At 47.2% G+C, this 57,671-nt stretch carries 33 protein-coding genes and 2 pseudogenes (1 of these 35 only partly in view); 28 read left to right on the plus strand and 7 right to left on the minus strand.

Features of this window, described 5'->3' with window-relative positions:
* The 3 genes in view from BXO87_RS04965 to BXO87_RS04975 are tightly spaced (at most 13 nt apart) and all read left to right on the plus strand, a layout consistent with a single transcriptional unit that may run on beyond the window.
* Positions 1-7,952, plus strand: partial view of a type I polyketide synthase gene (locus BXO87_RS04965; RefSeq protein ID WP_076851235.1) — the 3' portion only. 2,584 nt of this gene lie to the left of the window's left edge; 7,952 of the gene's 10,536 nt are visible here — the last part of the coding sequence; its start codon lies beyond the left edge, outside the window; it ends in the stop codon at positions 7,950-7,952.
* Positions 7,942-24,243 carry a non-ribosomal peptide synthetase gene (locus tag BXO87_RS04970; protein ID WP_076851236.1) on the plus strand — a complete coding sequence of 5,434 codons (16,302 nt, stop codon included), beginning with the start codon at positions 7,942-7,944 and terminating at the stop codon, positions 24,241-24,243. The genes BXO87_RS04965 and BXO87_RS04970 overlap by 11 nt, the downstream gene beginning before the upstream one ends.
* Positions 24,244-24,256: 13 nt before the next feature.
* Positions 24,257-31,714 (plus strand): beta-ketoacyl synthase N-terminal-like domain-containing protein, encoded by a 7,458-nt coding sequence (locus tag BXO87_RS04975; protein WP_076851237.1) that lies wholly within the window; start codon positions 24,257-24,259, stop codon positions 31,712-31,714.
* Between the two features lie 133 nt (positions 31,715-31,847).
* Here the strand turns inward: BXO87_RS04975 and BXO87_RS04980 are convergent, their stop codons facing one another.
* A complete protein-coding gene (locus BXO87_RS04980) occupies positions 31,848-33,059 on the minus strand; it encodes a cytochrome P450 family protein (protein WP_038463906.1) in 1,212 nt (403 codons plus the stop codon).
* Between the two features lie 288 nt (positions 33,060-33,347).
* On the opposite strand from BXO87_RS04980, the gene BXO87_RS04985 reads away from it, so the two are divergent.
* Both BXO87_RS04985 and BXO87_RS04990 read left to right on the plus strand, forming a co-directional pair.
* Positions 33,348-33,782, plus strand: coding sequence for a NucA/NucB deoxyribonuclease domain-containing protein (locus BXO87_RS04985; protein ID WP_007611576.1), 435 nt, complete (start codon positions 33,348-33,350; stop codon positions 33,780-33,782).
* A 59-nt stretch (positions 33,783-33,841) separates the two neighbouring features.
* Positions 33,842-34,597, plus strand: a complete 756-nt coding sequence (locus BXO87_RS04990) for a YoaK family protein (protein ID WP_003154084.1) — start codon at positions 33,842-33,844, stop codon at positions 34,595-34,597.
* Positions 34,598-34,630: 33 nt separating this feature from the next.
* Here the strand turns inward: BXO87_RS04990 and ymzB are convergent, their stop codons facing one another.
* Positions 34,631-34,993, minus strand: coding sequence for a protein YmzB (gene ymzB, locus BXO87_RS04995; RefSeq protein WP_007410383.1), 363 nt, complete (start codon positions 34,991-34,993; stop codon positions 34,631-34,633).
* Between the two features lie 192 nt (positions 34,994-35,185).
* Positions 35,186-36,514: a S8 family peptidase gene (locus tag BXO87_RS05000; RefSeq protein ID WP_038463909.1), complete on the minus strand. Its 1,329-nt coding sequence runs from the start codon at positions 36,512-36,514 to the stop codon at positions 35,186-35,188.
* 178 nt (positions 36,515-36,692) lie between these two features.
* On the opposite strand from BXO87_RS05000, the pseudogene BXO87_RS20945 reads away from it, so the two are divergent.
* The 3 genes and pseudogenes from BXO87_RS20945 (at position 36,693) to BXO87_RS05015 (ending at position 38,399) form a co-directional block, all read left to right on the plus strand.
* A pseudogene (locus tag BXO87_RS20945) lies at positions 36,693-36,924 on the plus strand (hypothetical protein).
* Between the two features lie 255 nt (positions 36,925-37,179).
* Complete coding sequence (locus BXO87_RS05010; RefSeq protein WP_038463915.1) at positions 37,180-37,887, plus strand: poly-gamma-glutamate hydrolase family protein; 708 nt, start codon at positions 37,180-37,182, stop codon at positions 37,885-37,887.
* 59 nt (positions 37,888-37,946) lie between these two features.
* On the plus strand, positions 37,947-38,399 hold the full coding sequence (locus BXO87_RS05015) for an OsmC family protein (protein ID WP_038463918.1): 453 nt from the start codon (positions 37,947-37,949) through the stop codon (positions 38,397-38,399).
* Positions 38,400-38,412: 13 nt separating this feature from the next.
* On the opposite strand, the gene erbB is transcribed toward BXO87_RS05015, so the two are convergent.
* From erbB to BXO87_RS05030, 3 genes are all read right to left on the minus strand, one after another.
* The gene (gene erbB / locus BXO87_RS05020) at positions 38,413-38,766 is read right to left on the minus strand and encodes an SMR family multidrug efflux transporter EbrB (protein ID WP_007410379.1); all 354 of its coding nucleotides are present in this window, start codon (positions 38,764-38,766) and stop codon (positions 38,413-38,415) included.
* Between the two features lie 17 nt (positions 38,767-38,783).
* On the minus strand, positions 38,784-39,098 hold the full coding sequence (erbA, locus tag BXO87_RS05025) for an SMR family multidrug efflux transporter EbrA (protein WP_007410378.1): 315 nt from the start codon (positions 39,096-39,098) through the stop codon (positions 38,784-38,786).
* A 137-nt stretch (positions 39,099-39,235) separates the two neighbouring features.
* Complete coding sequence (locus BXO87_RS05030; protein ID WP_373681458.1) at positions 39,236-39,511, minus strand: hypothetical protein; 276 nt, start codon at positions 39,509-39,511, stop codon at positions 39,236-39,238.
* 137 nt (positions 39,512-39,648) lie between these two features.
* On the opposite strand from BXO87_RS05030, the gene BXO87_RS05035 reads away from it, so the two are divergent.
* From BXO87_RS05035 to BXO87_RS05075, 9 genes are all read left to right on the plus strand, one after another.
* The gene (locus BXO87_RS05035) at positions 39,649-40,053 is read left to right on the plus strand and encodes a YmaF family protein (RefSeq protein WP_014417831.1); all 405 of its coding nucleotides are present in this window, start codon (positions 39,649-39,651) and stop codon (positions 40,051-40,053) included.
* 98 nt (positions 40,054-40,151) lie between these two features.
* On the plus strand, positions 40,152-41,096 hold the full coding sequence (gene miaA / locus BXO87_RS05040; protein WP_038463924.1) for a tRNA (adenosine(37)-N6)-dimethylallyltransferase MiaA: 945 nt from the start codon (positions 40,152-40,154) through the stop codon (positions 41,094-41,096).
* Between the two features lie 39 nt (positions 41,097-41,135).
* Positions 41,136-41,357, plus strand: a complete 222-nt coding sequence (hfq, locus tag BXO87_RS05045) for an RNA chaperone Hfq (protein WP_003154064.1) — start codon at positions 41,136-41,138, stop codon at positions 41,355-41,357.
* Between the two features lie 96 nt (positions 41,358-41,453).
* Positions 41,454-41,729: a YmzC family protein gene (locus BXO87_RS05050; protein ID WP_012117607.1), complete on the plus strand. Its 276-nt coding sequence runs from the start codon at positions 41,454-41,456 to the stop codon at positions 41,727-41,729.
* A gap of 82 nt (positions 41,730-41,811) precedes the next feature.
* On the plus strand, positions 41,812-42,027 hold the full coding sequence (locus tag BXO87_RS05055) for a hypothetical protein (RefSeq protein WP_003154062.1): 216 nt from the start codon (positions 41,812-41,814) through the stop codon (positions 42,025-42,027).
* A 259-nt stretch (positions 42,028-42,286) separates the two neighbouring features.
* Entirely contained in the window at positions 42,287-42,679 is a 393-nt protein-coding gene (nrdI, locus tag BXO87_RS05060; protein ID WP_003154061.1) for a class Ib ribonucleoside-diphosphate reductase assembly flavoprotein NrdI, read from the plus strand.
* Positions 42,639-44,741, plus strand: coding sequence for a class 1b ribonucleoside-diphosphate reductase subunit alpha (nrdE, locus tag BXO87_RS05065; protein ID WP_007611605.1), 2,103 nt, complete (start codon positions 42,639-42,641; stop codon positions 44,739-44,741). Before nrdI ends, nrdE begins: the two co-directional genes overlap by 41 nt.
* Before the next feature lie 17 nt (positions 44,742-44,758).
* Entirely contained in the window at positions 44,759-45,748 is a 990-nt protein-coding gene (nrdF, locus tag BXO87_RS05070; protein ID WP_012117608.1) for a class 1b ribonucleoside-diphosphate reductase subunit beta, read from the plus strand.
* Between the two features lie 48 nt (positions 45,749-45,796).
* On the plus strand, positions 45,797-46,417 hold the full coding sequence (locus tag BXO87_RS05075) for a hypothetical protein (protein ID WP_032874993.1): 621 nt from the start codon (positions 45,797-45,799) through the stop codon (positions 46,415-46,417).
* A 49-nt stretch (positions 46,418-46,466) separates the two neighbouring features.
* Here the strand turns inward: BXO87_RS05075 and BXO87_RS05080 are convergent, their stop codons facing one another.
* Entirely contained in the window at positions 46,467-47,225 is a 759-nt protein-coding gene (locus BXO87_RS05080) for an N-acetylmuramoyl-L-alanine amidase (protein ID WP_020955856.1), read from the minus strand.
* A gap of 306 nt (positions 47,226-47,531) precedes the next feature.
* On the opposite strand from BXO87_RS05080, the gene spoVK reads away from it, so the two are divergent.
* The 11 genes and pseudogenes from spoVK to BXO87_RS20950 form a co-directional block, all read left to right on the plus strand.
* Positions 47,532-48,500, plus strand: coding sequence for a stage V sporulation protein K (gene spoVK / locus BXO87_RS05090; protein WP_015417523.1), 969 nt, complete (start codon positions 47,532-47,534; stop codon positions 48,498-48,500).
* A 129-nt stretch (positions 48,501-48,629) separates the two neighbouring features.
* Positions 48,630-49,892 (plus strand): GTPase HflX, encoded by a 1,263-nt coding sequence (gene hflX, locus BXO87_RS05095; protein ID WP_038458089.1) that lies wholly within the window; start codon positions 48,630-48,632, stop codon positions 49,890-49,892.
* Positions 49,893-49,908: 16 nt separating this feature from the next.
* Complete coding sequence (locus tag BXO87_RS05100) at positions 49,909-51,174, plus strand: methionine gamma-lyase family protein (protein WP_038458091.1); 1,266 nt, start codon at positions 49,909-49,911, stop codon at positions 51,172-51,174.
* A gap of 109 nt (positions 51,175-51,283) precedes the next feature.
* A complete protein-coding gene (gene glnR / locus BXO87_RS05105; protein WP_007611631.1) occupies positions 51,284-51,688 on the plus strand; it encodes a transcriptional repressor GlnR in 405 nt (134 codons plus the stop codon).
* Between the two features lie 57 nt (positions 51,689-51,745).
* The gene (gene glnA, locus BXO87_RS05110) at positions 51,746-53,080 is read left to right on the plus strand and encodes a type I glutamate--ammonia ligase (protein ID WP_007410365.1); all 1,335 of its coding nucleotides are present in this window, start codon (positions 51,746-51,748) and stop codon (positions 53,078-53,080) included.
* A gap of 79 nt (positions 53,081-53,159) precedes the next feature.
* Positions 53,160-53,624: a hypothetical protein gene (locus tag BXO87_RS05115; protein ID WP_228842177.1), complete on the plus strand. Its 465-nt coding sequence runs from the start codon at positions 53,160-53,162 to the stop codon at positions 53,622-53,624.
* Between the two features lie 780 nt (positions 53,625-54,404).
* Positions 54,405-55,004: a hypothetical protein gene (locus BXO87_RS05120; RefSeq protein ID WP_032875001.1), complete on the plus strand. Its 600-nt coding sequence runs from the start codon at positions 54,405-54,407 to the stop codon at positions 55,002-55,004.
* A gap of 80 nt (positions 55,005-55,084) precedes the next feature.
* Positions 55,085-55,294: a hypothetical protein gene (locus tag BXO87_RS05125; protein WP_025851137.1), complete on the plus strand. Its 210-nt coding sequence runs from the start codon at positions 55,085-55,087 to the stop codon at positions 55,292-55,294.
* Positions 55,295-55,323: 29 nt separating this feature from the next.
* A complete protein-coding gene (locus BXO87_RS05130; RefSeq protein WP_032875241.1) occupies positions 55,324-55,695 on the plus strand; it encodes a YrdB family protein in 372 nt (123 codons plus the stop codon).
* Positions 55,696-55,931: 236 nt separating this feature from the next.
* On the plus strand, positions 55,932-57,107 hold the full coding sequence (locus BXO87_RS05135; RefSeq protein WP_038458096.1) for a PIN-like domain-containing protein: 1,176 nt from the start codon (positions 55,932-55,934) through the stop codon (positions 57,105-57,107).
* A 47-nt stretch (positions 57,108-57,154) separates the two neighbouring features.
* Positions 57,155-57,366 (plus strand): annotated as a pseudogene (locus BXO87_RS20950) (HNH endonuclease); the annotation flags it as partial.
* Between the last annotated feature and the right edge of the window lie 305 nt (positions 57,367-57,671).

A 57,671-nucleotide genomic window follows, 5' to 3' on the forward strand; every position in this document is an offset into this window, starting at 1 on the left:
GATCGCTTTCAGAAAAGACGGTGCTGTCTGAACTGGCTTATACAATTCAGACAGGACGTCAAGCAATGGAGGAGAGAGCTGTCTTCCTTGTAAATGACATCCGCGACTTGAAGCAAAAGCTGAATGATTTCGTAAAAGGAAACGAAAACATCCCCGGTTTATGGCGCGGACAAGCTGAGCTGCCGGAGATGAGCGAAGCCGCTCCTGAGACGGATGATCCGATACGGCTTGCCGAGGTATGGGCAGAAGGGAAAACAGTAGATTGGAATAAGCTGTACGGTTCGGATAAACCGCGTAAAACAAGCGTTCCGACTTATCCGTTTGCAAAAGAACGCTATTGGATTCCGAAGCAGAAAAAACAGGAGAAAAGCCCGTCAGGCACAGTGCTGCATCCGCTTTTACAAGAAAATACGTCAGATTTTTCGCAGCAGCGCTTCACGTCTCTTTTTACGGGAGATGAATTTTTCCTATCTGACCATGTCGTCAACGGACAAAAAATACTGCCGGGCGTCGCCTATTTGGAAATGGCCGCAGAGGCGGTCAAAAAGGCTGCTGCCGTGACGGAAAAAGACCATAGCGTCACACTCAGGCAGGTTGTTTGGGTCCGGCCGGTCATGATTGAAGACAAACCGAAGGAAATACATATTGCCCTTTACCCAGAAGATAATGGTGAGATTACCTATGAAATATACAGTGAGGCAGAAAACGGCGAAGATCCGGTTATTCACAGCCAGGGTGAAGCGGTCATTACCGAACCGGGAAGCGCCCAGATTGATATCGAGTCTGTCAAAACTTCCTGCAATTTAGGAATTGTGACTGCGGAAGAATGTTACGGTGCTTTTGAGAAGATCGGTCTGGATTACGGAGAGGCATACAGGGGCGTACAGCAATTGCTGATCGGAGAAGACCGATTATTGGCCCGTATTTCACTCCCAGCAGCTGTACATGACAAAAAAGAACAGTATACGCTTCACCCGAGTATGATGGACGCCGCTTTTCACGCATCCGTCGGTCTGCTTGTCCGATCGATACATGACGATGCAGACAGCCACGAGCTTTCTTTGCCGTTTGCGATGCAGGAAGTGGAAGTGTTCGGGCCGTGTCCTGAACATATCTGGTCATATATCCGGTACACAGAAGGCAGCAAAGCAGATGACAACGTAAGAAAATTTGACATTGATATGTGCGATGATGCCGGTACAGTTTATGTCCGGATGAAAGGCGCGTCCGTCCGGGCGCTTGACACAGGCCAAACAGCGGGCGGAGAAACCTCGGAGGCGCCTGTCGGCCATACAATGCTGATTCCGGCTTGGGAGCCTGTTGCGCTTGAAAAAGCCGGGGAAGCAGCGGTGGATAAGCAGACGGCAGTATTCGGCGGAACGGATTCGAGACATACGCGCATAAAAGAACACCTGCCGAACGCTTCCTATTATCCGATCAGAGGTACGGATGATATCACATCTCTTACGCACATGCTTGAAGGACAAAAAGAACTGGAGCAAATCATTTGGCTTGCTCCGCAGGCTGAGAGTGCGGACAGCCTCAAAGAACAGGAAAGAAACGTTCTTCATGTGTTCAAGCTGATGAAAGCATTACTTGCCTTAGGGTACGGAGAAAAACGTTTGGACTGGTGCATCGTCACAGCAAATGCCCAGCCGTTTTCGGATCAAGACAGCGCCGACCCGTCACAAGCCGCAGTCAGCGGACTTGCCGGAACAATGGCGAAAGAATATCCGCACTGGCATATCCGCATGATTGACACAGAAACGGACGGCAGCTGGCCGATCGAAGAGGCGCTCAGTCTTTCTGCCGGGAAAAACGGTCAAATTTGGGCGTACCGCAATCAGCAGCTGTTTGAGCGGCAGCTGATACCGCTTGACAATATGCCGAAAAACGGCACGCTGTACCAAACAGGCGGGGTTTATGCCGTGATCGGAGGCGCGGGGTATCTTGGCGAGGCATGGAGTGAATACATGATCCGCCGCTACAAAGCACGCATCATTTGGATCGGAAGAAGCACACTGAATGATTCCATACAGGCGAAACTCGACCGGCTCAGCGCATTCGGCCCGGCGCCTGAATATGTTTCCGCCGATGCCGCCGACAGTGCTTCCTTAGAGAGGGCTTATCAGTTCATAAAAGAGCGCCACACAAAAATGAACGGAATCATCCACTCGGCAATGGATCTGTCTGAGCAAAGCTTAAATAATATGAAGACAGAAGAGTTCAAATCGGTGCTGCGGGCAAAAGCCGATGTAAGTGTGTCCATGGCGGAGGTATTTGGACGGGAGCCGCTTGACTTTGCGCTCTTCTTCTCCTCGCTTGTGGCATTTATCCATAACGTGAAACAAAGCCATTATGCCGCAGGATGCGCTTTCAGTGACGCATTTGCGAAAGAACTTGATCAGACATGGAATTGTCCGGTCAAAGTGATGAATTGGGGCTATTGGGGCAACAGCGAAGCGGCTGAAGACGGCGACTTTATTCAGCTGATGGATCAGATCGGATTGGGATTAATCGAACCGGACGCTGCAATGGAGGCGCTTGAAACCCTTATGACGCTGCCGGTTGATCAGGCGGCTTTCATTCATACGACAAAACCGGTCGCAGTCGAAGGGATGAATGAAAGAGAAAAGATTTCCGTTTATCCGCCTCAGCCGCTTGTCTTTTCACAACAGCCGAAGGTCGCTCCGCCCGGCGCACGTCTTGTTAGAGAGGCTGAACATCAGGAGCTTGATGATTTTCTGTATCAGCTGTTGATCGCCCAGCTTAAAGAAGCAGACTTGCTGACGCCGCAAAGCCTTAAAGCGTATGAGCCCGAACATGAATACTTTAAAAAATGGCTCAATCAAACGATCGCTTTCCTTCTGGAACATGGCTATCTGGAAGGGAATGCGGATTCATATAAACTGTCGGCGCGAGCCGAAAACACAACCGCCGCGCTATGGCAAAAATGGGAGCGGGAAAAAGAGGAATGGCTCAATAACGCCGATACAAAAGCGATGACTGTTTTAGCCGAGACGATGCTTAAAGCACTGCCGGACATTCTGCGCGAAGACGTGCCGGCGACAGACATCATGTTCCCGCACTCTTCAATGGAACTTGTTGAAGGAATTTATAAGCACAATCAAGTCGCGGATTACTTTAACAGCGCCCTGTCAGATACATTAACGGCTTATGTGAAAGAAAACATCAGCAAACATTCAAAAGCCGAGATCCGCATACTGGAAATCGGAGCGGGCACAGGCGGCACAAGCGCAGGCATATTTGAAAAGCTTAGGCCGTATCAAAACCATATAAAAGAATACTGTTACACCGATGTATCGAAAGCTTTTCTCGTGCATGCGGAGACGGAATACGGCAAACGGAATCCTTATCTGACGTATAAGCTTTTTAACGCAGAAGCGCCGCTTGCCGGCCAGGACATAGAGCCGGGCGCATACGACATCGTCGTTGCGGCCAATGTGCTCCACGCGACGAAAGACATCCGCCAGACGCTGAGAAACGCCAAAGCCGTTTTAAAAGACAACGGTTTGCTGCTCTTAAATGAAATGGCGGGAAACAGCCTGTTCCCGCATATTACTTTCGGACTGCTTGAAGGCTGGTGGCTGCATGAAGATTCTGCCCTTCGTATTCCGGGGTGCCCGGGCTTGTATCCGGAAAGCTGGAAACGCGTGTTAGAAAGTGAAGGCTGGCATTCTGTCTTCTTCCCGGCAGAAGCGGCACATGAATTAAGCCATCAGATTATAGCGGCAAAAAGCAACGGCATTGTTCGCCAAAAAACGCTTAAAGCAGGGGCCGGAAAACGGACCGCTCCGCCAAAAGCAGTACATGCGCCGGAACTTCAGGCGCAAACAACGGTGCAAAAAGGCGACACGTCTTTAACAGAAAAAAGCACCGAGTACTTGAAAACGTTAATCGGAGAAACATTAAAAATTCCGCCGGCTCAAATTGATCCGAAAGCGCCGCTTGAAAAATACGGAATTGATTCTATCGTCGTCGTACAGCTGACAAACGCGTTACGAAATGTATTGGACCAAGTCAGCAGCACTTTATTTTTTGAATATCAGACGATTGAGGCGCTCGTCGCTCACTTAATCAAGACGAAAAAAGACGCGATGATCAAACTGACGGGACAAACGCCTGTTCAGGAAGAACGGAAGGCATCACTAGAACCGCAGGCTGTACAGCCTGCTAAGCCGCTTCGCACTGACTGGCGGCGGAGGGAAAAACGGGCAGCCAAAGAGACCGTCCGGCAAAGTTCGGTTCGCGACGTGGCCATCATCGGTGTTTCAGGACGCTACCCGCAGGCAAAAACAGCGGCTGAGCTTTGGGCTAATATTAAAAAAGGAAAAAACTGCATAGAAGAAATCCCGCGGGAACGCTGGAACTGGCAGGATTACTACGATGAAGAGAAAGGTAAAGAAGGCTCTATTTATACGAAATGGGGCGGCTTCATTGAGGATATGGACAAGTTTGATCCGCTGTTCTTTCAGATTTCTCCTTTGGAAGCGGAGCGAATGGACCCGCAGGAGCGATTATTTTTAGAAACGGTGTATGCGAGTATCGAGGATGCCGGCTATACGCCTGACAACCTGTGCCAAAGCAGAAAAATCGGTGTTTTTGCCGGCGCGATGAACAAAAACTACCCGACAGGCTACGGCTATTGGTCCATTGCCAACAGGGTATCTTACCTTTTTGATTTCCAAGGGCCGAGCATTGCCGTTGATACAGCCTGCTCTTCTTCTTTGACGGCCATTCATCTGGCGCTTGAGAGCATATACAGCGGTTCAAGCGAATGTGCGATTGCCGGGGGCGTAAACATAGTGACCGACCCGATCCATTATATGAATCTGTCAGTCATGAACATGCTTTCCGCAGGCGACACGTGCAAATCGTTCGGAGACCGCGCGGATGGTTTTGTCGACGGAGAAGGGGTAGGAGCGGTCGTATTAAAGCCGTTGGACCGAGCGATTGCCGACAACGATCACATTTACGGTGTGATTAAAGGAAGCACCATTAACAGCGGAGGCAAAACGAACGGATACACCGTTCCGAATCCGAATGCGCAGGCCGCCTTAATAAAAGAAGCTTTCGAAAGGGCAAACGTCCCGGCGCGCACCGTCAGTTATATTGAAGCCCACGGTACGGGGACCGCATTAGGAGATCCGATTGAAATCGCCGGATTAACGAAAGCATTTGAAGAGGATACAACAGACAAACAGTTTTGCGCCATCGGCTCCGCAAAATCAAATATCGGTCATTGTGAAAGCGCCGCGGGCATTGCGGGTCTGACAAAAATACTATTCCAGCTCAAAGACCGCCAAATTGCGCCGTCCCTGCACGCGGAACAGCTGAATCCGAATATTGATTTCGCGTATACGCCGTTTGCCGTTCAGCAGGAGCTCGGTGAGTGGAAACGTCCCGTCATCGGCGGCAAAGAGCTTCCGAGAAGGGCGGGGTTAAGCAGCTTCGGCGCGGGAGGAGCAAACGCCCACCTCGTCATAGAAGAATATACGGCAGACAAAGAGCCTGATGAGATGCCGGCAGATCAGCCCGCCATCATCGTCCTGTCCGCGAAAAACAGCGAACGGCTCACTGAAAAAGCAAAACAGCTCAGAGACGCCATCCGTGAAAAAAGATACAGCGGCAGCGACCTTATGAGCATAGCCTTTACTCTTCAGACGGGCCGGGTGCCGATGGAAGAGCGTCTCGGTTTTATCGTCCATTCACTTCATGAACTTGAGGAAAAACTGAATGGATTTATCGCCGGACAAAACAGCGCCGGACTGCACCGTGACGGCACGGAAGAAAACAAACGGATGCTTGCCGTATTTTCGGCGGATGATGATCTGGAAACAATCATAGACGCTTGGATCAGCAAACGGAAATATTCTAAGCTGCTTGAGCTTTGGGTAAAAGGATTGGACATCGATTGGGCGAAATTATACGGAGACCGTCCTCCGGCCCGCATCAGCCTGCCTGCTTATCCGTTTGCGAAAGAACGCTTCTGGCATCAGCAGCCTGTACAAAGCAAGGCAGCGCCCGTTAACGCGCCGGCTGATGAAAGTGATCCGGCGGAACAATTTGAAGTAATGGCTTTTAGAGAAGTTCTTAAAGAACAGGCTCTGCCGGCTGCCGGAGAAAAGCAGGCCAAAACGGTGATTTCTTTCTTATCTGATCAGAAGAAGCAGCAGGAAGCCATCTCTGTGATCAAATCGTATGACAATGACATTGACGTTATTTTTATCGCTCAGGGAGACCGGTATGAGGCTCTGTCCGCCGGCCGCTGCCAAGTGGTGCGGGAAGATCCGCAATCATATGTGAACGCTTTTGCGGATATTCAAAAAGAGTACGGTGAAGCTTCTGCCATTTTGTATTTATGGGCGCTTGAAGATAAAAGCTGCATCGAAGATTATTCATGTATCGTCCATATTCTCAAAGCAATGGCTGAGACCGGTCTGCAGCCGGAAAGGCTGTTATTGGCGGGGGAATATGCATCCGGTCTGGAAAGGTGCTACTTGGAATCATGGATCGGCTTTGAGCGTTCGCTCGGCATTGTTCTCCCGAAAACAAGTGTTACCGGCCACTTCAGAAAAGCCGGTGCGGCCATAACGGACTGGATGAGAACCATTTGGGACGAGCTGAAAGCTGAAACAGACCAAACCGTTTTCTTGGAAGAGGGAAAACGATACGTCTATCACACCGAACCAACCGGACTTACGAAAGAAAACAGCAGAATCAGAACCGGCGGAACATATCTCATTACAGGCGGATTAGGAGGACTCGGCTACTTATTTGCCCGCCATCTCGCCCGGAACTACCAGGCAAATGTCATTCTCACGGGGCGGTCGCCGATCAATGAAGAAAAGAAAGAAAAAATGAAAGACCTGAAAAATCTCGGCGCGGGTGTTCTTTACGCCGAAGCCGATGTTTGTGATCCGATCGGAATGGGCGACTGCATCAAGCGCGCGAAAGAACGATTCGGAGCCATTCACGGCGTCATTCATGCGGCGGGCATCGAAAGCAGAACATCCGTCTTTGAAAATGAAATCGGGAATTTCCGCAGTACGCTTGAACCGAAAATAAACGGAAGCCTGTTTCTTGACGAGTGGCTGAAAAACGAAACGCCGGATTTCATCTGCTACTTTTCATCCACATCGGCTGTTTTAGGAGATTTCGGCTGCTGTGATTATGCGGTCGCGAACAGGTTCCAAATGGCGTATGCCAACTATAAAAACAAACAATCAGAAAGCGGAAACGCTTTTGTCATAAACTGGCCGGTCTGGAAAAACGGCGGAATGGCCGTCGGCGGTGAAGAGACGACGGGCATGTACCTGAAATCAAGCGGCCAGCGCCTGTTAGAAACAGATGAAGGCATTGAGCTATTTGAGCGCGTCATTTCTCAAGACAACACCCAGTGCCTTGTCATTGCCGGCGAAAGAAGCCGTGCCGAACGATTTTTAGGCATACGGCGGGACGATTCATCAAAACCGGATGCGCTTTTGGAAACCGTGAGCCGCCGCATCCCGGAAGAAAGCGCAGAAAAACGGCTCGAAGCGGATTTGAAAGAGCTGATACACAGTCTGCTGAAAATATCGAAAGATAAACTCGTCCTGCATAAAAACTGGGCGGAATTCGGATTTGATTCCATCTATTTAGCCAAATTTGCCGCTCTTTTGACGAGTCATTACGGCATTGAAGTCACTCCGGCGTTATTTTACAGCTATGCCACGCTCGGAGACGTCATCAGCTATTACTTGACAGAACACAAAGAAACGATCGAAACGTTTTACAGAACGGAAGAAACCGAAACAGAAGCCGCCGCTCCGGATAACAAGGAGTATACGGATCAGGAGATCATCGCCATGATGAAACAGGTCTCTGAGGGGACATTAGATTTTAAAAGAGTGCAAGACATCATAGAAGGGAGTAAGACCTATGAATCATAAAGAACTTCTCGATGCCTACAGATCAGGAACGCTCACCATCGCTGAAGTAGAACAAAAGCTTCAGGCTTTCAAGCGGACAACTGCAAAACGTCCGCTTTCTGAAGGCCAGAAAGGTTTGTGGATGCTTCAGAAAATGTTTCCGGAGATGAGCGCATATAACATTCCGTTATGCTTTCGTTTTCAAAAGCTGGATATCGAGACATTCAAAAACGCCCTTTTGTCCGTGCAGCGCCAGCACCCTATTTTGACCAGTGTGATAAAAGAGGAAAACGGCCTTCCGTATCAGATAGAAGATACGGATCGGCATTTTTCGATTGAAGAAATGGATCTTTCTGAATTAAGCGGGCGTGATGCGCTTACGTTTATTAAAGAAAAAGCAAAAGAACCGTTCTCGCTTGAAACCGGGCCGCTCCTGCGTGTTCAAGTATTCCGGCAGGCGAAGCGGGAGCCGATTGTGTTAATCACCATTCACCATATCATTTTTGACGGCGTCTCTCTTATGACGTTTATGTCGGCGCTGCTGGACGCTTATGTAAAAGCAAGTGAAGGCAAAGAACCTGTCATGCTTCAGCAGTCCGCAGATTATCATGACTTTGTGAAATGGGAAAAAGAGCTGCTGGAAAGCGAAGCGGGAAAAACGCATCTCTCTTATTGGAAAAAGCAGCTGGAAGGACCGCTGCCGGTGCTTGAGCTTCCGTCGGATTACCCGAGATCATCGGTTCAAACTTGCAGGGGGCAGGCGTATCACCGCTTGCTTCCTGATGAACTGAACCGGCAGATTAAAGTTTGCGCCCAAAAACATAACGTCAATGAATCCGTTGTGTATCTCGCTATTTTCAAAGGACTGCTCTATCAATATACGAATCAGGAAGATGTCATCGTCGGCATGCCGACGATGGGGCGTTCTGAGGCTCAATTTGAGTCTGTCATCGGATACTTTATTAATATGATCGCGGTCAGAAGCAGGGAGACGGGCGCCAAATCTTTTACGTCGTTTTTGAAGGAGCTGCAGCTGACACTGGCAGAAGGGCTGGACCATGCCGCGTATCCGTTTCCCGCGCTTGTAAAAGAATTGAAGACGGAACGCTCGCCTGCGGTGTCGCCTGTTTTTCAAACCGCGTTTTTCTATCAAAACTTCTTCCGGACGGAAGGAGCGGAAAAGCTGGCGGAACTATATCAATCACTCGGCATTGAAATGATAGAAGACATTCATCAGGAAGGCGAATTTGAGCTTGCGCTTGAAGTCTATAAAAAAGAAACGGGAACCGTCCTGCAATTTCTGTACAACCCGGATGTCTACAGCCCTTCTTTCATCGAACGGCTTGCGGAGCATTATATGAAACTGGCGGAAAAGGTGCTTTCTGATCCGGAGATCGCTTTTGAAGCCTGTTCCGGCCTGCTCAATCAAAAACGGGATGAAAGCCGTTCATCCCATCAGCCGAATGAGCGCTGCATTCATGAAGTGTTTGCGGAAAAAGCCGGACGCCACCCTGACAGAGAAGCCGTCACATTCGGTGAAAACAGTCTTACATATCGCGAATTAGATGAACGAAGCACGGCGCTCGCTGTGTACCTGCAAGAAAAGGGCGTCACACCGGAATGCCCGGTCGGCATTTGTACGGAGCGTTCTTTTGAGATGGTCATCGGCATCCTCGCCATTTTAAAAGCGGGAGGCGCGTATGTGCCGCTGGACCCGGCTTTTCCAAATGAACGGATGGCCCACGTGTTGACTGACAGCGGCGTGACAATCGTATTAACGCAGGAAAAGACACGCGGCATGATTGAACAGTTGGCCATCGGCGGTGTGAGCACGGTGGAAATTGAAAACAGCGGACGTTCTGTCAGCGGGGCAAAACTGACGCCGCGTTCAAAACCGCATCATCTCGCTTATATTCTATATACGTCCGGAAGCACGGGAAAACCGAAAGGCGTCATGGTTGAGCACAGGGCCATTATGAATACGCTGCAGTTTTTGGAAGCTGAGTATCCGGTCGCACAAGAGGATGCCTATCTGTTAAAAACGAATTACGTATTTGACGTTTCGATTTCTGAATTATTCGGCTGGTTTATCGGAAACGGACGGCTAGTCATTTTGCCGCCTGGCGCAGAAAAAAATCCGCAGCTTTGCATGGAATACATCCAAACCCACCAGGTCACGCATCTGAATTTTGCGCCCGCCGTGTTTAATGTATTTCTGGAAACGGTAAAGCGGCATACGGCATTTACAGAAGACGGCCCTGTGAAGTATGTGATGGTGGCCGGTGAGGCGTTTCCGAAAGATTTAGTCAAAAAGTCAGTTTCCATCTTCAAACATGCCAGAATTGAAAACATATACGGCCCGACGGAAACATCCATTTATGCCGCTTACTACAGCTGCGGCCAAAAGGAAATCACAAGCAGGAATACGCCGATCGGGAAACCGATTCACAATACGCGGCTTTATATCGTCGATGAAAAGCTCAGCCCCGTCCCTGACGGTGTGGCCGGGGAGCTTTGCGTGGCCGGCGCCGGTCTGGCCAGAGGCTATTACAATCAGCCTGAGCTGACGGCGGCATCATTTATTGATAATCCGTTTAGTGAAGGAGAAAAGCTTTACAAGACAGGTGATTTGGCCAGATGGCTGCCTGACGGAAATATAGAATATGCCGGCCGGATTGACAGTCAGGTGAAAATTCGCGGCTTCCGCATCGAATTGGGAGCAATTGAAACGAAATTGAGCGAACATCCGGATATCCTTGACCAGGCGGTTGTTGTTCAGGAAAAGAACGGACATAAAAAGCTGATTGCTTATTATACGGCCCGCGCCGGTCATACGGCAGATGAAAAAGCGCTCCGCAACCATCTTTTATCAAGCCTGCCGGATTATATGGCGCCTGCCCATTTTATCCGCCTGGATGCGCTGCCGTTAACACCGAGCGGAAAAGTGAACCGCAAAGACCTAAAACAGCGCAAGGTAATCGTTCACCGGTCTGAAAAGACGGGCAGACTGCCGTTATCAGAAGCGGAAGCGAAAGTGACCGCAATATGGGAAGACCTGCTGAATACGGCGGGCATCAAAATCGAAGACGGCTTTTTCGATGTGGGAGGCGACTCGCTTCTGGCTGTTGCGGCGGCAGAACGCATTAAACAGGAGCTGGAATGCGATTTTACCGTCACGGATTTATTCGAACACTCTACCATTCAGGCGATCAGCCGATTTATTGTTGAAACAAAACAGGCGGCTGAATCAGAGGCGCCCGGCCAAGATGAAAGAGAAAGAGAACAAACACCGCAAAACGGGGTGCCGTCTTACTTTGATGACAGTGTGGCGATAGTAGGGATTTCCTGTCAGTTCCCCGGCGCGAAAAATCATCATGAGTTTTGGAAGCAGTTAAGAGAAGGAAAGGAAAGCGTCCGGTTCTACTCGGAAAAAGAACTTCGGGAAGCCGGCGTGCCTGAAGATTTGATCGAAAATCCCGACTATGTGCCGGCATTATCGACGATAGAAGGAAAAGATCTCTTTGACCCTGAGTTCTTTCACATTTCTCCGAAAGACGCAGAATTTATGGATCCTCAGCTTCGGCTTCTGCTGCTTCATTCTTGGAAAGCCGTCGAGGACGCGGGATATGTATCCAAAGAGATTCCGAAGACAAGCGTATATATGTCGGCAAGCAATAATTCGTATCGGTCGCTTTTGCCGGAAAAAACGACAGAAGGCCATGAATCTCCCGATGGCTATGTGTCATGGGTGTTAGCGCAGAGCGGCACGATTCCGACGATGGTTTCCCATAAGCTCGGATTAAAAGGGCCAAGCTATTTCGTTCATTCCAATTGCTCATCATCATTAGTCGGTCTTTATTCAGCCTACAAAAGCATAACGAGCGGAGAATCGGAATACGCGCTCGTCGGCGGAGCAACTCTGCATGCAGCGACCGGCATCGGCTATGTGCACCAAAACGGATTGAATTTTTCAAGCGACGGGCATGTCAAGGCATTTGATGCTTCAGCCGACGGTATGGCGGGCGGAGAAGGAGCGGCCGTCATTCTGCTGAAAAAGGCGTCACAAGCCGTTCAGGACGGAGATCACATATACGCCATGCTCAGAGGCATCGGTCTGAACAATGACGGAGCGGATAAAGTCGGTTTTTACGCACCGAGTGTAAAAGGTCAGACTGACGTCATCCAGCATGTTTTAGACAGCACGAATATTCACCCGGAGACGATTTCCTATATCGAAGCGCACGGCACTGGAACGACATTGGGTGATCCGATTGAAATGTCCGCGCTGCAGCAAGTGTATAAACGTTACACGGACCGGGAGCAGTATTGCGGGATCGGCTCCGTAAAAACGAATATCGGACATTTGGATACAGCAGCAGGTCTGGCCGGGTGCATCAAAGTCGCCATGAGTTTATATCATCGGGAGCTGGCGCCTACCATTAATTACACGTCACCGAATCCGAATATCAAATTCAGCGGTTCGCCGTTTTATGTGGCGGATAAGAGAAAACCGCTTCCGGAGAGAGAGACGCCGCACCGCGCAGCGTTAAGCTCATTCGGACTCGGAGGAACAAACGCACACGCCATTTTTGAACAGTATGAAAACAAAACGATCAGCGGATCAAATGACGGACAGCCGCCTTATATCGTTCCGCTGTCAGCGAGAAATAAGCAGCGTCTTACTGCCTATGCATCCTGTTTATCCGGCTTTCTGGATGAAGCCGAAAACGATGTTTCCTTGCATGATCTGGCATTTACGTATCAGACCGGACGTGAAGCGATGGAAGAGAGAGCCGTTTTTATCAGTCATGATCGTCACGATTTGAAGCGTCAGCTGCAGGATTTCATCAATGGCAATGACCAAAACATCTTACGGGGCGAAAAAGTGAGAAGCAGAGAAGTGTCAGCTCAGGAGATGGAAGAGCTTGCGGCATGTCAGACACGGGATGAAAAGCTGAAAGCACTGGCGGCACTCTGGGTTGAAGGAGCGCGTGTCGATTGGGGCTTATTGTATCAGGATTCCGCGCCGCAAAGAATCAGTGCGCCGACCTACCCGTTCGCAGAGGAGCGCTTCTGGCCGGAAGAAACGGTGAAGCAAACGGATACCAAACTTTTGCATCCGCTGGTACATCAGAATACATCCGTCTTGCAGGAGCAGCGGTTCAGTTCGGAATTCACGGGAAAAGAGTATTTTATTGCCGAGCATATCATTAAAGGAATGGCGATCGTGCCGGCTGCCGTTACCCTTGAGATGGCACGGGCCGCGGCGGAGAAAAGCATCGGCGGGGCAACAGAGGATTCTCTGGGCCTGCGCTTAAAGAATATTGTATGGGTCCGCCCGGTGATAGCCGATCAGGAGGCTGTCCGTGTCCATATCGGACTTTATGAAGAAGAGGACGGACAGATTCAATACAGAATGTACGGGGGTAACGATTCTATCGGTGAAGAAGCTCCTCTTTATAATCAGGGCATCGCTGAAATCATTCGGAAGGAACCGGAGGAAGCGGCGGATATTGAGCAGCTGAAGCGCCGGTGCACACAGGGAACAATCGAATCTCAAGCGTTTTACAAAGGAATGATCGGTGCTGATTACGGGCCCGGATACAAAGGGGTGCAGCTTGTATACAAAGGCGAAGACCGGCTGCTTGCTAAATTGAAGCTTCCTGAATCCGTCTCTCATACAAAAGCTGATTATATCCTTCATCCGAGTATGATGGACGGTGCGCTTCAGGCCGCCGAATATTTGCAAAACGTGACGAGAGCGCTGCTTGCAGAAAGCGGGGAACCATTCAAAGCCGCATTGCCGTTTGCTTTAGAGGAGCTGGACGTTCTGAATCCGTGCGCTGATGATATGTGGGTGCACGTCACATTCAGTGCGAACAATAAAGCCGGCGATCCTATCCAAAAAGCCGATATTGATCTATATGACAATAACGGCGGGCTTTGTGTGCGGATGAGAGGTTTCTCAACGCGGATCATGGAAGAAAACGCGGGTGCCGGCGTTTCCGTCAGCCGTACGGACACATTGCTCGCTGAACCGGTCTGGAAAGAGCAGCAGGAACCGGCGGACCACGAGCCAACGTATGAAGAGCATATCATTTTCCTTTGTGAGTACGATGAAGCCGTAAAACAAGCTGTCGAAGCAAAGCTTGAACATGCAAGCGTCATTATCTTGGACGATCGTCCCGCATCTATTGCAGAGCGGTATCATTCTTATGCGGGTCAGCTGTTTGACCATATCAAAGCCATAATGAAAAGCAAGCCGAAGGGCCGCGTTCTATTTCAGGCTGTTACGCAGTCAGCAGGCTTACAGCAGGTGTTCTCAGGCATTACCGGCCTCTTCAAAACCGCATGCCTTGAACATTCCAAGCTGATCTGTCAAATGATCGAAGCCGAAGAGAAAGAAAGTGCTGAAGGCATAGCGGAAAAAGCGTCCGAAAACCGTATGCATGCCGAAAGCGTCCATGTGAAATATGAAAACGGCAAGCGCTTTGCCGCTGATTGGGGAGAGATGGATATTTCTCAAGCGGAGCCGGACATTCCGTGGAAAGACGAAGGCGTTTATCTCATTACAGGAGGTGCCGGAGGTTTAGGTCTGATCTTTGCAAAAGAGATCGCAAACCGTACAAAAGACGCCGTCATCTTACTAACCGGCCGGTCCGCTCTCAGAGAAAAGCAGAAAGACATGCTGGAAACAGTACGTGCTGCCGGCGCTTCTGTTTTCTACGAGCAGACCGATGTCACGGACGAAGCAGAAGTATACCGATTGATCCGCAATATACGCAAACGGCACGGCAGGCTGGACGGGATTGTTCACAGTGCCGGCATTATAAAAGACAACTACATGGTGAAGAAGACGGCAGAGGAATTCCAACACGTTCTCGCTCCGAAAGTGAAGGGCCTTGTGTATCTTGATGAAGCGTCACAACATGAGAAATTAGATGTCTTTATTGTCTTTTCATCCTTATCAGGTGTGCTTGGAAGCGTCGGCCAGGCTGATTATGCGTCTGCAAATGTCTTTATGGAGATGTATGCCGAGTACCGCCGTTCTTTACAAGCCGCAGGACAAAGATACGGAAAGACGCTTTCTGTCAGCTGGCCGTTATGGAAAGAAGGCGGAATGCAGGCAGGAAAACAGACGGAAGATATGCTGATGCAGGAGGCGGGAATCGCACCGCTCGGCACAGATGCCGGCATCAAGGCTTTATATCAAGGCTTGATGAGCGGGACAGCCCGGATGACGGTTCTTGAAGGAGATGTGAAACACATGAAAGCAAAACTGTTCCGCAAAGAGAATGATCATCCGGAAGCAGAGACCGGCGTACGTCATGACATTGATGCTGACAGCCTGCTTGAAAAAGTGAAGCATCTGTTAAAACAGCAGACGGCCTCACTTTTAAAAGTAAATATTGACAAAATTGATCCTCATGAAGAAATGACAAAATACGGGCTGGATTCTATCTCGATGACTGAGTTTACGAACCAGTTAAACAAAACGTACCGGCTTACGTTAACGCCGACGATTTTCTTTGATCATCCGACAATCCATGAATTTGCCGTTCATTTAATCAGTGAATACGAAGAGGAATTTGCCGGACGGTTTGCGGTAAATACAAAAACGGTTCAATCGGCAAGACCGGTAAAAGAGACTCAAATCACGCGCCCGGCCGTTAAGCGACGCCGCACTCTGCCTGAGACACTTCCGCAGACAGTGCAGCGGGACCAAGGGCCGGAACCGATCGCAATCGTAGGCATCAGCGGGATTTTCCCGATGGCAGAAGACATTGAATCTTTCTGGCAGAACCTGAAAGAAGGCAAAGACTGCATGACCGAGATTCCGAAAGACCGCTGGGACTGGCGGGACTATTACGGGGATCCCGCAAAAGAAGCCAATAAAACAAACGTCAACCAAGGCGGGTTTATTGACGGAATTGCTGAATTTGATCCGTTATTTTTCGGAATTTCACCCCGGGAAGCGGAGCAAATGGACCCTCAGCAGCGCCTCTTGCTGACGCACGCGTGGAAAGCGATCGAAGATGCCGGATATGCGTCAAAGAGTCTCTCAGGCACAAAAACAGGTGTGTTTATCGGGACCGGAAATACCGGCTACGGTTCTCTTTTAGCCAATGCCGATGCGGAGATTGAAGGGTCATCCGCGGCGAATACAAGTCCGTCTGTCGGACCGAACCGTGTCAGCTATACGCTCAATCTGCACGGGCCGAGCGAGCCGATTGATACCGCCTGCTCAAGCTCGCTCGTTGCCATACACCATGCCGTTTCTTCAATTGAAGAAGGGACGTGCGACATGGCTTTGGCGGGAGGAATCAATACGATTGTTCTTCCGGATGTGTATATCAGTTTTGACAAAGCGGGCGCGCTGAGTAAAGAAGGAAGATGCAAAACGTTCTCTGATCAGGCTGACGGTTTTGCCCATGGTGAAGGAGCAGGGCTCTTTTTCCTCAAAAAGCTGAAAGCCGCTGAGGCGGATGGGGACCATATTTACGGCGTCATTAAAGGAAGCGCGGTGAATCACGGCGGCCGCGCGGCATCTTTAACAACGCCTAACCCGAAACAACAGGCGGAAGTCATTAAAGCCGCATACAAAAAAGCGGGCATTGATCCGAAAACAGTCTCTTACATCGAAGCGCACGGCACCGGAACAGAACTGGGAGATCCTGTTGAAATTAACGGCCTGAAACAAGCGTTCAGCTCGTTTGCAGACGGAAAAGAGAAAGCGGCCGGCTATTGCGGTTTAGGGTCGGTTAAAACGAATATCGGCCATTTATCCCTTGCCGCGGGAGCAGCGGGCATTATTAAAATTTTGCTGCAGATGAAGCATCGGACATTAGTAAAAAGTCTCCACTGTGAGACGGTAAATCCGTACATTCAGCTTGAAGACAGCCCGTTTTATCTGGTGCGGGAGACGATGGAATGGAAGACGCAGACGGACGAACGCGGAAACGAACAGCCGCGCCGCGCGGGCATCAGCTCATTCGGCATCGGAGGCGTAAATGCCCACGTCGTCATCGAAGAATACATCCCAGAAGACAGAGAGGAAGCAGATGATTCTCATATCGATCCATGTCTTTTCGTTCTGTCCGCCAAAAATGAAAAACGCCTGAAAGAGCAGGCAAAACAGCTGAAACGTGCGCTTACAGAAAAGCGGTACGATCAATCCAGCCTCGTTTCTATGGCGTATACCCTCCAAATCGGAAGGGACGCCATGGAAGAACGCCTGGCGGTTATTGCCGGATCCGCAGAAGAACTGCAGGAAAAACTGTCACAGTTTATCACTGGAGATAAGCACGCGGATTTGTACAGAGGAAGAATAGACAAAGGCACCCTGCAAATGCTGACGGAAGATGAAGAAATTCAAGAAGCCGTTGAAAAATGGATGGCACGCGGCAAATACGCGAAGCTGCTTGAATTATGGGTCAAAGGGCTGAACGTCGATTGGGCGAAGCTGTATGGAGACCGGCCGCCTAAACGCATGAGCCTGCCGTCGTATCCTTTTGCAAAAGACCGCTATTGGGCGGCAAAAAGTACCGGAAAACACGAAAAAACAAGCACTGTGTCTGCCGGAAAACAAGACGCGCTTCATCCGCTTCTGCACAGAAATACTTCAAACCTTGCAGAACAGCGGTTCAGCTCAATCTATACAGGAGAAGAATTTTACCTTGCGGACCATGTTGTAAAAGGCGTGCCGATTTTACCGGGAGTGGCACATCTTGAAATGGCGCGCGCAGCAATGGAACAGGCATCTGAAGTTCCGACCGGACAAGGAAGCGTCAAGCTTAAGAATACGGTTTGGGTGCGGCCGATCACTATTGAAGACGAGCCGGTTCATGTCAACATCCGTCTCATTCCTGAAACGGCAAATGACGTTCAATTTGACATTTACAGCGGTCAGGAAACAGATCAGCCGTCCGTTTACAGCCAAGGGGCAGTATCAGTCCGCCCTGACGCCGAGGCTCCGGTCATTGATCTCCAAAAGCTGAGATCACAATCCGCCGAGACATCGTTTTCTGCAGATGATGTATACGATATGTACCGCAAAATCGGTTTTGATTACGGCCCGGCTTTCCGGGGTGTCAAAGCGATTTATACAGGTGATGATTTCGTATTGGGCAGACTGTCACTTGATGCGGCTTGTGCGGACACGGTACAGGAGTATGTCATGCATCCGGGCTTAATGGACTCTGCATTGCAGGCATCAAGCATATTAACCGGAACAAATGATGAAAAACTGATGCTTCCGTTTGCGGTTCAGGAGCTTGAAGTATTCAGCGCATGCGCTGCCGAGATGTGGGTTTACGCCAGACTTTCTGAAGACCACAAAGCCGGCCAGATTGAAAAACGCGATCTTGATATTTGTGATGAAAACGGCAAGGTGTGCGTAAGGCTGAAAGGTTTGTCATTCAGAACGGCTGAAAAAGAACCTGAGAAAAAAGAAAAAGCTCCGGAAACGCTCATGCTTGAGCCGGTATGGACCCGAAGCGATGAAACTGCTGTTCAAACGGAACCGGTTTTTGCCCGGCATATCGTAATACTTTGTGATACAGACGCCGGATTAAAACAAGCCGTTGAAGCCGCGGGAGCTGAATGTATTGAAATGACCTCCCGGCACGGGAAAGCGGCGGCGCGCTTCCGTGATTATACAGGACGGATATTGGAGACGCTGCAAAAACTGCTGAAGGAAGAGACGGATGGAGACGTCCTCATTCAGACGGTTCTCTCTAAAACAGATAAGCATCAGCTGCTCTCAGGCATTTCAGCTCTGTTAAAAACAGCCGGCCTGGAACATAAAAAACTGAAAACCCAGCTGATTGAAATAGAACCGGCGGAAAACGGCAGAATCACAGACATCATCAGAGAAAATAAAACACGGGCTGATGACAGCCATATCAAATATGAAAACGGCATCCGATACAGCGCAGATGTCAAAGAAACGGCCGTGTCCGGCGGCAAAATACGCATTCCGTGGAACGACGGAGGCGTTTATCTCATTACCGGAGGAGCCGGGGGCTTAGGCTTTATTTTCGCGAAAGAAATCGCCCGCAAAGTCAAAGAGCCGACACTGGTTTTGACAGGCCGTTCCGCTTTAAGCGAGAATCAGCGGATGCAGCTGCAATCGCTTGAATCACTCGGAGCAAAAGCGGAATACAAGCAGGCTGACGTAACAAACGCTCAAACTGCGGCAGACCTGGTCAAAACAATTGAAACGGAATATGGCGGCCTTCACGGCATCATTCATAGCGCGGGTGTGATGAAAGATCAGTATATCGCAAAGAAAACAACCGAAGAGTTTTACAGTGTACTGGCCCCTAAAACGGACGGATTTGTCAACCTTGATGAGGCAACCGAGCATTTAGCGCTGGACTTTTTCATCGTTTTCTCATCCATTTCCGGCGTCACCGGGAATGCGGGACAGGCGGATTATGCGGCGGCAAACGCATTTATGGACAGCTATGCGGCATACCGCAACGCACTGGTTACCGCAATGTACCGCCACGGTCACACATTGTCGGTCAATTGGCCGCTTTGGAAAAACGGCGGAATGCAAGTCAATGAAGAAATGGCGAAGCTCACCGAAAAAAGAACCGGCGTAACGCCGATGCGCACTGAGACCGGAATAGAAGCTCTTTACAAAGCATGGAGCATGGGGAAAACAAGCGTGCTCGTCATGGAAGGAAACCGCGCCGTAATGCGGGAAAAGCTGCTTCAAAAGACTCCTGCAGCCGCTTTTGCACCGGTTAAGAAAACAGATGAAACGCCTGCGCCGAAAGACCTGACGGCAAAACTTCAGGAATTGCTGGCAAAAGAGGTTTCCGGGCTTCTGAAAATAAACATTGAAGAAATCGATATCGAATTGGAGTTTAATCAATACGGATTTGATTCCATTACGCTGACGGAATTCGCCAACAAGCTGAATGACACTTATCAGCTTGATCTGACACCGACCGTATTTTTTGAATATGCGACGATTCAAGCCTTGGCGCATCATTTAGCAGAAGACTATCAAACACAATTTGCCGGCAGCACACAGCCGAAAGAAGAAAAACAAAGCGGTGTAACAGATGATGGCGGCATCAGACTGGCGGGGAACAAACGATTTGCAAAAACTGCCGTACAGCCTGTTCAGACGGCGGCTGAACATAAACCGGAACCGATCGCCATTGTCGGCATGAGCGGAGTGTTTCCGAAGGCCGCAAATATTGATGAGTATTGGCGCAACTTAGAAGAGGGAAAAGATTGTATAACAGAGGTGCCGGCGGATCGCTGGGACTGGCGTGAGTATTACGGTGACCCGCTTAATGAAGCCAACAAAACAAATGTAAAGTGGGGCGGATTTATCGACGGAGTTGCGGATTTTGATCCGCTGTTCTTCGGAATTTCACCGCTGGAAGCCGAACAGATGGATCCCCAGCAGCGCTTGTTAATGATGTATGCGTGGAAGGCGATAGAAGATGCGGGATATTCCGCTAAAAGCCTTTCCGGCACGAAAACAGGCCTGTATATCGGCACGGGGAATACCGGATACGGCTCACTGTTTTCCGACCTGGATATCGGCGGTGCGTCAGCTGCAAATATGAGTCCGTCAGCGGGGCCGAACCGCGTCAGCTATATGCTTAATCTGCATGGTCCGAGTGAACCGATCGACACGGCTTGTTCCAGCTCGCTGGTCGCGATTCATCACGCCGTATGCGCCATTGAAAACGGGAACTGCGATATGGCGATCGCCGGCGGCGTGAATACCGTCGTCACACCGCAAGGCCACATCGCTTATGACAAAGCCGGCGCTCTGAGTAAAGAAGGGAAATGTAAAACATTCTCCGACAGGGCGGACGGATTTGCCGTCAGTGAAGGTGCCGGAATTCTGTTTTTGAAAAAGCTGTCAGAAGCGGAAAAAGCGGGCGATCATATTTACGGTGTCATTAAAGGCAGCGCGGTCAATCACGGCGGACGTGCGAACTCCTTGACGACGCCGAATCCGAAAGCCCAGGCGGAAGTCGTCAGAACGGCTTATGACAAAGCAGGCGTTGATCCGAGAACAGTCACTTATATTGAAGCGCACGGAACCGGAACGGAGCTTGGCGATCCGGTCGAAATCAACGGCCTGAAATCCGCCTTTCAAAAGCTGTACGAAAAAACAGGCGATCCCGCCGTTTACGCGAGTCACTGCGGTCTGGGATCGGCCAAAACCAATATCGGCCACCTGTCACTGGCAGCCGGTGTCGCGGGTGTGATCAAAGTGCTGATGCAGATGAAGCATAAAACACTTGCAAAAAGCCTCCACAGCGAGGTCATCAACCCGTATATCAAGCTGAAAGACAGTCCGTTTTACATCGTACAGGAAAAAAGAGAATGGACGGCATTGAAAGACGAAAACGGCAATCATCTGCCGCGCCGTGCGGGAATCAGTTCTTTCGGCATCGGCGGCGTAAACGCCCATGTCGTCATTGAAGAATATATCCCGAAGGAAGAAAGGAAAACTGCTGTTTTCACACACCCTCAAATCTTTGTGCTGTCGGCCAAAGAAGAAGAGCGTCTGCAGGAACAGGCGCAGCAGCTGGCGCAAGCTTCTTTTACGGATGCGGATCTTGCCGATGTTGCTTACACGCTTCAGCAGGGGCGTGATGCCATGGAAGAAAGAGCGGCCATTATCGCTTCCTCGGCCGAAGAACTTCGGGACAAGCTAAAGAGCTGTGCGAAAGGACGTTATGATATAGCGGGCATTTATAAAGGAAAAGCGGGTAAAACCTCCCTGAAATCCATTCTGGCAGGTGCAAACGGCGAGGCGGATATCGAAGAGCTGATAAGCCGCCGAGAGAATGACAAGCTTGCGGAATTATGGGTGCAGGGCGCGGATATCAAATGGGACGGCCTATATTCTGATATCAAGCCTCAACGGATGAGTCTTCCTGCTTACCCGTTTGCGAAAGAGCGGTACTGGATCACGGACAATCGGCCGAAAGCAGAGAAACCGCAAGCTGTGCCGACGTCGCGGGTACTGCACCCGCTGCTTCACGAAAATGTATCAGATTTAACAGAGCAGCGGTACCGATCCGAATTTACGGGACAAGAGACGATTTTCACCGATCATCTTATTAAGGGCAAGCCGGTTATGCCGGGCGTTGCCTACTTGGAAATGGCTAGGGCGGCGGTTGCTCAGGCAGTCAAAGGGCAAAAGGAACGTCCATCTGTCACCCGCCTGAAAAACATCGTTTGGGTTCGGCCGATCGAAGCGGGAAACCGCCCGATTGAAGCGCAGATCAGCCTGAACCCGAGGGAAAACGGTGAAATCGTGTATGACATTTACACGGATTCACAAACAGAAGCAAGCGGCAGGCAGATACACTGTCAGGGCGCTGCCGGCATTCTCAGCGCCGGGGAGGCTCCGCACCGTGATATAGGCGCACTGAAAGCTCAATGCGGCCTCAGTATACTGACTTCTGAACAGTGTTACGGCTTATTCAGCAAAATCGGCATTGACTACGGTCCCGGACAACAAGGAATTCAGCAGATTCATATCGGAAGCAATCAAGCGTTGGCTGAGCTCCGGCTGCCTTCCTTCCTCGAAGAAACGGCAGATCAATACGTTCTTCACCCGTGTATGCTTGATTCAGCTTTGCAAGCGACAATCGGTCTGAAGCTGCACGCCGATGATAACCAGCTGTCACTGCCGTTCGCCCTTGAAGAACTGGACATTTTCAGCCCGTGCACGACAAGCATGTGGGCGTATGTCAGCTCCCGGGGAACGGATGAAAAAATACAGCGTATGGACATTGACTTATGTGATGAGACAGGCCGGGTCTGTGTCAGAATTAAAGGGATTTCTTCCAGAATGATGGAAGGCCCCGCGCCGGAAACATCATTAAATGGAGCAAACCTTCTGGCTCCGGTGTGGGATCTCGCGGAATTCCGTGATCAAAGCCCGGCATATAAGACGGAAGAGGTTGTCTTTATCGCGGGGGATGAGGAAAGCGCGGCTTTTCAATTGCATCATCCTTCTGCGAAACGGCTTCATATCAACCCGGAGGATGAAATAGAGGCTGTTGCGGCTGAACTGAAAGCAACAGGGTCTTTCGGGCATATCGTATGGATCGCTCCTTTTCACAGCGCTGATGACATGGTAAAAGCTCAGGATGCGGGCGTCATCCAGATGTACAGAGTGATTAAGGCCATGCTTGCTTTAGGATATGGAGGCAAGCGAATCAGCTTGACTGCAGTCACAATAAAAACACAGTCCGTACAGCCGGCGGACATTATTGATCCGGCTCATGCAGGCATTCACGGTTTGGTCGGCTCGCTCGCAAAAGAGTATCCGAACTGGCAAACAAGGCTGATTGATGCCGGCTGTCCGGAAGACGTTTCAAAGGCGGAGCTGTTCTCAGCGCCGTTTGATGAGCAAGGCAATACATGGGCGTACCGGAACAATCACTGGTACAAACAGCGCCTCATTCCTGTACAGCAGCCGGTGTCAAGCCGGCCCGCCTACCAAAAAGGCGGCGTTTATGTCGTCATCGGCGGTGCGGGGGGCATCGGCGAGGCATGGAGCGAATATGCCGTGAAAACGTATCAGGCGCGAGTCGTTTGGATCGGCAGACGAAAACATAACAGCGCCATCCAGGAAAAAATCGACAGACTCAGCCAATTCGGCCCGGCGCCGATTTATATTGAAGCTGACGCGGCAAATCCGAATGAGCTCACACGGGCGTATGAAACGATCAAACGCACGCACCCGCAAATTAACGGAATTATCCATTCCGCAATTGTTTTAGAGGATCAGAGCCTGGCAAATATGCCGGAAAGCCGTTTGAAAAGCGTGCTCGCTGCGAAAGTCAATGTCAGCGTGAATATGGCCCGCGTGTTCCGAAATGAGCCGCTGGACTTTGCTTTGTTCTTCTCATCTGTTCAATCATTTGCACGAGCGGCCGGACAAAGCAATTATGCTGCCGGATGCAGTTTCAAAGATGCCTTTGCCGCTCATTTGGCTCAAGTTCGGCCGTATTCGGCGGCAGTGATGAATTGGAGCTACTGGGGCAGTGTCGGAATCGTATCATCTGCCGACTATCAAGAACGGATGAAACAGGCGGGAGTCGGATCAATTGAAGCGCCGGAAGCAATGGCGGCGCTTGAACGATTGCTCGGCGGCCCGTTGAATCAGTTCGTCATGATGAAACAGGCGGAAGAGCCGGAGGAAAAACCGGAAGAAATGATAGAAGTATACCCTGAACATCACGGCTCGGCGATGCAAAAACTGCGAAGCTATCAGCCTAAAGTAACAAGACATGTACAACAATTGAGTTAAGGAGGGGACGGCTTTGCAAAACACTGAAGATCTTCTTTACAAACTATTGGCAGGCCAGCTGAAATCTGTCGGATTTTTCACGGAAAACGAAACGCAGCCTGTCATGCAGGGGTTTTACGGCAGGTGGCTGGAAGAAAGCATCTCCATCTTGGTGGAAAAAGGCTTTTTGAAACAGTCAGGCAGTACGTATGTGTTAACAGGTCCGATAGAGCGTACGGACGTTCTGTGGCAAGAATGGGATGAAAAGAAAGCTCCTTTACTCAAGGACAGCAGCAAACAGGCGATGATCACCTTAGTGGAGACCGCTCTCAGAGCTTTGCCGGATATTTTATCCGGCAGAGTTTCTGCCACTGATGTTCTGTTTCCCGATTCCTCAATGGAATTGGTGGAAGGAATCTATAAAAACAATGAAACGGCAGACTACTTTAATGAGGTGCTCGCTGACACATTGACGGCTTTCATTGAAGAACGCCTGAAAGAAGACCCGAACGCGGAAATCCGGATATTAGAGATCGGAGCGGGGACGGGCGGGACGAGCGCGGCCGTTTTCAAAAGATTAAAAGAGTACAAACATCATGTGAAAGAATATTGCTACACCGATCTGTCAAAGGCCTTTTTCATGCATGCTGAAAAAGAATACGGTCCCGACAATCCGTATTTGACTTATAAGCGGTTTAATGTGGAAGAGCCCCCGGCTTTGCAGGGTATAGAGGCGGGCGCATATGACGCGGTAATTGCGGCAAATGTGCTTCACGCGACAAAAAATATTCGGCGGACACTTCGCAATGCCAAAGCGGTGCTTAAAAAGAATGGGATTTTGCTATTAAATGAGATCAGCAGCCATTCGGTTTATTCTCACCTGACATTCGGCCTTTTGGAAGGCTGGTGGCTGTATGAAGACGCCAAACTGCGCATTCCCGGATGCCCGGGGCTGTATCCTGAAGCGTGGCAGTCTGCGCTGGAAAGCGAGGGATATCGGTACGTTACATTTATGGCGGAATCGTCACATCACCTCGGCCAGCAGATCGTGGCGGCAGAAAGCGACGGCGTTATCAGGCAAAAGCAGCCGGACGCGCAGGCGGTTGAAGAAACTGCGGCTTCCAAAGAGCCGGCTGATTTCACAGAACCGTCTTTCTCAGTCACAGACCGGACTGTGCAATTCATAAAAGAAACGTTAGCCAAGTCCATAAAGCTTGCTCCCGAGCGCATTCAGCCGGAAACCAGCTTTGAAAAATACGGCATCGACTCCATTTTGCAGGTGAATTTTATCCGCGAACTGGAAACATTGACGGGCGAGCTGCCGAAAACGGTCTTATTTGAACACACGAATACGAAAGAACTTGCCGAGTATTTGCTGGAAAATTACCCGGATAAGCTGCAACAGGCATTCGGAGCCGAACAAGCGCCTCCTGAAACGGAGCATCCGGAACCTGCAATGAATGAACCGGTGCCGCTTGTCACGGAAACGCGGCGATTTATCACTGAACAAAAAGAGCCAAAAGCGCCAAAGCCGGAAACAGAAACCGTCACCGTTAATCGTTCTGATCGTGACGACATTGCCATTATCGGCATCAGCGGCCGCTATCCCGAGTCTGAAACGCTCGATGAGCTGTGGGAACATTTAAAAGCCGGAGACAGCTGTATTACGGAAGCCCCGGAAAACAGATGGAAGTCCGGTCTTCTGAAAACAATGGCAAAAGAAACACGAAAAGAAGAACGCAAAACACGGTACGGCGGATTTCTGCAGCATATTGACGCTTTTGACCATCACTTGTTTGACATGCGGGAAGACCATGTGATGGAGATGACGCCTGAGCTCCGTCTAAGCTTAGAAACCGTATGGGAAACATTTGAAAACGGCGGTTACTCGTTAGAAAGAGTAAACGAATGGCAGGAATCAGACAGCGGCATCGGTGTATTTATGGGCAGTATGTACAATCAATATTTCTGGAATATCCCGTCATTGGAAAAAGCCGCGCTCAGCTCTAACGGAGGGGATTGGCATATCGCCAACCGCATTTCCCACTTTTTCAATTTAACGGGTCCGAGCATGGGCGTTACGACCGCATGCTCCAGCTCACTGAGCGCCATTCATCTCGCCTGTGAAAGCCTGAAGCTTAACAGCTGTTCCATGGCGATTGCCGGAGGGGTCAATCTCACGCTTGAACCGTCTAAATATGATGCGCTCGAACGGGCGAATTTGCTTGAACAGGGAAGTGAGAGCAAAAGCTTCGGAACCGGCACGGGCCTGATGCCGGGAGAAGGAGTCGGGGCGGTGCTCTTGAAGCCGCTCTCCAAAGCGCTTGCCGACAAAGACCATATTTACGGGGTCATTAAAAGCAGCGCGTTGTGCCATAGCGGCGGAAGGCAGATGTACACGGCTCCGGATCCGAAACAGCAGGCGAAGCTCATGGCGGCTTCCATCGACAAGGCCGGAATCAATCCGGAAACAATCAGTTATGTTGAATCAGCGGCAAACGGCTCTGTATTGGGAGATCCGATTGAGGTCATTGCCCTGACAAACGCGTTCGCGCAATATACTGATAAAAAACGATTTTGCGCGCTTGGATCCGTCAAGTCAAATCTCGGCCATTTAGAGGCGGCTTCCGGCATGTCCCAGCTCGCGAAAGTGCTGCTGCAAATGGAGCGGGAAACATTAGTCCCGACGATTAACGCAAAACCGCAAAATCCGAATATCAACCTTGAACAAACGGCTTTTTACCTGCAGGAAAAAACCGAGTATTGGGAACGTCTGAAGGATGCCGAGACGGGAGACATCATACCGCGGAGAAGCATGATCAATTCCTTCGGAGCAGGCGGGGCATACGCAAATCTCATCGTAGAAGAATATATCAGCCCGAATTCCGATCAGGCCCGTCACGACGATGAGGAATATATTTTCCTTGTGTCAGCGAAAACAAAATGGAGTTTTGAAGCCTATCTTGAGAGACTGGCGGCCTTTTTAGAAAAGACGCCATCTCTTCATCCGGCAGCCATCGCATCCGCGCTGCAAAAAAGAACGCATCATTCGGAGTATCGGGCGGCATTTACGGCTGCTTCCGTTCAGGAACTGCTGGAAAAGCTGGCCGCTTACCGCATGGATCAGCGGAATCTCAATTTCTCCGATTCTGATATTGGCCGGCGTGCGCGGCAATGGGAAAAAGGAGAGAGTATCGCGTTTGATCAGTTGCAGCAAGAGCACGCCGTTCATCTGCCGGCCTACGCTTTTGACCACGGGACTTCTTTTCAATTCGGTGAATCAGAAAACGCTGCCGGCGTTCAGGCGGTATACAGTGATGACGACCCATACGTGAAAGGGCATCAATTCAGCGGAGAACCGGTACTCGCCGGCGCTACATATAACAGTCTGGCAGTCGATCATTTTTGTGATCTTTTTCCTGAAGCGGAAGGAGGACAAATTAAAAAACTGAATTACGCGAGCCCCATTACCGTAAAAAAAGGCGATCGCATCGAGCTGAAAACAGAATCGAAACAAAACGGGGATGGATTTGAACTGAGCATAATGCACCGCAGCCGCACGTCTCCTGATTGGAGCATAGCGGCGTATGCCGAGTGCAGCCCGTATCCGTTTCAAAAGCAGCACGCGGATCTGGCGGCCATTCAGCGCTCTTACCGGGAAGTGGGCCGGATAGATGAGTTATACGGAGACGGAACGGGAACTGTCGTGTGGGGAGAAGAATTTAAAACGATCACCCGCCTGTACAAAGGCTCTGATGCCGTTTTAGCGAAAGTGAACCTGAACAATAGCGACTCACAACAAGCGCATCATTATGCCGTAAATCCGTTAATCGCCAACAGTGCTTACTTGGCCTCGCTTTCTTTATTGGACCAAACGGAGGCGGAAAGCTATCTTCCGTTCGGCATTAATTCCGTCACCTTCAGCAGTCCGGAAGATCTTACCGATTGCTGGCTGCACATCAAGCTGGCCAAACAAACGGGGGAAATGATTCTGATTAACGCAGATGTCATCAGCAGGCGATCGGAAGTGGTGATGCGTTTTGAAGGCTATGCCCTGAAACGGTTCCGCCCGAAAACCGAACAGATAAATCAGCCGGCCCGAACGGCTGTGAAGAATGCGGGAGCACCGATTTCTGCCGGCAGTCTGACAGATGATATCCGCAGCTACGTCCTTGGCAAGCTCGCCAAGATGATGGATGAATCCGCGCCATCTCTTCGTTCTGACGCGAATATCATGGAATTGGGACTTGATTCAGCGAGCCTGATCGGGCTGACAAAAGAGATCGGCCAAGAGGCGGACATCGATGTGAATCCAACATTGTTTTTCGAGTATCCGACCGCGGAGGAGCTGACCCGCCACTTCGCGTCAGCATATGAGAGCAAGTTTTCTCAATTGCTTGCCGATCATAAGCATTCAGAAGAGGCCAGGGTCACGGAAACAGAAGAGCGCACTTTACCGAAGAAACAGCATAAGCCTTGTGATAACGCCGATATCAAGCAAGGAATCGCGATTATCGGTATGTCAGCTCAGTTTCCGCAATCCCCGGATATCCAGTCTTTTTGGGAGCACATCGTAAACGGGGATCACTGTATTACCGAAATTCCGGCGGACCGCTGGGACTGGCGCCGTTACGCCGGTGATGAGAATGACACGAGTCTCAGATGGGGCGGTTTTATTGACGGTGTCGGCGAATTTGACCCGCTCTTTTTCGGAATTTCTCCTAAAGAGGCATCACAAATGGGGCCGGAGCAATTTCTGCTTTTGATGCATACATGGAAGGCAATGGAGGATGCGGGCCTGACAAATAAGGCATTATCAAGCAGACCGACAGGCGTTTTCGTTGCCGCGGGCAACAGCGATCCGAACAATGGAACAGCCATTCCGTCCATCATTCCGAACAGAATATCATATGCCTTCAATTTACAAGGACCGAGTGAATATTACGAGGCTGCCTGCACGTCAACGCTGGTGGCATTGCACAGGGCGGTTCAATCAATCCGTCATAACGAATGTGAGCAGGCTGTCGTGGGTGCCGCCAATATTCTGCAGTCGCCGAAGGGCTTTATCGGTTTTGACTCAATGGGATATTTAAGCAAAAACGGCCGGGCGAAATCGTTCCAAAAAGATGCCGATGGCTTTGTCAGAAGCGAAGGGGCGGGCGTGATCATCATCAAACCGCTTGAGGCGGCAATTGATGACGGCGATCATATTCACATGGTCATTAAAGGAACAGGAGTGTCTCACGGCGGTAAAGGCATGTCGCTTCACGCACCGAATCCGGCGGGAATGAAGGCCGCGATGAAAAAAGCGTACGAAGACACCGATGTTGATCCGCAAACCGTCACTTATATTGAAGCGCACGGCATTGCCTCCGAAATGGCAGATGCGCTGGAGTTTAATGCAATCAAAGCGGGTTACGGCGAGTCTGCAAATCAAGAGGAAAGCGCGCCTTGTTATATCAGCACCGTGAAACCTTGCATCGGGCACGGCGAACTCGCTTCCGGACTGGCCGCCCTTATAAAAGTGGCGATGGCCATGAAGCATCATACCATCCCGGGCATTCCCGGATTTACAGCTGCAAATGAGCAAATGGCCATTCAGAAAAGCCGCTTCCGTTTCACCGAAGACAATCAGGAATGGACACAGCTCACCGACCATACGGGCAGACTGATCCCGCGCCGGGCCGCAATTAACAGCTATGGCTTCGGCGGCATGAATGCGCATGTCGTCTTGGAACAGTACAGCCCGAGCCATAAAGACAAAGAATCTGTGCATGAACCGCAGCTTATCGTCCTTTCTGCTAAGAACGAAGGGCGCCTAAAGGCGGCCGCAGGTCAGCTGGCCGATTTTGTGCAAACTGGAGATACTCCGTCATTGCGGGATATTGCTTATACGCTTCAGACCGGCCGTGAGGCGATGAACTGCCGCCTGGCACTCGTTGCCCGCAATCAAGATGAATTGCTGGAAAAACTGAAAGAGTACAGAGCATTTTCCGAAGAAAGCAATGGAATGAAAAGCTTCTTTACAGGCAGTCAGCAGACTGGATCAGGAGATATCGGCGTTTTACTGGAAGGGACTCTCGGTATAGTCGTCACAGAGACGCTGTTGGCTGAAAACAATCTGGAAAAGCTTGCATTTTGCTGGGTGAAAGGTGCGGATATACCGTGGGACAGACTCCACCAAGGCAAATCTGTTCAAAGAGTGCCGCTTCCGACATATCCTTTTGAAAACCATAAGTATTGGAACGGCGGTCAGCCAGAAGGCATCAGCCTTGCACCGGTTTCCCAGAATCCTCAGATCCGCTGCGAGAGCGCGGCTGACATTGTGGCAGACATTTTGGGGATGGAGCCAGCGGAAATGGATCAAAATAAGCCGCTGACTGAATACGGCTTCGATTCAATCTCCTCTATTCAGCTGCTGAAAAAACTTGAGGGCGGAGACAGCCGCATCAGTCTGGAGGCTCTTCAGAAATGCAGCACTGTTCAGGAGATTAGCATGCTGTTAAAAACGAACCAATCGCAGGAGGCGGGCCGGAATTTTCCCGAACTCGTCAAGCTGAACGATAGAGAAAAAGGCCGTCCTGTTTTTTGGTTTCACGGCGGAACGGGAGGCGTTGAAGCATACCAGCCATTCGCCAAAAAGAGTCAGCGACCTTTTTACGGCATCCAGGCAAGAGGTTTGACAGGGAAAGAGCCGCTGCAAGGAATCGAAGAGACGGCCGCTTCTTATAAGAGAATCATCCAAGCGGTACAGCCGAAAGGCCCTTATGACCTCGGCGGATATTCCTTGGGCGGAATGTTTGCATACGAAACCGCGCGCCTCTTGCAGGAGGAAGGTCATACGGTAAAAAGCGCCGTCATGATCGACACCCCGTACAGTGAAAAATGGAAAGAAAGAAAACCATCTGTTAAGTCAGTCATGCTGCAAACGATCAATACGATGCTTACAGCATATCTTAAGCCTGAAAACCTTGAAGAGGCATTAATCAGCAGAGAAGACATTACCGTCCAGGCTGAGGAAGAAGAAGTATTGAAAGAATTGATCGGCCTTGCCAAAAAGCGCGGTCTGCCAAAATCCGAAGAAGCGATCCGGATGCAGCTGGAGCAAATGATGAAGACGCAGCTCGCTTACGGAATGGAAGAGTATGACATGAAGCCGCTGCCTCATCCGGAAGCGCTGCAATGCTACTACTTCCGTAATAAAAGCGGTTTGTTCCTCGGAGATCTTGAACGTTATCTGACAGCAGAGGAAGAACAGATTCCATTAGACCATGATGCGTATTGGAAAGAATGGGAACGCCAGATGAAACAGTTTCACCTGCTGGACGTTCACTCTTCCAATCATGTCACAATGCTGTCGGAACCGAAGCCGCAAAACGCCATTAAAGCATTCTGCGAAAAACTGTACGCAAACAAAGGAACGATAAGCGCAAATTTCCTTAAATCTTTCAGAAAAAAGCTGGACGAAACAAATGAGTTGGTAAGACGGTAATAGAGAACGGCCGGAGCAATCCGGCCGCTTTTTTATTTATATAGAACTAAATTAACTATGTACTAAATTTTCATTGTTATATTGATTTCTGTTTATAAGACATTAAAAAACCCCCGATAAACCGGGGGCGATATTAAAATCTGACAGGCAATGTTTCAAGCCCTCTCAAAAACACATTTTTTCTCCATGTTACATCCTCGGGCGCGCCTTTCAGCTCTATATTCGGAAACCGTTTTAAAAGCGCGGTAAAGGCAATGGATGCTTCCATCCGGGCGAGCGGAGCCCCGAGACAAAAATGAATGCCGAATCCAAAAGAAATATGACGGTTCGGTGTTCTCGCTATATTTAATGTATCAGGATCATCGAAATATTCCGGGTCCCGATTGGCTGAACCGATGCCGATAAATATCATATCACCTTTTTTAATAGAAACATCTTTATAAGTGAAATCTTCAATCGCCCATCGATTCGCCATCATGATGACGGGAGAGGTATAACGCAAAAGCTCTTCGACCGCCGTCTGGATATCTTCGGGCTGCCGCTTTATCTTCTCCATCTGGTCTTTGTGCAGAAGAAGCGCCAGGGTGCCGGAGCCAAGAAGGTTAACCGTTGTTTCAAGCCCGGCAACGACTAACAAAAACAGCATGGAATACAGCTCTGATTCACTCAGCTTTTGGCCGTCCTCTTCAGCGTAAATAAGCTTGCTCGTCAAGTCTTCACCCGGATGTTTTCTTTTTTCTTCGATCAGTGTTTTCATATATTGTTTAAATTCTTTGAGAGCCTGATTGGTCGCATCTTGTCCGCTTTCTGACGTGTCGACCATTGCGTTTGTCCACACTTGAAATTTGGCGCGGTCCTCTTTCGGAATTCCGAGCAGCTCGGAAATGACGATAAACGGAAGCGGTGCGGCGAAATCTCTCATGATATCAGGGTCTGCTTTTGTTTCCATTTCATCCAGCAGATCTTCTGTGATCTGCTCTATCCCGGTGCGAAGCTGCTCAATCATCCGGGGAGTGAACCCCTGATGCACCAAAGATCGAAGACGTGAATGATCCGGCGGGTCTTTTGCCAGCATATGCTCTGAGACAAAATCGATATCTTCACTGACATTCAGCTTCGCGATCAGCTCCTTCGGCATGACCCGTTTTACATCTCTCGTAATTCTGCCGTCTTTTAAAAACGCCATACAATCATCATAACGCGTGATGAGCCAAGCCGGAAAGGTGCCTCCGAAACGCTGCAGTTCGAATTTATGTATGGAGTCCTGCTCTCTGAATCTGCTTAAAACCGCAAAAGGGTTTTCGTGAAACTCGGGTGAGTGTGGGTGAAACATTGTTTTTTCCATCTGGATTTCCCCGCCTTCATGTTTTTGAGTAGACATAACAAACAGCCGGTGCCTGCCGACCGGACGGCATTCCTCCTTTTATCTGCCGAAGACACTGATCACAACGGCTCATAAGTATGTCTAAAATATATAAGGAAACAGAAGCCGGTTCAATAGACAAATCGTAAAGCCGCCATTTTCGTTGATTATCAACAAAACAGCAAACTTTTTTTGCCATTTCATCATGTGTGTTAAATCCGGCTAATATACATATTTACGCTTCATATCAACTTCTTAAGGAGGATGTGAATGAATGCGTTTATGAAATGGGCGGCAAGTCTGCTTTTGGTGATCTCTCTTCAGTTCGGCCTTACGGGCGCCGGCATCCATTCGGACAGTGCTGCTCGTGCCGCATCCCGATACGATCAGGTGCTGTATTTCCCGCTGTCAAAATATCCGGAGACGGGAAATCATATAAAAGACGCCATTTCGGCAGGTCATTCTGAGATTTGTACAATTGATAGGGGCGGAGCGGAGAATAGAAGGAAAGAATCATTGAAAGGAATTCCGACAAAGCCCGGGTTTGACCGTGATGAATGGCCCATGGCAGTCTGCACAGAAGGCGGGGCGGGGGCTGATATCAGATATGTAACCCCGTCGGATAACCGCGGGGCCGGTTCATGGGTTGGAAATCAAATGAGCGGATATTCCGACGGCACGAGAGTATTATTTATCGTTCAGTAGCTTCTCCGGTTCGCCGGAGTTTTTTTATGCTCTGAAAAAGCGGCACGCCGGCTGGACATATGAAATGGCAAAGAGTAAACTTATATGTTGGAATCAGCATGAGAAAGGATTGGATCACATTGACAGTGACTACATACCGAAATATTGCACTTTTACTTCTTTGTTTAACAGCGGGAATTGTGGATGTGATCGGTTATTTAAGCCTGGGACATATCTTTACCGCCAATATGACGGGGAACATCGTTCTGTTCGGCCTGGCGATCGGCAACTCATGGCACCTTGCCGTACTCAAATCGTTAACCTCGTTAATCGGATTTATTGCCGGTGTTATTGCCGCGGCCCTGCTTGTGGGCAATAAAAAGAAATCATTCTGGCCCCCTGCGGTAACTGCCGCTTTAGCTATTGAAGGAGCTGTTTTGCTGCTGTTTGCTTTGTTCTCTTGCTTTTTTGCAGATGCCATTTCTGTTTATGTGCTGATTATGCTGCTCAGCTTCGCAATGGGAATGCAGACGACAGCCGCGAGAAAACTTGGTGTAGCGGGGATTTCCACGACCGTATTAACAGGAACGCTCGCTAATTTTTTTGAAGATCTTACCGCAAGGTTTTACAAAGCGGACAAGCGGAAGCAGTTTACGAGAGATGCTGTATTGCGAGCGCTTGCCTTGGTGCTGTATTGCTTTGGGGCGGTCATAGGCGCTTTTGCTGAACCGGATTATAAGTTTGCCGTGATCTGGCTTCCGATTATCATTATTTTAGGCATTATGCTTTGCGCATTCACGATGTTCCACGGATATTCTGAAGAAAAAAACCAATAAAAAAACGCCGCTGATTCAGGGCGTTTTTTCTTTTTATTGCTCTTTCCGGGTCCCGATTGTATAAACGGCCCGATCTGTATGTACCTTTAATCCGTCTTGCTCCTTTTGGATGGTAATGTCGCCGAGCAGTGGGATTTCATACGCATCTTGGGGAAGCGGGACATTTCCTTCCTCCGTATAGGTTGTGCCGTGCCCTTTTAAGACGAGCTCTTCGTCCGCTACATAGTCATCGGGATGGTTTGTCCGGCGGACGAGAACATCATCAAGGTGAAGCATGATCTGGTCCATATCAGAAATCTCGTTTCGGCTGTCTGTCAGCTCTCCTTTTCTGATATCAAGCGTTTGTCCGATCTGTTTTTGCAGCCATTCAGACAATTCGGTGTTTGTAAGTGCCATTGTGATTCCTCCTTTTATCTACACCATACTTATTCCCTATTTTTTTAGAAATACACTTCCTTGCATTGATCTTTTTTTCTGACAGCCGGTTTTGAAGCATTCCGAGTTCCTTCATTATAAATGTTTCATCTGTTCACCTGAAAAACGGAGTCATCTGCCGGTGCAGACGACCCCGTTCTCATGATAAAAAGGTTACTCTTTCGGCACAGCGTTTTCAGCGTTCACTGCGCCCGCTCCGTAAATGTTCGGATCTTCATTTGTCCATTGATCCGGACTTTGTTTGATCAGTGTTTTCACTTCGTCAGGCGAAAGCTGCGGGTTTTGCTGAAGGATTAAGGCGGCAATGCCCGCACAGATCGGAGTGGCCATGGACGTGCCCGACAGACTGAAATACAAGGAGCCTACACGGTTTGATTTCTGTAATTTGTCAAGGTATGAACGCGGAGAACGGAGAGATACGATATCGACCCCGGGCGCAAGAATGTCAGGCTTCTCTTTTCCGTACACCGTCGGGCCGCGGCTTGAGAAAGAAGCGACCGTATCGTCCTCATTGCTGGCCGTATCATTGTCATCATAGGCGCCTACCGTGATGACCTTCTCGCTGACACCGGGGCTTGAAATCGTTTGAGCTTCCGGACCGGAGTTGCCCGCGGCGACGCAGACGACGATTCCTTTATTCCATGCCTCTTCAACGGCCTTGACGAGCGGGTCGTCCGTTTCTTTATCATATCTGAGCGCATCTCCGCCCAGTGACATGCTGATGATTTTGATCGGATTCTTTGTGTGTTCTTTATTATATTGTATGCACCATTCCACACCTTCAATGATATCAGCCAAGGTTCCTGATCCTGATTTGTTTAAAACCTTGACTCCGATCAGATCAGCTTCCGGCGCCGGCCCCTGATATTTACCCGAAGATGAAGCGCCGCTGCTTGCGATATCACCGGCGCAATGGGTGCCGTGCCCGTTGTCGTCATACGGTTCTGTCTTTTGGTTGACAAAGTCCGCAAATCCGATAACTCTGCCTTCTAAATCGGGATGCTGATAGATTCCGGTATCAATAACGGCAACGATTACGCCTTTTCCTGTTAATACGGTGCCGTTACGGGTGACTTCTTTTGCATGAGACGATTCAGCTGCCGTATCAAGGAGCGCTTTTACTTCACGGTTTAAATAGATTTTACGGATATCCCGGCATTGCGAAAGAAGCATGTGAAGGGCGGACGGAGTGACTTCGGCGCTGCAGCAATTGATTGTTTGAAACTGCTTTTTTATGGTGCAGCGTTTTTCTTTTGATAAGACCTGTCCTGTGCTGTGAAAACCGGATTCATGGCAGCCCTCTTCAAATTCAATGATGACTGACATTTTCTTTCTGTTTTTCACCTTTTTTTCGAAAAACTTGTGCAAAAAGCAAGGTGTCCATTTGAAAGGTTTATATAACTGTAATACGTTTTCTCTGAGCGGCCAGTCCAGCTTATGAGCATTTGACCGCACCATTTGTACCATTGAGTAACCAAACATATATACTTTTCCTCCCATTCTGGCGATTCTCTCTATACCATATGAACAGGCCGTATGTTCGGTCAGTTTGTTTGTCCTTCAGGAGCGCTGGTTACTTGCGGCTTTTTCAGGAGAAGAAATCGAGTTGAAGAAGAACGTTTGTTCGTTTATAATGAAGCCGGCGGAAGGAGGTATATATATGAACATAATATTGAGACATTCCTTGGAAAAACAGCTTCCGATTGATATTATATATGAAAAAAGACGGCTCCATTTCAAAACGGACCATTATTATAAAAAAAGGGGATGAGCGGGCTGTAACGGCATTTTGCTGTACAAAAAGGCAGATGAGAACTTTTTTGACGGGCTCCATTCTGTCCTGTGCATTTGCTTCGGGAGGCGGATATTCATTTTTAAAAGCGTATTCTTGATGCCGTCCGTTTCCGGCCGTGAATCTCCCGCCCCTGAAAATTCGGGCGTTCCTCCCTTTTTTTTTGCCCTCTCTCAACCTTTTTTCACTGATGCCCGGCATTTGAGCGCTTGAACCGTGACAATCCATTGATTTTTCGAAACCGGGAAGTTTTTCACTGATGATAATGTTAATAGAATGTTAAGATAAGACCTATTGACAAAAATCCATATAATGAACATGTCATTTTTCAGAAAGGAGCAAAGAAGGAGAGCTGATGAAAAGAATTTTACTTAATGTCATCATTATCGTAGCAATGGTCTTACTAATAAGATGTGCTCATTATGCGTCAGATCCTGATCCCTCGAATTCTTCTGATACATACACAGATTTTAAAGATCTGGCTGAACATGAAGACCCCGATGATTATCATATATCGTACAATAAGCGAAAGGGGAGCCCCGTATTGATCATGTCGCCGCACGGAGGGAGAATTGAGGGCGGGGTGAGCGAGATCGTCCGCTCTTTCAGCGATGATTTTTCAACCTATCTGTTTGAGGGATTAAAACCGCATGATAACCAGACTCTTCATATTACGAGCACCAAGTTCGATGAGCCTTCAGCAGTCGAAAGCATTAAGCAGCACCATTATGTTATCGCAGTGCACGGTTATAAAGGCAACGAGAAAAATACTCTTGTCGGAGGAAGCGATCGGAAGCGGGCGAAAAAATTGGTGAGAGCTCTCGAACGAAACGGATTTTCTGCAGAATTGGCAACCTCAAAAACCGGTCTGGCCGGGGTTAACACCGAAAATATCAATAACCAGGCGCAAACCGGGCTGAGCATACAGCTTGAGATCAGCAGAGAACAGCGGGAAGCGTTTTTTGATAATTTTGATTATCGCGAAAGGGAATTCACAAAAACGGAGGAATTTTACCGGTTTGTCCGTACGATAAAAAGAGTGATCAATCAAGAGTATTCGTGAGCTTAAAAAAAGACAAACGAGTGAAAGATGAGTAAACTGAAAAAAAGGAGGTTTGTCCCTTGACAACACATCACTTTTATTTAAAAGCAAATTGGCCCGGAAATCGCAATGACGTCGGCGATATTAAAAGCGGCCGGCTGGAAACGGCTGTGTCCATTCCTAAGGAAATGGACGGACCCGGAGAAGGCACAAATCCTGATGAAATGCTGCTTGGAGCGGCCGCGACCTGTTATATTATAACGCTTGCGGCGATGATGGAAAGAAGCGGCCTGGATAAAGAAGATCTACATATGGAATCTGAAGGAATTGTAGATGTCACGAACGGTGTGTTCACGTACCAGAAAATCATTCACCGTCCGTTTATATTATTAAAGCCGGATGCAGCCGAAACGGACTTTACGCTCGCCAGGAAGTTAGCGCAAAAAGCAGAGTCCTCATGTATGATTTCACGAGCGGTCCAAGGAAACGTGGAGATGGAGCTTGAGGTTGAAGTAAAAGCTGCCCGCGCTTGACGAGTTCAAACGGTCAGCTCCGGGCCGTTTGATTTTTTTTAGCTTTTTGAGACTTGGAACGGTTCAGCAGGATGACGCCCGTGATGACCAAAACAAGCCCGATCATCATTTTGACTGTCATGGCCTCCTTAAAAACAAAAAAGCCGACAATTGCCGTTAAAGCGGTGCCGACACCTGACCATGTCGCGTATGCGGCGGATAAATCAAGGCTTTTCAATGAGAAGCTCAAAAACATAAAAGAGGCTCCGATTCCGGCAATGACGCCGAGAGCGGGCCACAGGTGCGTAAAACCGTCCGACAGCTTCAGCATCGTGCTCCCGAACACTTCTGATACAATGGCTAATGCCAAGCAAAGTAATCCTTTCATCAGTATGCCTCTCCTTTCTACCAATTCATCAAAATGACACCGGCCAATAAGAAAAAGAGTCCGATGACGGCCTGCTTGTCCAGTTTTTCATGAAACCATTTCGCTCCGATAATGGATGCGAGCACCGTTCCGGCTCCGCTCCATGTTGCATAGGATAAGCTGAGCGGAATGAGATTCAGTGTCAGTGAAAGCATATAAAAGGCCAATGAATAGCCTGCCACTACAAGCGCGCTCGGCAAAAACCGCGTAAATCCGCGGGAGACCTTCAGCATGGCCGCGCCGATTGACTCTGATAAAATAGCAATTGTGAGGAAGATATAACCCAGAATCATATCAAATCCCCCTCTCATCATAATCCTTATGCCTTTTGTTTAAGGCAGTAAAATAAAATAATATCCGAACTTTGCCCGGGAAGTCAAGACATTAGGCCTATACAAAAAGGCCCCCGGGGAGGAGCCTTTTTGATTCGTCAATAGTAATACGGATAGCCGTAGCCGTAACCCCCGTACAAGTACGGATTGAATAAAGCGCTTCCGACAAGCCCCCCGACAAGCCCTCCGAAAAACGGTCCGCCGTAAAAACCAAACGGCCGTCCGAATCCATAACCAAACCAAGGCCGGCCAAATCCAAAACCCGGCCGTCCGAATCCAAATCCGAATCCGGGACGCCCGAAGCCGAAGCCCGGCCGGCCAAACCCAAATCCGGGCCGTCCGAACCCAAATCCAGGCCGCCCAAACTGTCTCATTTCACTATCTACTGCGTATGTGTATTCTTCATTCATAATTAAGGTACCTCCAAGAATAAATTTGAGATGATAACAGAGTATTCAGCCCACCAATTTTTGATTGGGCGTTTATCAAAAAAATAAAGGAGTGAGCTTTTGTGGGCCTGTATCAGTCCGATTGGTCAAAAAAACCTCCGCACACACACGCATACCGGGCGGTTACGGATGTAGTGCAGGGGCATTACCATTTGATTGAAGGCTTTTCGCAGCCGGAGAACGGCAGCAATACAGATGAGCATACACATTTCTATACGGGCATCACCTCGTTTGAAAACGGCCATTTTCATAGGTATTATGGCATTTCCGGCCCTGCCATCCCGAGGGTTGACGGAACACATTACCATGAGCTTTCAGAGACCACCTTTGCCGCCTACAATGAGCCGATTCAGATCCAGCACGGCGGCGTCGTTTACGATCCGCGGGAGGAAGGACGGAAAACGCACCGCCATACACTCAAAGGAAAAACGAGAGAGGTTGTCGGAAACGAGCCGATCGGGTGGTAGTGGACGTTTAGCGCTCAGGAAAAAGGGCAAAATGGATAGGTGCCTGAAGAAATGAATGCTATAATTAGGGGGAGATTTATAAAAGAGAGTGATACATATTGAAAAATAAAAAACAACCTGTCGTCATACTCGTCGGACCGACGGCAGTCGGAAAAACAAAACTAAGCATCGGACTCGCGAAAATGCTGAATGCGGAAATCATCAGCGGAGATTCCATGCAGGTATATAAAGGGATGGACATCGGAACGGCCAAAGTCACCGAAGAAGAGACAGAAGGCGTGCCGCATCACCTGATTGATATTTTGGAGCCGTCCGACACTTTTTCAACGGCGGATTATCAGAAAATGGTAAGGGGAAAAATCACCGAGATTTCTGATAGAGGAAAGCTGCCGATGATTGTCGGGGGGACGGGTCTGTACATTCAGTCCGTGCTGTATGACTATACGTTCACGGAAAACTCCGGTGACCCTGTATTCCGGGAGCGCATGGAGAAACTGGCGGCTGAAGAAGGGGCGGAAGCGCTTCATGCCAAGCTTGCGGCAGCTGACCCGGAAGCGGCGGCAGCCATTCATCAAAACAATACGCGAAGAGTCATCCGCGCGCTCGAAATTCTGCATGTATCGGGAAAAACAATGTCAGAGCATCTTAAAACCCAAAAACGGGAGCTGCTTTACAATGCGGTTCTTATCGGTCTTACAATGGACAGAGAAGTGCTGTACGGCCGGATTAATGAGCGCGTTGACCTGATGCTGGAAACCGGCCTTCTTGACGAAGTAAAGCGGCTGTATGATATGAATATCCGGGACAGCCAATCGATTCAGGCGATCGGTTATAAAGAGCTGTATGAATATCTTGATGGAAAAGTGCCGCTTCCTCAGGCTGTGGAGCAATTAAAACAAAATTCTAGGCGATATGCGAAACGCCAGCTGACCTGGTTTCGCAATAAAATGCCCGTTTCATGGACAGATATGACGCCGCCTGTTGATATTGAGCAGAAAAAAAAGGAAATTTTCGAGTGCATAGCAGGAAAACTGGAAATTTAATCGAAACAGTATTGTATTGAGAACCAAGGAGGACGAAACATGAAACCGATTAATATTCAAGATCAGTTTTTGAATCAAATCCGAAAAGACAATACGTTCGTCACGGTGTTTTTACTCAACGGCTTCCAGCTTCGCGGCCAGGTAAAAGGCTTTGACAACTTTACCGTTTTGCTCGAAACGGAGGGGAAGCAGCAGCTTATTTATAAACATGCCATCTCCACGTTCGCCCCGCAAAAAAACGTCCAGCTTGAGCTTGAATAGACTTTTTGAAAAAGACCATGAACAATGGTCTTTTTCTATGCGCATCTGTATATTGCAGGCTGTATATCGGAAACATAAAAGGGGGTTCGGAAAATCGTGTTCGAAAGTGAAAATGAACTGAGAAGAATCAGGATTACGCTCGTTTGGATCGCTGTTTTTTTGCTGTTTGGAGCTTGCAGCAATCATGAGACGGTGGTGACGGATGATGACGGCGGCTCAACGGATGCCGAACCGCAGACAGAAGGCATGGTGCAGCTGGAACATAATCGTTTCGGCATCGTTGAGGACGGATACTTAAAAATATACCGCTATGATGAAAAAACGAATAAAATTGAACTGAAAAAAGAAACGGCGCTGGATGAGCTTGAATAAATTTCACAAGCGTTCGAATTTACAAAGCAGGCAACACAAGCTACACTAAGTACTGACATTGATCATGCAGAGGGTGAGACGATTGAAACACAAGGTGATAATCAACCATTGGGAAGAAACTTGTGAAGATGATTCCTGCTATGAATATGGAACCAGCATCATCGTTGACGGCAAAGAACTGATCAGAGAGGCTTCCATCACAAGCGCTCTGAAAGCCGTACTGAAAGAAATCGGTGCTGATGTGGAGATTGAAGAAACCGTTGAAAGCGAAAAAAAATGTGATTCTTACAAAAAATAAGAATAAAAGTCTAGACTACTAAGCAGTTTTTTTTCATGTTATGATAGACATCGGCTTACACATGACACCTTGAGTAGGATGAGAGATGATTCTCGTTCTGCTCTCTTTTTTGGGCGTTAATCGGGCTAGAGCCAAAGTCCGCTCTTTCAAAAATATGAATTTTTTATAAATCGATCTCAATATGTTGTGTTTTTCTGAGAGGTTAGTATACTATATATAGTGTTAAGAGATTCATTATTTTTGATAGGTCGTGATAAGGATGGTTCAAATCATATTTGATTCAAAGACAGGGAATGTTCAGCGTTTTGTGAATAAAACAGACTTCCAGCTGATCCGCAAGGTGGACGAAACGGACCACGTGGACACTCCGTTTGTTTTGGTCACCTACACGACAAACTTCGGCCAGGTACCGGCATCAACACAATCATTTCTCGAAAAATACGCCCATCTCTTATTAGGAGTCGCTGCGAGCGGCAACAAAGTATGGGGCGATAACTTTGCAAAAAGCGCCGATACCATTTCAAGACAATATCAGGTGCCGATCTTGCACAAATTTGAACTCAGCGGCACATCTAAAGACGTTGAATTGTTTACTCAGGAGGTAGAAAGAGTTGTCACAAAATCAAGTGCCAAAATGGATCCAGTTAAATAACGAAATCATGATCCAACAAGATGGAAAATTCCAGTTTGATAAAGATAAAGAGGCTGTACATAGCTATTTTGTTGACTATATCAATCAAAACACAGTTTACTTTCACGATTTAAAAGAGAAGCTGGATTATTTGATTGAAAACCAATACTACGAAGAGGAATTCTTAAGCCTTTACTCTTTTGAAGACATTAAAGAAGTGTTTAAGACAGCTTACGCAAAGAAGTTTCGTTTTCCTTCCTTCATGAGTGCGTTTAAATTTTATAATGACTATGCTTTGAAAACGAATGACAAGAAAAGAATCCTCGAGCGTTATGAGGACCGAATCTCAATCGTTGCGCTGTTCTTCGCAAACGGCGACACTGAGAAAGCAAAAGAATATGTGAATCTGATGATCAATCAGGAATATCAGCCGAGTACACCGACATTTTTGAATGCCGGCAGAAAACGCCGCGGAGAACTGGTGAGCTGCTTCTTGCTCGAAGTCAACGATTCCTTAAACGATATTTCACGGGCGATCGATATTTCCATGCAGCTGTCTAAATTGGGCGGCGGGGTTTCTCTTAATCTGTCCAAGCTTCGCGCGAAAGGCGAAGCGATTAAAGATGTTGAAAACGCCACAAAAGGTGTTGTAGGCGTCATGAAGCTTCTTGATAATGCGTTCCGTTACGCTGACCAAATGGGCCAAAGACAAGGCTCAGGCGCGGCGTATTTAAATATTTTCCACCGCGATATCAATGATTTTCTCGATACGAAAAAGATTTCTGCGGATGAAGATGTGCGCGTCAAAACGCTTTCTATCGGTGTCGTCATTCCGGATAAGTTTGTTGAGCTTGCACGTGAGGATAAAGCGGCTTATGTATTCTATCCGCATACGATTTATAAAGAATACGGCCAGCATATGGACGAAATGGACATGACGGCGATGTATGAGGAGCTTGTCGACAACCCGCGTGTCAAAAAAGAAAAAGTGAATGCGCGCAAACTGCTTGAAAAGCTTGCCGTTCTCCGTTCTGAGTCAGGCTATCCGTACATTATGTTCCAGGATAACGTAAACAAAGAGCACGCGAATAACCACGTATCAAAAGTGAAATTCTCGAACCTTTGCTCTGAAGTGCTTCAGGCGTCACAGGTTTCGGCTTACACAGATTATGACGAGGAAGACGAAATCGGCTTGGACATTTCCTGCAACCTTGGTTCATTAAATATACTGAATGTCATGAAACATAAATCGATTGAGCGCACGGTGAAACTCGCGACGGATTCCCTGACTCATGTATCTGAGACGACGGATATCCGCAACGCGCCGGCAGTCAGACGCGCGAACAAAGCGATGAAGTCCATCGGTTTAGGCGCCATGAACCTTCACGGCTACCTGGCCCAAAACGGCATCGCGTATGAAAGCCCGGAAGCAAGAGATTTCGCGAATACGTTCTTTATGATGGTGAACTTTTATTCCATTCAGCGTTCAGCTGAGCTTGCGAAAGAAAAAGGCGAAACGTTTGAGCATTATGAAGGCTCCACTTATGCAACGGGAGAATATTTCAATAAATACATCGAAAAAGAGTTCTCACCGGCATACGAAAAAATCGCTGCGCTCTTTGAAGGCATGCACATTCCGACAATCGAAGACTGGAAAGAGCTGAAGGCGTTTGTCGCTGAAAACGGCATGTACCACAGCTACAGACTGTGCATCGCGCCGACAGGCTCCATTTCCTACGTCCAATCCAGCACGGCGTCCGTTATGCCGATCATGGAACGGATCGAAGAAAGAACATACGGAAATTCAAAAACGTATTACCCGATGCCGGGGTTAGCGTCTAATAACTGGTTCTTCTACAAAGAAGCTTATGATATGGACATGTTCAAAGTGGTGGATATGATCGCGACAATCCAGCAGCATATCGATCAGGGAATCAGCTTTACCCTGTTTTTGAAAGATACGATGACAACTCGTGATCTGAATCGTATTGATCTGTATGCCCACCATAGAGGCATCAAAACCATTTACTATGCAAGAACGAAAGATACCGGGCAGGACAGCTGTCTTTCTTGTGTCGTTTGATTAAAGGAGAGTTTACAGTGACAAAAATTTATGACGCAGCAAACTGGTCAAAGCATGAAGATGATTTCACCCAAATGTTTTACAACCAAAACGTAAAGCAGTTTTGGCTTCCCGAAGAGATCGCATTAAACGGCGATCTTCTCACTTGGAAGTATTTGGGTAAAAATGAGCAGGATACGTACATGAAGGTGCTCGCCGGCCTGACACTGCTTGATACAGAGCAGGGGAACACGGGCATGCCGATTGTGGCCGAGCACGTCGAAGGCCATCAGCGAAAAGCGGTTCTTAATTTCATGGCGATGATGGAAAACGCGGTGCACGCAAAATCATATTCAAATATTTTTATGACGCTTGCTCCGACTGAAACGATTAATGAAGTATTTGAATGGGTTAAACAAAATAAATATTTGCAGAAAAAAGCGCAAATGATTGTCGGGCTTTACAAAGCCATTCAAAAAGATGATGAAATTTCACTGTTCAAAGCGATGGTTGCTTCCGTCTATCTGGAAAGCTTCCTTTTCTACAGCGGTTTCTATTATCCGTTATATTTCTACGGACAAGGAAAACTGATGCAAAGCGGTGAGATCATTAACCTGATCCTTCGTGACGAAGCGATTCACGGCGTGTATGTCGGTCTCCTTGCTCAGGAAATTTATAATAAACAGACAGAAGAGAAAAAAGCAGAGCTTCGTGAATTTGCGATTGACCTTCTGAATCAGTTATATGAAAATGAGCTTGAATATACAGAGGACTTGTACGATCAAGTCGGACTCTCACACGATGTAAAGAAATTCATCCGCTATAACGCCAATAAAGCTTTGATGAACTTAGGGTTCGATCCTTACTTTGAAGAAGAGGATATTAATCCGATTGTATTAAACGGATTAAACACCAAAACAAAATCACATGATTTCTTCTCTATGAAAGGGAACGGCTACAAAAAGGCGACGGTAGAACCGATTAAGGACGAAGATTTTTATTTTGGCCAAGATGAAGAGCAGATATAATATCTGCTCTTTTGGCTTGGATGGAGAGGTAAGACAGGAGGAACGGGCATGAATAAAATGGATGAAATCATCTTGGCTGCACCGCGGAGTGACGTTTTTCAAAACGAAATGCTGACATTTCAGGGAGTCAACAGCGAGGATGAACGTATCGTAAAAATTATGGCTCAAATTGAGGCGCATTTTTTTGAAATCAGAAGAGGCGACGCGGAAGAGGACCCGCGATTTAAACAGCCGATTCCGTATGTCGTCATCCGCCGCGATGATGAGGTGTTTGTGTATGAACGGCTCGCGGGCGGAGGGGAATCACGCCTCCATAATAAGCTTTCTCTCGGCTTCGGCGGACACATGAACCCTATGGAAGGGGCGGCTTCATTTTCGGAAGTGCTGAAACAGAATACCGACCGGGAGCTGGCGGAAGAACTGTACATTCGCGAGGAGGACAAACAAAACATTGTCACACTCGGCCTGATCAATGATGATGAAAACGATGTAGGGAAGGTGCATATCGGCATCCTTTCTGCGCTCCAGTTAGCGTCTGCGGCACAAGTCGAAGTGAAAGAAAAAGATCAAATCGCCGGGCGCTGGATGAAACTGAGCGAACTGAAAGAGGAAAATGTGTATCAGCGTCTTGAAGCTTGGTCTCAGTTTGTCGCCGATATACTTCAATAACAAAAAACCCCTGTTCGTCCCAAAAAAGGGAGAGCAGGGGTTTTTTCATTTAGTCTTGCACAATGAAGGCATCAAATCCGGCTTTTTCGGCCCGCGCTGCCAACGCTTCAGCATAATCTCTGGAAGAGAATGCGCCGATCTGCACTTTAAATAAGCCGCCTTTTGGAAGCACAATCGCGTCAAAACCTTTAGACTCCGCATCGGCGGCAAGCGCATCAGCATTTGCTTTCACTTTGAATGCACCGATTTGCACTTTATATAAGTCAGCCTTTTTTTTTAGACCGAAAGCTTGCTCCAAGCCCTTGGCATGTCCTCTTGCAAGGCTTTCAATAAAACTGGCTGTTTTCAGTTTGTTTGCATCAGCTGACGTATCAACAAAACCATTCTCCGTCAAAATCGCCGGCATACTTGTCTCCCGCAGCACATGGAAGTTGGCTGTTTTTTTTCCTCGGTCATTAAAACCTGATGCTTGAATCACTTGCGTGTGGACGGCTGATTGGTAAGTCGAGGTCGGCGCTCCGACACCGGGGTAAATATAGCTTTCGAATCCGGTTCCGCCTCCTGAGTTAATATGAATGGATAAAAAATAATCTGCGCCCCAGCTGTTGGCGGCATCCGTTCTTTCCGTCAGGCTGACCGTCTTATCGCTTGTCCTGCTCATCGTGACAGAAACTCCTTCATACTCATTCGTCAGAATCGTGCGCAAAGCCAGCGCGATCTCCAGCGTGACCGCTTTTTCCTGAAGTCCGTTTCCGGTTGCACCTGAATCAGTTCCGCCATGACCGGGGTCTATAAAAATTTTAACCATTCTCCATCACCTCATTACAGCATATGATGAGATTCAAAAGGTGCTTGTACGGCTGTCATTCATGAGAAAAATGAGAAACATACCCAACATTTCCCGGAAAATAAAAATAAATGGTTTGTCCTCCCGTTTCTGTTGAATACAATAAGAAATGAAAAATATTTCTCGGGAAAGCGCAGGATTCAACATCATTCCCGAAGAGAACGGAAAAAGTGACAGATAAAGAGGAAAACGGTTCTCATGATGATAGGCGGATGTCACGGAACCGCTTCATCATGAGTAAGATAAAGAGAGAACAGAGAGGTGAGCATGTTGGAGCGCGCTGTAACCTATAAAAATAACGGACAAATTAACATCATTCTTAATGGCCAAAAGCAAGTGCTGACAAATGCAGAAGCTGAGGCGGAATATCAGGCCGCCCTGCAAAAAAATGAAGCCAAACACAGCATTCTGAAAGAAATTGAAAAAGAAATGAACACATTAGTGGGTATGGAAGAAATGAAACGCAATATTAAAGAAATTTACGCGTGGATATTCGTCAACCAAAAACGGGCCGAACAAGGGCTGAAAGTCGGAAAACAAGCTCTTCATATGATGTTCAAAGGGAACCCCGGCACCGGGAAAACCACCGTCGCGAGACTGATCGGCAAGCTTTTCTTCGAAATGAACGTGCTTTCCAAAGGACATCTGATCGAAGCGGAACGTGCCGATCTGGTCGGTGAATACATCGGACACACGGCGCAAAAAACGAGAGATCTGATTAAAAAATCGCTCGGGGGCATTTTATTCATTGATGAAGCATACTCACTTGCAAGGGGCGGAGAAAAGGATTTCGGTAAAGAGGCGATTGATACGCTTGTCAAGCATATGGAAGACAAACAGCATGAATTTATTCTGATCCTGGCAGGGTACTCCAGAGAAATGACACATTTCCTGTCATTAAATCCCGGTCTGCAATCGCGTTTCCCTATCAGCATCGACTTTCCGGATTACTCTGTCACTCAGCTGATGGACATCGCAAAGCGCATGATAGCAGAGCGGGAGTATCAATTAAGCCAGGAAGCCGAGTGGAAGTTAAAAGATTACTTAATGACAGTGAAAAGCACGACAAGCCCCATTAAATTCAGCAACGGGCGCTTTGTCAGAAACGTGATTGAAAAATCGATCCGCGCTCAGGCCATGAGACTTTTAATGGGAGACCAATATTTAAAAAACGATTTAATGACGATCAAGAGCCAGGATTTACTTATAAAAGATGAGGCGGCAGCTCACGAATAGACCTCTCAGCCGGTCTGAGGGGTCTCTTTTTTATTTCTCTCTTTAAAACCCGCCGGATGTGTGGTATACGCCCTGCGGGTTTGGTATGATAGTACTACTGCCCAATACGACACAGAAAGGAACATCCATTTGAACGAACAGGAAGGAAAAAAAGAAACGGTCATTTTGGTCGGCTGCCAGCTTCCGCACATGACAGATGAGCACTTTGAACATTCCATGGAAGAGCTTGCTTCATTGACAAAAACGGCTGACGGAACGGTGCTGACCCGGATTACGCAAAAACGGAACAGAGCGGATGCCGCTACTTATATAGGCAAGGGGAAAGTAGACGAGCTGAAGGCGCTGTGTGAAGAGCTTGAAGCAGATCTGGTCATTTTTAATGATGAACTGTCACCGAGCCAGCTTAAATCACTCGCCACTGCAATTGAAGCGAAGATCATCGACCGTACGCAGCTAATTTTGGATATTTTCGCAAAAAGGGCGAAGACGAGAGAAGGAAAGCTTCAGATCGAATTGGCCCAGCTTCAATACGCGCTGCCGCGTCTGAGCGGACAAGGAATCAATCTCTCAAGACAAGGCGGCGGAATCGGGACGAGAGGGCCCGGTGAGACAAAGCTTGAAACAGACCGGCGCCACATTAGAAACCGCATACACGAAATTAACGTGCAGCTTTCAACGGTTATCCGCCACAGAAGCCGTTATCGGGAGAGACGAAAAAAGAACGGCGTGCTTCAGGCTGCGCTCGTCGGGTATACCAATGCCGGAAAATCAACATGGTTCAATCAATTAACGAGCTCAGACAGCTATGAAGAAGATCTGCTGTTTGCAACACTTGATCCGATGACGAGAAAGATGGCGCTCCCAAGCGGCTACAGCGTCCTTTTGTCTGATACGGTCGGCTTCATTCAGGATCTGCCGACGACGCTGATTGCCGCTTTCCGCTCAACGCTTGAGGAAGTGAAGGAAGCAGACTTGATCATTCATGTCATTGATTCATCCAATGAAGATTATGCCGGGCATGAACAGACTGTCCTCGGTCTGTTAAAAGAGCTTGAGGCAGATGATATTCCGGTGCTGACCGCTTATAACAAACGTGATGAGACACTTCCTGACTTCATCCCGACAGCGGGAGAAGGCCACATCATGATCAGCGCCAGAATCGCCGGGGATGAAGCAAAACTAAAAGCGGAAATCGAAGCTTATTTGCGCCGGGAGCTGATGACGCCGTATGAAGTTCATGTGCCTGCCGCCGAAGGCAAATTGATGTCACGCATCAAATCAGAGACCATGATCGACAGCCTTTATTTTAATGACGAAAATGAACGCTACGAAGTCTCAGGTTATGTACAGGAAGAACAAAGCATACTCGGAGAACTGAAGAAATTCATGTAAGGAAGGTATACACAACATGTTTGACACACTGACCCACGGCGCTCTTTTACAAAAAACCGCCGAAGAAACAGAAGCGGAAATCTCCGCCGTTCATAAAAGAATAGAAGAAATCAGTGAACGGAATGAATGGAGAGTCCTGCAAAGCTACAGAAAACATAAAGTAAGCGATACGCATTTTACGCCTTCAACCGGATACGGTTATGATGATATCGGACGAGATACACTGGAGAAGATCTATGCTGATGTGTTCGGAGGAGAGGCGGGACTCGTGCGGCCGCAAATCATTTCCGGAACGCATGCGATTTCAATCGCGCTCTTCGGTGTGCTGAGACCCGGGGACGAATTGCTTTATATAACAGGCAAGCCTTACGATACACTCGAGGAAATCGTCGGAGTAAGAGGCGGGGAGTATTCAGGCTCGCTTAAGGAATTTCAAATCGGATACAATGCAGTCGATTTAACATCAGAAGGCAGAGTGGACTTTGAAGCGGTCCGGGCTGCAATCCTGCCGAACACAAAAGTGATCGGCATCCAGCGTTCAAAAGGATATGCGAATCGTCCGTCTTTCAGAATAAATGAAATTGAAGAGATGATTCGTTTCGTAAAGGAAATCAAAGAAGATGTCATTGTTTTTGTGGACAATTGCTACGGAGAATTTGCAGAAGAGCGGGAACCCTGCCACGTCGGAGCGGATCTTATGGCCGGCTCCCTGATTAAAAACCCGGGCGGCGGCCTTGCTAAAACGGGCGGCTACCTTGTAGGGAAAGCCAAGTGGATTGAAGCCTGCTCTTACCGGATGACCTCCCCGGGAATCGGAAGTGAAGCCGGGGCTTCGCTTTATTCGCTGCAGGAAATGTATCAAGGTTTCTTTCTCGCTCCGCATGTAGTGGCGCAAAGCTTGAAGGGAGCGGTATTTACCGCCCGTTTTCTTGAAAAGCTCGGCTTTACGTCAAACCCTGCTTGGAATGCGCCGAGAACGGATCTGATTCAATCAGTTGAGTTTCAGGACCCTGATAAGATGATCGCTTTTTGCCAGGCGATACAATATGCTTCCCCGATTAATGCGCATGTGACGCCTTATCCGAGCTATATGCCGGGATATGAAGACGATGTCATTATGGCAGCGGGCACTTTCGTACAGGGGGCAAGCATTGAATTATCAGCAGATGGACCTATCAGACCGCCTTATGTCGCGTATGTCCAAGGAGGATTAACCTACGCGCACGTGAAAAATGCGATTTGCAGCGCCGTAAATGCTTTAATGGAAAAAGAGCTGATCTAGGCCGTTTGCAATTTTCAAAGAATTCGATGTTAAGATTCCTTACATTGTGTTGACACAAAATATAACATCACCTATAATGAGACTAAGATAAGAAAAGGAGGAAATTGAGATGAGTGATAACATTCGCCGCTCAATGCCTTTATTTCCAATTGGGATTGTCATGCAGTTAACAGAACTTTCTGCCCGGCAAATTCGATATTATGAGGAAAATGGATTGATATTTCCAGCGAGAAGCGAAGGAAATAGACGATTATTTTCATTCCATGATGTAGATAAACTGTTAGAAATCAAAAATCTGATTGAACAAGGCGTTAATATGGCGGGGATCAAACAAATTTTGGATAAGGCATCTGCCGAACCGGAAGAAAAATCCGAAAAAACCGCCAAACCGATGAAGCACGATCTGTCTGATGACGAACTCAGAAAGCTTCTGAAAAACGAACTGATGCAGGCAGGCCGTTTCCAACGGGGAAATACTTTCCGCCAAGGTGACATGTCCCGATTCTTTCATTAATCCGTTAGCAACTGTTTTGCTATATACATTTACCTTTTAGAGGAGGAGTTTTACGAAATGGCAAAGTACACAAGAGAAGACATCGTAAAATTAGTAAATGAGGAAAACGTAAAGTATATCCGCCTTCAATTCACAGACATTCTCGGAACGATTAAAAACGTGGAAATTCCTGTGAGCCAGCTTGAAAAAGCACTTGATAATAAATGCATGTTCGACGGTTCTTCCATCGAAGGTTTCGTCCGTATCGAAGAGTCTGATATGTACTTATATCCTGATCTGAACACATTTGTAATCTTCCCATGGACGGCTGAAAAAGGTAAAGTAGCACGCTTCATCTGTGACATTTACAATCCGGACGGCACGCCGTTCGAAGGTGACCCGCGTAACAACCTCAAACGGATTCTGAAAGAAATGAAAGAACTCGGTTTCAGCGATTTCAATCTTGGACCTGAGCCTGAATTCTTCCTGTTTAAATTAGATGAAAAAGGCGAACCGACGCTTGAATTGAACGATAAAGGCGGATACTTCGACCTGGCTCCGACTGACTTGGGAGAAAACTGCCGCCGCGATATCGTGCTTGAGCTTGAAGAAATGGGCTTTGAAATCGAAGCATCTCACCATGAAGTTGCTCCGGGCCAGCACGAAATCGATTTTAAATATGCCGGTGCCATCCGTTCTTGTGATGACATCCAAACTTTCAAATTGGTTGTCAAAACGATCGCCCGCAAACACGGTCTGCATGCGACATTCATGCCAAAACCGCTGTTCGGCGTAAACGGTTCCGGTATGCACTGCAACCTATCACTCTTTAAAGATAGCGTTAACGCATTCTTTGATAAAGACGCTGATCTTCAGCTGAGTGAAACAGCAAAACATTTCATTGCCGGTATCGTAAAACACGCGACAAGCTTTACGGCTGTCACAAACCCGACAGTGAACTCTTACAAACGCCTTGTTCCGGGCTATGAAGCACCTTGCTACGTGGCATGGAGCGCGCAAAACAGAAGCCCGCTGATCCGTATCCCGGCTTCCCGCGGCATCAGCACGCGTGTTGAAGTCCGCAGCGTAGACCCGGCGGCAAACCCGTACCTGGCGTTAAGCGTATTGCTTGCAGCAGGCCTTGACGGAATCAAAAATAAACTTGAAGCACCGGCTCCGATTGACCGCAACATCTACGTCATGAGCAAAGAAGAGCGCATGGAAAACGGCATCGTAGATCTTCCGGCGACACTGGCGGAAGCTCTCGACGAATTCAAATCAAACGAAGTCATGGTTGCAGCGCTCGGCGAGCACCTGTTCGAACACTTCATCGAAGCAAAAGAAATCGAATGGGATATGTTCCGCACACAGGTTCATCCGTGGGAGCGCGAACAATACATGTCTCAGTATTAATCTCTCAATCCCTTGGCACTATTGGTGTCAGGGGATTTTTTGGTTTCTTAACAAGTTTAATAACTTAACTAAGACATCGATGAATGAAAAGGTAAAAACCAATGTTTCTGGAATGAATGTTATAAGTCAGTCTGAAGGTGAAGCATCTTATACAATCGAATATGGCGGAATACAGTATTTTATTGATCAAAAAACTCTAGATAAAGGAACCTCTAAAGAGTCGATTAAAGTTGATCAATATTTGTTAACTGATGGCCATCGAACACTAGTCGATTCTGCTACAGTTAATATTTCCGATGAATCAAGTGAGATGTCATCAACTCTAGTGAAATGTAGAGGGAAACAAGGTGTTTCGGTAGCAATTCCTATAGTCAAGGTGAGCATGAATTCGTGTGTATTTAAAAAATTCTTAGATATTGTTGAGGATGCTGATGATATGGCAGGGGCTATCGCCGGGATAGCAGCATTGATAAAAAAATACCTGGGATTTCAGTATATGCTGGAGCAATTGCAGGGGCAATGTTTGCTGGTAAGTATGCCATAAAAAAAGTATCCAATAATGGAAGTACGGAATTTCTTATAATTGGATAATTGGTACCCCTGTTGTTGCACCTTGGAGAAATGGTTAATTATTAAGGCGGTAATGTCAAATGAATCGTATATTAGTCTCAATAGCTATTATTATATTCCTGATTGAATATATTGTAGCTCCACTCACAGATATAGATACCGGAAAATACGGCACGTTTATAGGCTTAATATTGTTGAGTATTACGGTTCTAAGGCTATCTGATAATGACAAATCATAAACTTTTTAAGGGAGCAGACTTCGGTCTGCTCTTTTTTGTTTATTTTATTTGGGTGTAAAACGAAAAATAAGCGACAAATTCCCGACAAAACAGGGGACATTTTAGGGGACAAAAAGGGGGATTATTTATGTTTGAAATCTCGATAAACTTAACCTATCGACGAAATGCGATAAATAAAACTTATCGAAATATACGGTTAAAGCGTCTTTCTCTTATCAAGACGAATTCGGATACGGAACAAAGGTGTTGAGGAATGAAGCCAAAACGAGAGGAGCATTCTGAACCTGGATAGCAGCTAGTCTGAGGCGTCCGTATCGGGAGAATAGTGATATCGTGTTTCATTGTGCGATCTTGCTATACTTGGCTTCCTCTCGGAGTATGGGTGAGATCAATCTTTAAAAAGTGATTAACATAAGGGCGTAAAAGATTAGATTGCCTAAACTTTTTTAGACAAATTCTGCATACTATTCCATTGTCCTTTCCTTTCATTGATAATAAGGTAGGAGGGGATTAACTTGGATCAGTTTTCATTTGTACAAGATGCCGTAAGTAAAGGAAATGATTTATCTAGTGACTTGTTCGCTGTTTATATGGATATTGCATCGACATTTCAGAATTACGAAACAACCTTTAAGTATTTTTATGAAAAAACAAAAGAAGATGTTGAGGCTAGAAACAATTCAAACGGTGAACATTTATTAATAGAGCCGATTATAATTCCTTCTGTTTCCAGTGCGTTATTTACTGGAATATATGGTGATTTTGAATACTTTCTTAATTTAATTTGCAATGCTTATAAAACAAAACATGGTTATAAGATCGATCTAAAAGATATATCAGGAAATGGTATTGAAAGAGCTGTTTTGTATTTAACTAAGGTTGTTCAAGTTAGAGACTTAAAAAATACACCTGAATGGAATAAAATAAGGCACTGGAATAGAATTAGAAATATTATTGTGCACAATAATCGGGTTATTAGAAATAAAGAAGATAAAGATTCAATTATTTTTTTGAACCTTAATATTAATAAAAAGCAAAATAGAGTGTATCTTTTAATAGATGATTGCAAAAGGTTTCACGGTCTTATATTGAATTTTCTTAGGATATGTATTTGAGTAGTTTTTCGTTCGACAAATTCCGCAAATAGCTCCTTTGTCACGATCCTTAACCGATAATAAGGTGGGAGGTGAAGAAATTGAAACATCAAGAGAAGTATAGACTTTCAAAAATAATACAAAAATTAATTGATGAGGACATTGCTTTAAGAAAAGTAACCAATACTGTATCAGAAGAATTTGAAAAAGAAAGAACCGAAGAATTACAAGGGATAATTGAACATCTAGAAAAAAGCTCAAACCATTTAAAAGAATCTATTAAAGAAATTGAACAAATAACCTTGAAGTAATAGTCACCAAAGAATTAGAGTATTTGGAGCTGAATAATTTGAACCAAATTAATTTACTTCTAAGATTTTTGCTTGAAGTTGCTGCACTAATCTTTATCGGGTTATTTGCTTGGAGTCATTTCAATGGTTTTTTAAGATATGTTTTAACTTTAGTATTACCGATATTAGCAATGCTAATTTGGACTGTATTTGCAGTACCTAACGATCCAAGCCGAAGTGGTCAAACTGTAATAGCCGTAAATGGAGTTATAAGATTGATTATTGAATTACTGATCTTCGCAATAGCTGTTGCGGCGATTTACTTTAGTGATTTAAAAACAGTTAGTATTATCTTTTTTTGTTTAATAATACTACACTACATAGCTTCAGTTGAACGTATAAAATGGCTTCTAAATCAATAAAGCATCATTATAGATTCAGCACCCTTTATAGGGTGCTTTTTCATGGTCTCTGTAAACTGATCCCGGTAAATCTCAGGATAGACTATTAACGGTTAACGGCTTGAGTGCGGTGGCAGTTTAGAAAGAATAAATATGTGATTTAAAGGGAATCGTTCGACAAATTTCGCGATTGGTTTCTTTTTGATATGCTTAACCGATAATATATAAGAATGAAAAATTTTGTAGGAGAGTTATGAATGAAGGATTGGAAACGATACTTATATCAACCAAAACCAGCTTCTGAGTTGCTAAAAGATGCGACAATTGTAATTGATACTAACGTTTTACTAGCCGCTTATCAGTGGAGAGAAGTAACAGTTAATAAAGTTTTAACAACTTTACAGCGATTAAAAGGTGAAGATAGACTTAGAATTCCTTTACAAGTTATAAAGGAATTTTCTAAGAATAGAACAAAAGAAATTAAACAACGAATGAATGATATAGACCAGGTCATATCTAAGTTACAAAGAGACAAAAATCCAATAAGAGAACGTGTTCCCATGCTTGAAGGAAAAGATATCCTTAAGAATATTGAGACTCTACAAGAGAATCATCATAGTGCCCTTAAAGAATATAAGGATGGATTAGTTGAGCTAAGAGACCATCTAAAAAAACTTTTTTATGAAGACCATTTCTTGGACAGTATTCTGGAAATTGCACAAGAGACGATTATTTTCCCACCGGATGGAAAAACCGATGAGGATCTGATGAAAGAGGCTGAAGAACGTTTTAAAAATAAAATTCCGCCGGGATATAGAGATAATCCTAAAGAGGAAAATAGTTCAGGAGATTTTATTATATGGTCTTCAATTCTTCAACTGGACACTGATGTGGTTTTTGTTAGTGGGGATAAAAAAAGTGATTGGGTCTATAAGGATAATAATGAAAACCCCATAGTTGCAAGGCGTGAATTAATTGAAGAATTCTTTATACAAACTGGTAAGGATTTTGCACATATTACCCCAAAAGATTTTATAACGTCTTTAAATTCAGATGTAAGTGAAGATGTAAGAGAAGACTTATCCAACTACAAAACAAAATTTAAAGTAGAGGACTCAGATGAATTAACTGTCATAGAACCAGTTAATTCTCAGGAGAAGTTAGATAAAATTACCCGAAGAATATTTGAACTCGTCGAAGATCTTTGTCAAAAAGAAGAGCTTAAAATAGAAGGCGATATATATAAAGCACTAAACTCCTTAGTTGCAAATAATATAATTAGTAGAAAAACTCGTGAAGAAATAGAAACAATCATAACAATTAATAGAGATATTGATCTTGGTTTATTAGGTGTGAATGATTTCAGTGTTGGTTGGGCTATTTCAAAAGGAACGCATTGTATAAACAATATAACAAAATATCTACAAAATTAATGCTCTTTAAAAAGAGCATTTTTTTAGCAATTAAAGAGGTGATATTATTGCCACGTAAATCTCTAAGAATATGCGCAGCCCCTGGGTGCCTTAGCTTCACCCGTGACCGATACTGTGATGCACACAAGACACAGCAACAGAAAGAAACAAAACAATAACAATTTTTTATAAATCAATAGATTGGAAACGAACAAGACAACTTGCATTGATACGAGACAATTATCTTTGTCAGCATTGTTTGAAAGATCATTGCTTTACTCATACGAAAGGGCCATTACAGGGGGGGAATATTGTCCGATGTTTGTTTGCAAGCGATATGCGGCGCACACTATAAGTAGACCTGAACTCATATATCAAATCAGCGTCATTCTCTTTCTAAGGCGGTGTAAACGCGAAAAAAATATTCGCATTCATGCTGCTGATTTTGTTAAATGATTTTCTTTTTATCACAGGTGCAGCATTAGTTCACCCTTGGGAGCGCGAACAATACATGTCTCAGTATTAATCTCTCAATCCCTTGGCACTATTGGTGTCAGGGGGATTTTTTGGTTTTGTCATAAGATT

The sequence above is a fragment of the Bacillus sp. GZB genome, from assembly GCF_001975995.1.
GTDB classification, from domain to species: Bacteria; Bacillota; Bacilli; order Bacillales; family Bacillaceae; genus Bacillus; species Bacillus velezensis.

Excerpts from the sequence above, each read along its gene's own strand:
- BXO87_RS04970 (WP_076851236.1), top strand. The coding sequence starts at position 7,942 with ATGAATCATAAAGAACTTCTCGATGCCTACAGATCAGGAACGCTCACC.
- BXO87_RS04980 (WP_038463906.1), bottom strand. The coding sequence starts at position 33,059 with ATGGAAAAAACAATGTTTCACCCACACTCACCCGAGTTTCACGAAAAC.
- BXO87_RS04985 (WP_007611576.1), top strand. The coding sequence starts at position 33,348 with ATGAATGCGTTTATGAAATGGGCGGCAAGTCTGCTTTTGGTGATCTCT.
- BXO87_RS04990 (WP_003154084.1), top strand. The coding sequence starts at position 33,842 with ATGAAATGGCAAAGAGTAAACTTATATGTTGGAATCAGCATGAGAAAG.
- ymzB (WP_007410383.1), bottom strand. The coding sequence starts at position 34,993 with ATGGCACTTACAAACACCGAATTGTCTGAATGGCTGCAAAAACAGATC.
- BXO87_RS05000 (WP_038463909.1), bottom strand. The coding sequence starts at position 36,514 with ATGTTTGGTTACTCAATGGTACAAATGGTGCGGTCAAATGCTCATAAG.
- BXO87_RS05010 (WP_038463915.1), top strand. The coding sequence starts at position 37,180 with ATGAAAAGAATTTTACTTAATGTCATCATTATCGTAGCAATGGTCTTA.
- erbB (WP_007410379.1), bottom strand. The coding sequence starts at position 38,766 with ATGAAAGGATTACTTTGCTTGGCATTAGCCATTGTATCAGAAGTGTTC.
- erbA (WP_007410378.1), bottom strand. The coding sequence starts at position 39,098 with ATGATTCTGGGTTATATCTTCCTCACAATTGCTATTTTATCAGAGTCA.
- BXO87_RS05030 (WP_373681458.1), bottom strand. The coding sequence starts at position 39,511 with ATGAGACAGTTTGGGCGGCCTGGATTTGGGTTCGGACGGCCCGGATTT.
- hfq (WP_003154064.1), top strand. The coding sequence starts at position 41,136 with ATGAAACCGATTAATATTCAAGATCAGTTTTTGAATCAAATCCGAAAA.
- nrdI (WP_003154061.1), top strand. The coding sequence starts at position 42,287 with ATGGTTCAAATCATATTTGATTCAAAGACAGGGAATGTTCAGCGTTTT.
- BXO87_RS05075 (WP_032874993.1), top strand. The coding sequence starts at position 45,797 with ATGAATAAAATGGATGAAATCATCTTGGCTGCACCGCGGAGTGACGTT.
- BXO87_RS05080 (WP_020955856.1), bottom strand. The coding sequence starts at position 47,225 with ATGGTTAAAATTTTTATAGACCCCGGTCATGGCGGAACTGATTCAGGT.
- spoVK (WP_015417523.1), top strand. The coding sequence starts at position 47,532 with ATGTTGGAGCGCGCTGTAACCTATAAAAATAACGGACAAATTAACATC.
- BXO87_RS05100 (WP_038458091.1), top strand. The coding sequence starts at position 49,909 with ATGTTTGACACACTGACCCACGGCGCTCTTTTACAAAAAACCGCCGAA.
- glnR (WP_007611631.1), top strand. The coding sequence starts at position 51,284 with ATGAGTGATAACATTCGCCGCTCAATGCCTTTATTTCCAATTGGGATT.
- glnA (WP_007410365.1), top strand. The coding sequence starts at position 51,746 with ATGGCAAAGTACACAAGAGAAGACATCGTAAAATTAGTAAATGAGGAA.
- BXO87_RS05115 (WP_228842177.1), top strand. The coding sequence starts at position 53,160 with ATGAATGAAAAGGTAAAAACCAATGTTTCTGGAATGAATGTTATAAGT.
- BXO87_RS05135 (WP_038458096.1), top strand. The coding sequence starts at position 55,932 with ATGAAGGATTGGAAACGATACTTATATCAACCAAAACCAGCTTCTGAG.